General features: G+C 43.0%; 60 protein-coding genes, 3 pseudogenes and 2 riboswitches (2 of these 65 only partly in view). Of the genes and pseudogenes, 44 read left to right on the top strand and 19 right to left on the bottom strand.

Features of this window, described 5'->3' with window-relative positions; genetic code table 11:
* The 4 genes from M1K46_RS19000 to M1K46_RS18985 form a co-directional block, all read left to right on the top strand.
* Positions 1–726, top strand: partial view of an MGDG synthase family glycosyltransferase gene (locus M1K46_RS19000; protein ID WP_256227263.1) — the 3' portion only. 411 nt of this gene lie to the left of the window's left edge; the window shows 726 of its 1,137 coding nt (coding positions 412–1,137); its start codon lies off the left edge, out of view; the stop codon is at positions 724–726.
* Between the two features lie 46 nt (positions 727–772).
* Positions 773–2,455: a DUF6044 family protein gene (locus M1K46_RS18995; RefSeq protein WP_256227262.1), complete on the top strand. Its 1,683-nt coding sequence runs from the start codon at positions 773–775 to the stop codon at positions 2,453–2,455.
* A gap of 20 nt (positions 2,456–2,475) precedes the next feature.
* The gene (locus tag M1K46_RS18990; protein WP_091007085.1) at positions 2,476–3,474 is read left to right on the top strand and encodes a glycosyltransferase family 2 protein; all 999 of its coding nucleotides are present in this window, start codon (positions 2,476–2,478) and stop codon (positions 3,472–3,474) included.
* Between the two features lie 204 nt (positions 3,475–3,678).
* The gene (locus tag M1K46_RS18985; RefSeq protein ID WP_256227261.1) at positions 3,679–4,662 is read left to right on the top strand and encodes a cation diffusion facilitator family transporter; all 984 of its coding nucleotides are present in this window, start codon (positions 3,679–3,681) and stop codon (positions 4,660–4,662) included.
* A gap of 209 nt (positions 4,663–4,871) precedes the next feature.
* Here the strand turns inward: M1K46_RS18985 and M1K46_RS18980 are convergent, their stop codons facing one another.
* Complete coding sequence (locus M1K46_RS18980; protein WP_256227260.1) at positions 4,872–5,456, bottom strand: hypothetical protein; 585 nt, start codon at positions 5,454–5,456, stop codon at positions 4,872–4,874.
* A gap of 196 nt (positions 5,457–5,652) precedes the next feature.
* On the opposite strand from M1K46_RS18980, the gene M1K46_RS18975 reads away from it, so the two are divergent.
* The 4 genes from M1K46_RS18975 (at position 5,653) to M1K46_RS18960 (ending at position 7,929) form a co-directional block, all read left to right on the top strand.
* On the top strand, positions 5,653–6,138 hold the full coding sequence (locus tag M1K46_RS18975) for a peptidoglycan-binding domain-containing protein (protein ID WP_091007081.1): 486 nt from the start codon (positions 5,653–5,655) through the stop codon (positions 6,136–6,138).
* A gap of 155 nt (positions 6,139–6,293) precedes the next feature.
* Entirely contained in the window at positions 6,294–7,022 is a 729-nt protein-coding gene (yunB, locus tag M1K46_RS18970) for a sporulation protein YunB (RefSeq protein ID WP_053355271.1), read from the top strand.
* Between the two features lie 101 nt (positions 7,023–7,123).
* On the top strand, positions 7,124–7,306 hold the full coding sequence (locus M1K46_RS18965; RefSeq protein WP_256227259.1) for a hypothetical protein: 183 nt from the start codon (positions 7,124–7,126) through the stop codon (positions 7,304–7,306).
* Positions 7,303–7,929, top strand: coding sequence for a GNAT family N-acetyltransferase (locus M1K46_RS18960; RefSeq protein WP_256227258.1), 627 nt, complete (start codon positions 7,303–7,305; stop codon positions 7,927–7,929). The genes M1K46_RS18965 and M1K46_RS18960 overlap by 4 nt, the downstream gene beginning before the upstream one ends.
* A 121-nt stretch (positions 7,930–8,050) precedes the next feature.
* On the opposite strand, the gene M1K46_RS18955 is transcribed toward M1K46_RS18960, so the two are convergent.
* Positions 8,051–8,713 (bottom strand): winged helix-turn-helix domain-containing protein, encoded by a 663-nt coding sequence (locus M1K46_RS18955; RefSeq protein ID WP_256227257.1) that lies wholly within the window; start codon positions 8,711–8,713, stop codon positions 8,051–8,053.
* Between the two features lie 79 nt (positions 8,714–8,792).
* Positions 8,793–10,052, bottom strand: a complete 1,260-nt coding sequence (locus M1K46_RS18950; RefSeq protein ID WP_256227256.1) for an MFS transporter — start codon at positions 10,050–10,052, stop codon at positions 8,793–8,795.
* Between the two features lie 204 nt (positions 10,053–10,256).
* Here M1K46_RS18950 and M1K46_RS18945 point away from each other — a divergent pair, with 204 nt between their 5' ends.
* From M1K46_RS18945 to M1K46_RS18935, 3 genes and pseudogenes are all read left to right on the top strand, one after another.
* Positions 10,257–11,117 (top strand): alpha/beta fold hydrolase, encoded by an 861-nt coding sequence (locus tag M1K46_RS18945; RefSeq protein ID WP_256227255.1) that lies wholly within the window; start codon positions 10,257–10,259, stop codon positions 11,115–11,117.
* Complete coding sequence (locus tag M1K46_RS18940; protein WP_256227254.1) at positions 11,114–11,707, top strand: NUDIX domain-containing protein; 594 nt, start codon at positions 11,114–11,116, stop codon at positions 11,705–11,707. The genes M1K46_RS18945 and M1K46_RS18940 overlap by 4 nt, the downstream gene beginning before the upstream one ends.
* Before the next feature lie 87 nt (positions 11,708–11,794).
* A pseudogene (locus tag M1K46_RS18935) lies at positions 11,795–11,905 on the top strand (DNA-binding response regulator); the annotation flags it as partial.
* A 94-nt stretch (positions 11,906–11,999) separates the two neighbouring features.
* Here the strand turns inward: M1K46_RS18935 and M1K46_RS18930 are convergent.
* Together M1K46_RS18930 and M1K46_RS18925 are read right to left on the bottom strand one after the other, a co-directional pair.
* Entirely contained in the window at positions 12,000–12,293 is a 294-nt protein-coding gene (locus M1K46_RS18930; RefSeq protein WP_139223444.1) for a hypothetical protein, read from the bottom strand.
* Positions 12,294–12,395: 102 nt separating this feature from the next.
* Positions 12,396–13,262 (bottom strand): VanW family protein, encoded by an 867-nt coding sequence (locus M1K46_RS18925; RefSeq protein WP_256227253.1) that lies wholly within the window; start codon positions 13,260–13,262, stop codon positions 12,396–12,398.
* Between the two features lie 175 nt (positions 13,263–13,437).
* Positions 13,438–13,545, top strand: a riboswitch (SAM riboswitch).
* A 297-nt stretch (positions 13,546–13,842) separates the two neighbouring features.
* Here M1K46_RS18925 and M1K46_RS18920 point away from each other — a divergent pair.
* The 12 genes from M1K46_RS18920 (at position 13,843) to M1K46_RS18865 (ending at position 25,190) form a co-directional block, all read left to right on the top strand.
* Positions 13,843–14,610 (top strand): ABC transporter ATP-binding protein, encoded by a 768-nt coding sequence (locus tag M1K46_RS18920; protein WP_256227252.1) that lies wholly within the window; start codon positions 13,843–13,845, stop codon positions 14,608–14,610.
* 21 nt (positions 14,611–14,631) lie between these two features.
* Entirely contained in the window at positions 14,632–15,483 is an 852-nt protein-coding gene (locus tag M1K46_RS18915; protein ID WP_091010273.1) for an ABC transporter permease, read from the top strand.
* A 34-nt stretch (positions 15,484–15,517) separates the two neighbouring features.
* Positions 15,518–16,519 (top strand): aliphatic sulfonate ABC transporter substrate-binding protein, encoded by a 1,002-nt coding sequence (locus M1K46_RS18910; RefSeq protein WP_375162219.1) that lies wholly within the window; start codon positions 15,518–15,520, stop codon positions 16,517–16,519.
* A 31-nt stretch (positions 16,520–16,550) separates the two neighbouring features.
* Positions 16,551–16,883 (top strand): hypothetical protein, encoded by a 333-nt coding sequence (locus tag M1K46_RS18905; protein WP_091010276.1) that lies wholly within the window; start codon positions 16,551–16,553, stop codon positions 16,881–16,883.
* 14 nt (positions 16,884–16,897) lie between these two features.
* Entirely contained in the window at positions 16,898–17,503 is a 606-nt protein-coding gene (gene ssuE, locus M1K46_RS18900; RefSeq protein WP_256227251.1) for an NADPH-dependent FMN reductase, read from the top strand.
* Entirely contained in the window at positions 17,500–18,639 is a 1,140-nt protein-coding gene (ssuD, locus tag M1K46_RS18895; protein WP_256227250.1) for an FMNH2-dependent alkanesulfonate monooxygenase, read from the top strand. Before ssuE ends, ssuD begins: the two co-directional genes overlap by 4 nt.
* Before the next feature lie 218 nt (positions 18,640–18,857).
* Positions 18,858–20,570, top strand: a complete 1,713-nt coding sequence (locus tag M1K46_RS18890) for an ABC transporter substrate-binding protein (RefSeq protein ID WP_256227249.1) — start codon at positions 18,858–18,860, stop codon at positions 20,568–20,570.
* 58 nt (positions 20,571–20,628) lie between these two features.
* On the top strand, positions 20,629–21,585 hold the full coding sequence (locus M1K46_RS18885) for an ABC transporter permease (RefSeq protein WP_256227248.1): 957 nt from the start codon (positions 20,629–20,631) through the stop codon (positions 21,583–21,585).
* Positions 21,586–21,595: 10 nt separating this feature from the next.
* Positions 21,596–22,519 carry an oligopeptide ABC transporter permease gene (gene opp4C, locus M1K46_RS18880; protein ID WP_256227247.1) on the top strand — a complete coding sequence of 308 codons (924 nt, stop codon included), beginning with the start codon at positions 21,596–21,598 and terminating at the stop codon, positions 22,517–22,519.
* 9 nt (positions 22,520–22,528) lie between these two features.
* Complete coding sequence (locus M1K46_RS18875; RefSeq protein WP_256227246.1) at positions 22,529–23,509, top strand: ABC transporter ATP-binding protein; 981 nt, start codon at positions 22,529–22,531, stop codon at positions 23,507–23,509.
* Positions 23,506–24,471 carry an ABC transporter ATP-binding protein gene (locus M1K46_RS18870; RefSeq protein ID WP_256227245.1) on the top strand — a complete coding sequence of 322 codons (966 nt, stop codon included), beginning with the start codon at positions 23,506–23,508 and terminating at the stop codon, positions 24,469–24,471. Before M1K46_RS18875 ends, M1K46_RS18870 begins: the two co-directional genes overlap by 4 nt.
* A gap of 59 nt (positions 24,472–24,530) precedes the next feature.
* Positions 24,531–24,635, top strand: a riboswitch (SAM riboswitch).
* A gap of 228 nt (positions 24,636–24,863) precedes the next feature.
* On the top strand, positions 24,864–25,190 hold the full coding sequence (locus M1K46_RS18865) for a DUF2325 domain-containing protein (RefSeq protein WP_256227244.1): 327 nt from the start codon (positions 24,864–24,866) through the stop codon (positions 25,188–25,190).
* Positions 25,191–25,219: 29 nt separating this feature from the next.
* Here M1K46_RS18865 and M1K46_RS18860 read toward each other — a convergent pair whose 3' ends face one another.
* The gene (locus tag M1K46_RS18860) at positions 25,220–25,390 is read right to left on the bottom strand and encodes a hypothetical protein (RefSeq protein WP_256227243.1); all 171 of its coding nucleotides are present in this window, start codon (positions 25,388–25,390) and stop codon (positions 25,220–25,222) included.
* 203 nt (positions 25,391–25,593) lie between these two features.
* Between M1K46_RS18860 and M1K46_RS18855 the strand changes: the two genes are divergently transcribed.
* Positions 25,594–26,520 (top strand): S66 peptidase family protein, encoded by a 927-nt coding sequence (locus M1K46_RS18855; protein WP_256227242.1) that lies wholly within the window; start codon positions 25,594–25,596, stop codon positions 26,518–26,520.
* A gap of 11 nt (positions 26,521–26,531) precedes the next feature.
* Here M1K46_RS18855 and M1K46_RS18850 read toward each other — a convergent pair whose 3' ends face one another.
* Together M1K46_RS18850 and M1K46_RS18845 are read right to left on the bottom strand one after the other, a co-directional pair.
* Positions 26,532–27,440: a DNA-3-methyladenine glycosylase family protein gene (locus M1K46_RS18850; protein WP_256227241.1), complete on the bottom strand. Its 909-nt coding sequence runs from the start codon at positions 27,438–27,440 to the stop codon at positions 26,532–26,534.
* Positions 27,441–27,476: 36 nt separating this feature from the next.
* Positions 27,477–27,668 carry a hypothetical protein gene (locus M1K46_RS18845; RefSeq protein ID WP_256227240.1) on the bottom strand — a complete coding sequence of 64 codons (192 nt, stop codon included), beginning with the start codon at positions 27,666–27,668 and terminating at the stop codon, positions 27,477–27,479.
* A 437-nt stretch (positions 27,669–28,105) separates the two neighbouring features.
* Here M1K46_RS18845 and M1K46_RS18840 point away from each other — a divergent pair, with 437 nt between their 5' ends.
* Positions 28,106–29,182 (top strand): hypothetical protein, encoded by a 1,077-nt coding sequence (locus tag M1K46_RS18840; protein WP_256227239.1) that lies wholly within the window; start codon positions 28,106–28,108, stop codon positions 29,180–29,182.
* A 120-nt stretch (positions 29,183–29,302) separates the two neighbouring features.
* Here the strand turns inward: M1K46_RS18840 and M1K46_RS25760 are convergent, their stop codons facing one another.
* Positions 29,303–30,154 (bottom strand): STAS domain-containing protein, encoded by an 852-nt coding sequence (locus M1K46_RS25760; RefSeq protein ID WP_256227238.1) that lies wholly within the window; start codon positions 30,152–30,154, stop codon positions 29,303–29,305.
* A gap of 301 nt (positions 30,155–30,455) precedes the next feature.
* On the opposite strand from M1K46_RS25760, the gene M1K46_RS18830 reads away from it, so the two are divergent.
* Positions 30,456–31,298, top strand: a complete 843-nt coding sequence (locus tag M1K46_RS18830) for a YitT family protein (protein ID WP_256227237.1) — start codon at positions 30,456–30,458, stop codon at positions 31,296–31,298.
* A gap of 32 nt (positions 31,299–31,330) precedes the next feature.
* On the opposite strand, the gene M1K46_RS18825 is transcribed toward M1K46_RS18830, so the two are convergent.
* Positions 31,331–31,660 carry an ArsR/SmtB family transcription factor gene (locus M1K46_RS18825; protein WP_256227236.1) on the bottom strand — a complete coding sequence of 110 codons (330 nt, stop codon included), beginning with the start codon at positions 31,658–31,660 and terminating at the stop codon, positions 31,331–31,333.
* Complete coding sequence (locus M1K46_RS18820) at positions 31,657–32,091, bottom strand: SRPBCC family protein (RefSeq protein ID WP_256227235.1); 435 nt, start codon at positions 32,089–32,091, stop codon at positions 31,657–31,659. Before M1K46_RS18820 ends, M1K46_RS18825 begins: the two co-directional genes overlap by 4 nt.
* A 176-nt stretch (positions 32,092–32,267) precedes the next feature.
* On the opposite strand from M1K46_RS18820, the gene M1K46_RS18815 reads away from it, so the two are divergent.
* The 6 genes and pseudogenes from M1K46_RS18815 (at position 32,268) to M1K46_RS18790 (ending at position 36,282) form a co-directional block, all read left to right on the top strand.
* Positions 32,268–32,480, top strand: coding sequence for an alpha/beta-type small acid-soluble spore protein (locus M1K46_RS18815; protein ID WP_053355250.1), 213 nt, complete (start codon positions 32,268–32,270; stop codon positions 32,478–32,480).
* Positions 32,481–32,633: 153 nt separating this feature from the next.
* Positions 32,634–33,356, top strand: a complete 723-nt coding sequence (locus tag M1K46_RS18810; protein WP_256227234.1) for a TraR/DksA C4-type zinc finger protein — start codon at positions 32,634–32,636, stop codon at positions 33,354–33,356.
* A 645-nt stretch (positions 33,357–34,001) separates the two neighbouring features.
* On the top strand, positions 34,002–34,205 hold the full coding sequence (locus M1K46_RS18805; RefSeq protein ID WP_256227233.1) for an alpha/beta-type small acid-soluble spore protein: 204 nt from the start codon (positions 34,002–34,004) through the stop codon (positions 34,203–34,205).
* Positions 34,206–34,562: 357 nt separating this feature from the next.
* Entirely contained in the window at positions 34,563–35,000 is a 438-nt protein-coding gene (locus M1K46_RS18800; protein ID WP_256227232.1) for a YndM family protein, read from the top strand.
* A 274-nt stretch (positions 35,001–35,274) separates the two neighbouring features.
* A pseudogene (locus M1K46_RS18795) lies at positions 35,275–35,799 on the top strand (ATP-binding cassette domain-containing protein); the annotation flags it as partial.
* 24 nt (positions 35,800–35,823) lie between these two features.
* Positions 35,824–36,282, top strand: a complete 459-nt coding sequence (locus M1K46_RS18790; RefSeq protein ID WP_256227303.1) for a hypothetical protein — start codon at positions 35,824–35,826, stop codon at positions 36,280–36,282.
* Between the two features lie 307 nt (positions 36,283–36,589).
* Here the strand turns inward: M1K46_RS18790 and ppc are convergent, their stop codons facing one another.
* Complete coding sequence (gene ppc, locus M1K46_RS18785) at positions 36,590–39,349, bottom strand: phosphoenolpyruvate carboxylase (protein WP_256227231.1); 2,760 nt, start codon at positions 39,347–39,349, stop codon at positions 36,590–36,592.
* A gap of 463 nt (positions 39,350–39,812) precedes the next feature.
* Here ppc and M1K46_RS18780 point away from each other — a divergent pair.
* The 3 genes and pseudogenes from M1K46_RS18780 (at position 39,813) to M1K46_RS18770 (ending at position 43,246) form a co-directional block, all read left to right on the top strand.
* A pseudogene (locus M1K46_RS18780) lies at positions 39,813–41,533 on the top strand (ABC transporter ATP-binding protein).
* Complete coding sequence (locus tag M1K46_RS18775) at positions 41,508–42,182, top strand: response regulator transcription factor (protein ID WP_256227230.1); 675 nt, start codon at positions 41,508–41,510, stop codon at positions 42,180–42,182. The pseudogene M1K46_RS18780 and the gene M1K46_RS18775 overlap by 26 nt, the downstream one beginning before the upstream one ends.
* Complete coding sequence (locus M1K46_RS18770) at positions 42,179–43,246, top strand: sensor histidine kinase (RefSeq protein ID WP_256227229.1); 1,068 nt, start codon at positions 42,179–42,181, stop codon at positions 43,244–43,246. Before M1K46_RS18775 ends, M1K46_RS18770 begins: the two co-directional genes overlap by 4 nt.
* A gap of 247 nt (positions 43,247–43,493) precedes the next feature.
* On the opposite strand, the gene M1K46_RS18765 is transcribed toward M1K46_RS18770, so the two are convergent.
* Positions 43,494–44,030 (bottom strand): GNAT family N-acetyltransferase, encoded by a 537-nt coding sequence (locus tag M1K46_RS18765; protein WP_375162218.1) that lies wholly within the window; start codon positions 44,028–44,030, stop codon positions 43,494–43,496.
* A 227-nt stretch (positions 44,031–44,257) separates the two neighbouring features.
* Here M1K46_RS18765 and M1K46_RS18760 point away from each other — a divergent pair, with 227 nt between their 5' ends.
* Positions 44,258–45,079, top strand: coding sequence for an STAS domain-containing protein (locus M1K46_RS18760; protein ID WP_256227227.1), 822 nt, complete (start codon positions 44,258–44,260; stop codon positions 45,077–45,079).
* A 196-nt stretch (positions 45,080–45,275) separates the two neighbouring features.
* Here the strand turns inward: M1K46_RS18760 and M1K46_RS18755 are convergent, their stop codons facing one another.
* On the bottom strand, positions 45,276–45,704 hold the full coding sequence (locus M1K46_RS18755) for a cell wall hydrolase (RefSeq protein ID WP_256227226.1): 429 nt from the start codon (positions 45,702–45,704) through the stop codon (positions 45,276–45,278).
* Positions 45,705–45,875: 171 nt separating this feature from the next.
* Between M1K46_RS18755 and M1K46_RS18750 the strand changes: the two genes are divergently transcribed.
* Positions 45,876–46,307: a GNAT family N-acetyltransferase gene (locus M1K46_RS18750; protein ID WP_256227225.1), complete on the top strand. Its 432-nt coding sequence runs from the start codon at positions 45,876–45,878 to the stop codon at positions 46,305–46,307.
* Positions 46,308–46,378: 71 nt separating this feature from the next.
* On the opposite strand, the gene M1K46_RS18745 is transcribed toward M1K46_RS18750, so the two are convergent.
* On the bottom strand, positions 46,379–46,645 hold the full coding sequence (locus tag M1K46_RS18745; protein WP_256227224.1) for a hypothetical protein: 267 nt from the start codon (positions 46,643–46,645) through the stop codon (positions 46,379–46,381).
* Between the two features lie 64 nt (positions 46,646–46,709).
* Positions 46,710–47,789: an NADH:flavin oxidoreductase/NADH oxidase gene (locus M1K46_RS18740; RefSeq protein ID WP_062235837.1), complete on the bottom strand. Its 1,080-nt coding sequence runs from the start codon at positions 47,787–47,789 to the stop codon at positions 46,710–46,712.
* A gap of 239 nt (positions 47,790–48,028) precedes the next feature.
* Here M1K46_RS18740 and M1K46_RS18735 point away from each other — a divergent pair, with 239 nt between their 5' ends.
* Positions 48,029–48,436, top strand: coding sequence for a hypothetical protein (locus M1K46_RS18735; protein WP_053355235.1), 408 nt, complete (start codon positions 48,029–48,031; stop codon positions 48,434–48,436).
* 310 nt (positions 48,437–48,746) lie between these two features.
* Here the strand turns inward: M1K46_RS18735 and M1K46_RS18730 are convergent, their stop codons facing one another.
* Positions 48,747–49,382 carry an FMN-dependent NADH-azoreductase gene (locus M1K46_RS18730; protein WP_053355234.1) on the bottom strand — a complete coding sequence of 212 codons (636 nt, stop codon included), beginning with the start codon at positions 49,380–49,382 and terminating at the stop codon, positions 48,747–48,749.
* A gap of 150 nt (positions 49,383–49,532) precedes the next feature.
* Here M1K46_RS18730 and M1K46_RS18725 point away from each other — a divergent pair, with 150 nt between their 5' ends.
* Positions 49,533–49,901 (top strand): winged helix-turn-helix transcriptional regulator, encoded by a 369-nt coding sequence (locus tag M1K46_RS18725; RefSeq protein WP_053355233.1) that lies wholly within the window; start codon positions 49,533–49,535, stop codon positions 49,899–49,901.
* Between the two features lie 147 nt (positions 49,902–50,048).
* Here the strand turns inward: M1K46_RS18725 and M1K46_RS18720 are convergent, their stop codons facing one another.
* On the bottom strand, positions 50,049–50,957 hold the full coding sequence (locus M1K46_RS18720) for a phosphotransferase (protein WP_256227223.1): 909 nt from the start codon (positions 50,955–50,957) through the stop codon (positions 50,049–50,051).
* A 14-nt stretch (positions 50,958–50,971) separates the two neighbouring features.
* On the bottom strand, positions 50,972–51,616 hold the full coding sequence (locus tag M1K46_RS18715; protein ID WP_256227222.1) for a LysE family translocator: 645 nt from the start codon (positions 51,614–51,616) through the stop codon (positions 50,972–50,974).
* A 188-nt stretch (positions 51,617–51,804) separates the two neighbouring features.
* Between M1K46_RS18715 and aldA the strand changes: the two genes are divergently transcribed.
* From aldA to M1K46_RS18690, 5 genes are all read left to right on the top strand, one after another.
* The gene (aldA, locus tag M1K46_RS18710) at positions 51,805–53,247 is read left to right on the top strand and encodes an aldehyde dehydrogenase (RefSeq protein WP_256227221.1); all 1,443 of its coding nucleotides are present in this window, start codon (positions 51,805–51,807) and stop codon (positions 53,245–53,247) included.
* A 128-nt stretch (positions 53,248–53,375) separates the two neighbouring features.
* The gene (locus tag M1K46_RS18705; protein ID WP_256227220.1) at positions 53,376–54,602 is read left to right on the top strand and encodes an MFS transporter; all 1,227 of its coding nucleotides are present in this window, start codon (positions 53,376–53,378) and stop codon (positions 54,600–54,602) included.
* A 30-nt stretch (positions 54,603–54,632) separates the two neighbouring features.
* Positions 54,633–55,109 (top strand): Cys-tRNA(Pro) deacylase, encoded by a 477-nt coding sequence (ybaK, locus tag M1K46_RS18700; RefSeq protein WP_062235823.1) that lies wholly within the window; start codon positions 54,633–54,635, stop codon positions 55,107–55,109.
* A gap of 161 nt (positions 55,110–55,270) precedes the next feature.
* Positions 55,271–55,843, top strand: coding sequence for an undecaprenyl-diphosphatase (locus tag M1K46_RS18695; protein ID WP_256227219.1), 573 nt, complete (start codon positions 55,271–55,273; stop codon positions 55,841–55,843).
* A gap of 364 nt (positions 55,844–56,207) precedes the next feature.
* Positions 56,208–56,323, top strand: partial view of a GNAT family N-acetyltransferase gene (locus M1K46_RS18690; protein WP_375162217.1) — the 5' portion only. Its footprint extends 328 nt past the window's final position; only the first 116 of its 444 coding nucleotides appear in the window; its start codon is at positions 56,208–56,210; the stop codon falls past the right edge of the window.

Below are 56,323 nucleotides of genomic sequence, written 5' to 3'. Positions count from 1 at the left end.
ACGGACTTTTTTATCAACGACGTATGGGGCAGGGAAGAAATTGACTATCACTTTGTCCCAAACCAGGATATGAAATCAAAATTAGTGACAGACCATCACATTTCTCATAAAAACATCATCGTATCAGGAATTCCTGTGCATGAGCAATTTACGAAAACAGAAAAACGGAGCAGTGAAAGCAGCCGGAGAAAAATCTTGATCTCAGGAGGGAGCAGCGGTTTAGGGGATATTTATGAGTTAATAACAGCTGCTGAAACGTCTGGTGCTTTCGACTATTTTGTGCTTTGCGGAAATAACCGTAAGCTGTATGAAAAAATCAGGCAGCTGGATGCGGATCATATTCATCCTCTTCCATACATTGCTTCAAGGCAAGAGATGAACGAATGGTACGACCGGGTCGATGCTGTAGTGACGAAGCCGGGGGGAATCACAGTGAGTGAAGCGCTGCAGAAAAACCTGCCCATCTTCGTTCATTCCGTGCTACCGGGACAGGAAGAGATCAATCTTGAATATTTGGAAGAAAAGAATCTGGTTTTCCGGCTTGAAAGATCTCAATCCATTGAAGGGCAGCTGCATAGGGTCTTAGGCAATAAACCTGAATTGAAAAAATGGCATGCTGCCAAAAAAGCGTATGAAAAAGGCATAGAGATGCTGTCGCCAGATCAGATGGCAAAGTTTATCCAGTCCATTTTAGAACCGGCGATGTCTTTTACTCAGCACGCTTAACCACTAAAAATGTTTTGCCAATACATCAAGACAGGAGCTTAACGAAATGGTAAGGAGGCCTATATCAAGAGAATCAAAATACTTGTATGGTGCATGGATCATTCTTCTGATCTATCTCTCTCCGCTTTTTATTTTAGGAGAGAATGTTCACATCCGAGTCCATGATAATATGGATTCCAATATTGCGTGGTACCGGGTTCTCGTTCACAGCGGACAGCTGTTTGGAAATATTCACGCTGTCATACCGCAAGTGATCAACGGCTTGCCGAGGGATGCCTTTGAAACGGAATTCAGCGGCATCGTCTGGCTGCATGCGTTGTTTCCAGCAATGCAAGCCTATGCCATATCACAGGCGATAACACGGGTGTTTGCTTTTATTGGGATGTACCTGCTGCTGAAAGATCATTTTGTGAAAGAGCAGGAATTATCGTTTATCCGTGTTGGTGTAGCCTTAGCCTTTGCTTTAACGCCTTTTTGGCCTTCAGGCATGCTGAGCACCCTCGGAATGCCGCTCGCATTATGGGCGTTTTTAAATATTCGCAATCAGGCATCAGGTCGTAAGGAATGGCTGGTCCTTCTCCTGCTGCCCTTTTACTCCAGCTTTGTATTAGGTTTTTTCTTTTTTCTCTTTGCTATGGCTTTATTGTGGATAACAGATGTGTGGAGAAAGAGAAAGTGGAATTTTAAATTCCTCATTAGTATCAGCTTTATGATTTTGATCTACATGGTGACTGAATACCGCCTGGTGTATTCACTTCTGCTTCCACAGGCACCGACGAGCAGGAATGAATTCAAGGAATCTGTCCTTGATTTTCCATCTTCCATAAGGCTGATGCTGAAAAATTTTCTATTGGGCCATACTCATGTGATGACGATTCACACGTACTTCATTTTGCCGCTTTTATTCGTGGCCCTGTGGAAGGTCATTAGACAAAAGACATGGAGAAATGAAACTCTTTTTCTTTTTCTCATGGCATTGAATGCTGTCTTATCAGTATGGTATGGCTTTTGGTTTTTTAAAGGATGGCAGCCGCTGAAAGATCAAGTCTCTCTTTTAAATACGTTTAACTTTTCGAGGTTTCACTTTCTGCATCCGTTAATTTTGTATCTTTTGTTCGCAGTAGGCTTGAAGATTGTTGGGCAGGGGAAGGGTAAATGGAAAAAAACAGCCGTGGTTTTGCTTATCCTTCAGTTGCTATTGCTGTTCACACTGAATGAGGAAATCCGTTATCGAATCGCTGGATACCCTTCGTTCAAGGAATTTTACTCCACTCAGCTCTTTGAGAAAATTGACCGCTATATTGGAAAACCGAAATATACGTATCGGGTAGCAAGCATAGGACTGCATCCCTCGATCTCTCAATACAACGGATTTTACACGCTCGATACCTATAACAATTTTTATCCGCTCTCCTATAAACACCAATTCCGGTCCATTATTTCTAAGGAACTGGACAAGAACCGAAAACTGAAGAACTATTTTGACCACTGGGGCGGCCGATGTTATCTATTCTCAGCAGAACTCGGCAAGCATTATAGTTTTGAGAAAGATTCGGATAAAGAAATCGACCACCTGCAATTAAACACAAAGGCGTTTAAAAAGCTTGGAGGACGGTACATCTTTTCATCTGTTCCTATCGTCAATGCCAGGGAAGATCATTTAACGTATGAAAAAACATTTACGGACCCGCATTCGGTATGGAAAATCTATCTTTACCAGGTGAGATGAGCTAAAAGGGAGTGAATTTGATGAATGAACCTATCTTAACGATTGTTGTTCCCTGCTACAACGAAGAAGAAGTGCTGCAGGAAACAACAAAGCAATTAACCTATCTTCTGGAAGACCTGGAGACAGAAAAGTTGATTCATACACAAAGTAAAATCATGTTTGTGGATGACGGCAGCAAAGACAGGACATGGAACATGATTGAAGAAGAAAGCTTTGTGAATGGTTATGTAACTGGATTGAAATTATCCAGGAATGCCGGCCATCAGAACGCTTTGCTAGCTGGTTTGATGAAAGCAAAGGAATTCTCGGATTGTGTCATTTCCATTGATGCCGATCTGCAGGATGACATCACCGTCATCAGGGAATTTATCCTGAAATACAATGAAGGCTGCGAGATCGTGTATGGTGTCCGAAGAAAAAGAGATACCGATACATTTTTAAAACGAACGACAGCGAATGGTTTCTATCGTTTTATGCAAAAGATTGGAATAGACCTCATTCCTAATCACGCAGATTTTCGTTTAATGAGCAAGAGGGCCTTGGATGAGCTGTGCCGATATGAAGAAAACAACTTATTTTTGAGGGGGATCATTCCTCTCATTGGGTTTAAGTCTGCAAATGTTTATTACGACCGTAAAGAACGGATGGCGGGCACTACAAAATATCCATTAAAGAAAATGCTCGCTTTTGCAGTGGATGGGATTACTTCGTTCAGTATTGCTCCGATCCGCTTTGTGACCCTCATCGGATTGATGTCCATCATCCTCAGCGTACTATTAGGAGGATATACCATTGTTCAGGAGGTCTTGGGCCGTACAGAATCAGGATGGTCATCCTTAATGATTTCCATATGGTTTATCGGCGGACTGCAGCTTTTAGGTATAGGGGTAATCGGGGAATACATCGGAAAAATCTTTAAAGAAGTAAAGCGGCGTCCAAAATACTCGATAGAAGCAAATCTTAATCTGGAAGATACGGCAAGAAAACGAGAGATTTTCCATGAAAGCACGGTCCGCTAATACAATAATAAATCCTCTTTCCTTACCAATTGTTAATCTATAAAATGGTAAGGGAGGGGGATTTTTTTATGTATATTTGAATAGCCTTTAACTGAAAATCTCATTTGAAGTACAAAGGTTAAATAAGGTGTGAGCAGCTTCCTTAACGGGAAGAATGATGTTGAACTCTATACATAAAATAAAAAATTAGAGAGTGAGGAACTAATGGGGCAGCTATTTAAACACTTAAAAAACGGAAATAAGTCCGCATTTTTAGCAGCAATCGTCAACACCATCATTGCCATCATTAAAGGCGGCGCCTATCTCAGTACAGGGAATGTGGCCATGTTTGCAGAAACGATGCACAGTCTAGGTGATGCTGCCAATCAATTCTTTGTATTCATCGGTTCTGCATTAAGCAAAAGAGGGGCAACAGACCGTTTTCCTAATGGGTTTGGAAGACTTGTGAACCTCGTGCTGCTGGGCGCCGTTCTGATTGTTGGGATCATGTCGTTTGAAACAGTTAAAGAAGGATTTACACACATCTTTCACCCGACGGAATCGACTGGCTTTGCCATCAATCTGGCTGTGCTGGGAGCGGCGGTCCTGCTCGAGGCATTCGTCCTTTTTAAAGCAATGAAAGAAATCATGCATGATGCAGGGGACACCACGAGCGGTTTTGCCGTATTCGCTAAAAGTTTCGGTTATCTTCCAAAAGCCAAACCAGCTACAAAACTTGTTTTTATGGAAGATATGGTAGCCACTGCAGGCGGACTGCTCGCTATCATAGCCATTGTCATCGCCCACTACACACCGTTTCACCAAGCAGAAGGCATCGCGTCAATACTGATCGGCCTTATGATGTTCTTTGTTGTCGGAAAAGTATTTCTTGATAATGCTGCAGGTGTCCTCGGGGAAGCAGATGAGGAAATGGAAGACAAAATTGGTGATTTGGTCTTGCGTGATCCTGATGTGAAAGATGTGGTCGGAGTAACTGTTATAAAAGAAGGCGAAGATCTTCATGTCGAACTTGAAGTCGAAGTAGATCCATCGCTGACCGTCGCCCAGGCAGACGACATAAAAGACCGTCTTGAAGAGCAGATCTTATTGGAAAAAGGCGTAGCAGATGTCACCATTGAGTTTGATGAAGACGATGGTGTTCAGCAATGGCAGGAACACCGCAAAAACATGAATAAAACTGAAAAATGAGTAAAAAAACAAAGGATTTCTCCATGCTTTATGGAGGAATCCTTTGTTTTTGATGTTGATGAAGAGAAGAAATTGGAAGGTAAATGGAAATGCAAGCCGAAACAATAGATTTACATGCCGAAATCATCAGTTTACCGTCCAAAATTTAAATTTACCCGCCAAAATGGAGCAAATACCCGCCAAATGCCCATTATGGTCAACTAACTAGACTAAAACATTCCGGGATAGCCGTAATATGGGTAAAATACCTGCTGGCTTTGCTGTCCCTGCCCGCCTTGCTGCTGCCCGCCCGGCATCCCGGGGAACAAGCCAGGAAACTGCGGCATCTGTTGCTGTCCGCCCTGTCCTTGCTGAGGCTGTTGCCCTTGCTGTTCGCCTTGCTGGGTCTGGCCGCCCTGCTGCTGCCCGCCCGGCATCCCGGGGAACAAGCCAGGAAATTGCGGCATCTGCTGTTGTCCGCCCTGTCCTTGCTGAGGCTGCTGCCCTTGCTGTCCGCCTTGCTGCTGTCCCCCAGGCATACCCGGAAACAGTCCCGGAAATTGCGGCATCTGTTGCTGTCCGCCCTGTCCTTGCTGAGACTGCTGACCTTGCTGTGCGCCTTGCTGGGTCTGGCCGCCTGGCATCCCGGGGAACATCCCAGGAAATTGTGGCATCTGAGGCTGCCCGCCTAATCCTTGCTGACTGGGTTGACCCTGGCCATAAAATCCATGGAATCCAGGTGTCTGCTGTCCTGATCCCTGGCCAGCCCCTTGTCCGGGAAATTGGGGATACATTCTTTTGCAATAATGATTCATCCAGAAACCTCCTTATTTACATACAAACTATCCTATTCTGCCTTACAGTGGTTGGACACTGATTCTAAAGACCAGGTGAAAAACAGGGCATTGGTCTCAAGAAAGAAAGGGTTAATTTTACGAAGAGGGGGAATCTTCAGGCTGAGGGGAAATTTGTAAGGAATATCAAATCCATACAAAAAAGGGAGATGGCAAAATGAAAAAAATACTTGCTAGTTTGGCAGTTGTCATCATGGCCTGGGGGATTTCATTTTCAACTGCATCAGCTTCAGCGCCAGGATTTCATCACCCGGTGGACTGGGATAAAAATTCAATTTTACGCAAGGATTCGCGTGGTGTGGAAGTTAAAAACATGCAGTATATTATCAATGTTCTCAGATTTTATACCGATTCGTCAGTCATTGACTCCGATGGGATCTTTGGTCCAAAAACCGAAGCCGCTGTTAAACAATATCAAAAAACGCACAACCTGGTCGTTGATGGTGTAGTGGGGCCGAGGACATGGGACAGCTTCTCTCAATTCATTGAAAAGAGAGGAAAGAACACTTATGGAGCCGGTGGATACATGGCCCTAAGAATCCATTGGAAATACGATAGCTCTAATTTCTACGCGCCCTCCAAAGCATATATCTATGGAAATGGCGAAACATTAACCGATACGTATCGGTTATATGCCAATTAAATGTACTTAGGAATAACAATATCCTTATAAGCTTTCCTTCAAAGAGAACGTGCCTTATTCAGGCACGTTTTTCTTTGTTTTGCAATACTGAAGCTCTTAACGTGCAAGGAATAAATCCATTCTGACGGACGTACCTATAAAGTAGGAGGTGTATGATGTTTGGTCATCGAATGAAATTGCGGAAAGGACCTCTGCCGTTTAAACGTGTGCTGTTATACTCGTTGATCATGCTCCTCGGTATGACCATTTTTGCATTTTGGTTAGTGGACCATAAAATTGAACCCATCTTAAAAAACATCGCCCGTTCGGAAGTCCATAACATCGCGGATGAAGCCATCAATGATGCCATTCTTAAAACTACAAATCAATATGATATGAATAAATTGATTGTTATCCATGAACAAAAAGGCCAGCATCCGGCCTACAGTCTAAATTATCAAATGTTTAATAAGGTTTTGGGGAAAATGACGGAAAGTATTCATGATGAAATAAAGAGTCAGCAGCATACCAAAAAAGATAGATTCGGAAACAGACTTAACTCGATTGTCTATCAAATCCCGTTAGGTGCAGCATTTAACAACTCCTTGCTATCTGATGTAGGGCCTCCCGTACCAGTAGAAATGAGTGTGGTTGGAAACGTGGATTCAGAGCTGAAAACCAAGCCAATGAACGTAGGAATTAATAATCCATATCTTGAGGTTTATGTACATTTAAAAGTAAACGTACAGGTTGTTGTACCATTTTCTTCAGAGAAAGTAACCGTAGCGAACAATGTAAAACTTGGTGATCTTTTCTTGCCGCAAGACGTTCCAGAGTATTACGGAGACGGCGGAGGCTTATTCAAACCAGCAGTTATTGGCAATAAAGCGAAAAAGAACGATTAAACTCTATCCCTGGATCAGGATAGAGTTTTTTTACTTCTAATATATGGAATTTTACTGGTGGAGATATAATGAAAGTACAGATAAAAAGGAGAATATGAATCATGAAACTCATTTCTAATTATAAAGATCATGATAGACTTAGATGCAGCTTTAATAACCTTGCTCAAAAAACGTTCGGCATTAGCTTCGAACAATGGTATCAAGCCGGATACTGGACAGATAAGTATATTATTTACTTATTAACGGTCAAATCACCAAAGCAATCCAAATCGGCACTGTCATGACCCATCCGAATTACAGATATCAGGGGCTTTCCCGCAGGCTGATGGAAAGGGTGATGAATGATTATCATAATACAGATGCGTTCTACTTATTTGCCAATCGCGAGGTTCTTGAGTTTTATCCAAAATTTGGTTTTACAAGAATGGAAGAATTTCAGTTTGCGATGCCTGTTGAAAAGAAAAAAGAAACGAAAAATACATCGAGTGTGATAAAGCTTAATGCTGTCCATCAAGCAGACCGCAGCTTTATTTATGGTTTGGCAGCAGAACGAGTGCCGGCTTCCAAAAGATTCAGCACGGTTCATACGGCAGAACTTTTTATGTATTATTGTATGTATGTTTTCAAGGACAATATCTACTATTTGGAACAAGAAAATTGTATCTTGCTTTGTAAAACTATCGGTGAAGAACTGCACATGTTTGACGTGTTAAGCCAGAAAGGGAGAATTGACTGGTTTTACGTTGCTGAGCTATTGGGAACGTCAGAAACTACAAAACTGGTATTCACTTTATCTTTGATGATCAGGGATATCCAGTTCAGTCCGTTCCTTACAAGGATGACCATGTTCTATTTGTACAGACGAAACAAGGAGTGGAATGGCCCGGCAACGCAAAACATCCGTTGACCTCCCAGGCTTGATGGCAACTATAAACGGCTTGCTGTGGGATTTATAACGTAAAATAAACGACGTGGTCCGTGCCCTCACAAAAAAAGCTTCCTCCTGCGATATGCGGGAGGCAGCTTTTTTACTTTTCTTCCTCAGTTTCTGTCACAATTCCAAGTTCTTCTGCATCTTCAATTCTATAGCTGATCAATACATATTGATAAGTACCGACTTTGTTGGCTTCTTCTTCGGACAGTATCTTTTTTCCCGGGCGTTCCGGCCAGTCGAACTCTTTTTTATCCTTTTTTCCAAGAGCTTTCATAATGGGAGGAAAGGACTCCTGCCATTCTTTAGCCGTCATGCGGTCGCTCGAGGAATTGATCGTTACATGATAGGGGAGTTCATTCAGTTCAACACCCTGCTTTTTTTCTTCTCTTACCTTCGCAAGAGATCTTTCATACAGCTTTAACGCAGGTTCGATTAATTGATAGGTTAGTGAAAGTGCTACTTCGGGCTGTTCGGCCTGTGCCTGGAGATCACCTCTGTAAAGCACACCTTCCATATTAACGGTTTTATAATACTTCTCCACAAGATTACCGAGCTGCTTTGTTTCTGCCACTTCCAGAAGTTCCGCTTCCTCAAGCTTTTTCACGTGATAATACAGCCTGGAAGGGTGTTCGTTCAGTTCCGACGCGAGCTGTTTTACCGTGATCGGCTGTTCGGATGCAAGGTGAAGAATTCTCAGTCTCCTTGGATCAGAGAAGATTTTCATTAAATCGATCGATTGTGTTTTCCATTGAGCCATGTGACATCCCACCTAAACATTATCTTTATTAAAAAGAATACCACAAATTCAAGGGATAACGAGATGCCCAATTGTATGATTAGTCCATCGTTCGGATCACTTTGCTTCTCCAAAGCACGAGAACCACAAACATGGTAAGGACCACGCTTGAAACCAAAATAATTTTGTCAATCGGAATTCCTCCTGACAGTAAATAGGATACAAGCGCAAATGAGAGTGGGACGAATCCCATAGAAGCTGTAGCCATTAAGCTTTGCACTCTGCCCATCATGTGTTTATCCGTCATCTCCTGAACTAAGGACGGAGAGATAATATTGGAGATGGATAAGCATACACCTGCCATCGATAGAAGCAAAATACCATGCCAGAGAGCGGACATTTGGCTTAAGAAAATATTAAAGACCGAGAGAAGAGCGATTAGAGAAAGGCTGATGACCGGCCGTTTTCTTTTTATGTTCAATGCCCCAGTAAGCAGTGCTCCCACTACCATGCCGCCAGCAAGAGAGCTTTCCAGATAGCTTAACGCCAAGACATCTCCTTTTAAATACTGATCCACCATTAGAGGCAATCCGATATTGAGAGGGCCAACCAAGAACAGATTGACAAAAATTGAAGTGGCCATCGTTATGAGCAGGTAGGGGACGCTTTTGACGTAGACAATGCCTTCCTTTAACTGCTGAAATGTGGATTCTCTTTTTTTTGTTTCTTTTGATTGCTGATCTGGATAGCGGATTTGCGAGATAAGAATGCTGCTGCAGATGAGCAGGATAGAAGTGCAACAGAAAACGCCGCTGAAGGAGCCAAATTTAATGATAAAGCCGGCTATGACCGGGCCAGTTAATAAAGATAGCTGATTGGTGGTCTGCATGAGAGAGTTGGAGCGTACGATATGCTCCTTTTCAACGATGGTGGGAAGCATGGATTGGTTCGCCGGCCAGTAAAAGGCATCAAGTACACCAAAACAAAGAGCAAATATACCGAGGAAAATCAGGTTCATACTGTCGTTCATGATCAAAAGCACTAAGCCAAGTACAAGTAATCCTCTCGTCAGATTGGAAATGAAGATCACATGCGACCGCTTCATCCGGTCAGCGAGAACGCCGCCGATTGACATGAGCAGTACCCGTGGAATGGTGGTGAGCATCATAATAATTCCAAGCTTTGATGGGGCTTCTAGAGCACGTATAACAAACCAGGTCTCTGAAATTAAATAGATAGAGAACGACAGCCCTGTAAAAATACTGGCAATCCATAAAAATAAAAACTGCCGGTTGGCAAAAACCTCTCCAAATGATGCCTTTTTTATAACCTTTGCTTCCTGTGCCAAACTGCTTTCCATATAAAAACTCCTCTCGCAATTGAAATTAATTTATCGTTAAAATTTATTTTAATGGTAAAAATCATTTTAGTGAATTAGAATCGTTCGACAAAAAGTTTACGAGGGGAAAATCCGGTTGCATTGGAAAAGGATATAAAACTCAAATGGAGTATATAGGTAGAGTGTAAGGTCAGGAAATTATAGGATCTGGATGGTGGTCAGCAGATGATACGCTGGGAAACGAAGATGATTTCAACGGAACGCGGAAACTTTGAAGTGTTTAGTAAAGGGCAGGGACCTGCGTTATGTGTGGCCCATCTCTATTCAGAGTTTAATGAGACAGGTGACAGATTTGCTGATACATTTACGGAAACAAACCAAGTATTTCTAGTAAATCTGAGAGAAGCGGGAAGGTCAGAACAAGCGCACGAACCGTATCAGCTCAGTATGATTGAGACGGTGCTCGATCTGGGAGCAGTTAGATTGGAGCTGGGCATTCAGTCTTGGAACGTTGCCGGACATTCTACCGGGGGAATGCTTGGGCTTGTCTATGGCATGCGGCATCCTCAATCCATTGATTCTTTAATCATTGCCGGTTCCGCAGCCAGGGAATATGCCTCCTCATCGCCCTATTGTATCTATCATCAGGAGCACCCACAGTTTGAAAAGATGCAAATGCTGATCGAACGCCTGAAAACGAACCTATCAGAAGAAGAACGCAGCCGCTGCTCCCGGGAGCGGACGAAACTCTCCTTGCATGAGCCAGATCGGTATGATGAATATTTTACAGGGGATGTCCACAAATCGATGTCTGCTGCCCGCATGAACTTTTTTGCACGGGAAATTCTGCTATTTGATATTACGAAACAATTGCACAAGGTTACTGCCAGAACTTTGATGATTTGCGGAGCACATGACGTCCAGTGCCCTCTTCCTTTCTCTAGGGAAATTGCAGAACTAATCCCTAACGCCGAGCTGGAAGTTTTTAATGACAGCAATCATTATCCTTTTTTAGAAGAAGCTGAAAAATTCAGCAGGGTGATCAAAGAATTTCTATTCCATCCTGTCATGAGGCATAAAACATGAGAGCAATAGAGTTTGAAAAGCAGTTTGTGACAGCTGGAATCTTTGTCTTCTATAAAGGGCTTTTCCCGTTTCAGATCGGTCCGACAAGGAAAGGGGATCAGCTAGGAGTCGTCAGGCTGGGTGGGCATCGGGAAGGATATGAAACACCGATCGAGACAGCGGTGCGGGAATTGCATGAAGAATCGGGCATGAATGTAAAAACCATCCATTCCCCAGTGACCTATCATACGCCCAGCTGGAATTATCCTGAAACAAAAGTGAGGGCACAGGATTCACAAGGAATGGCTCCCGTTCTGATTAAAGGTGTAAACGGTGAATATTCTGTCATGTACTTTGGGGAGTCCATGGATAAGCCTGTACCATCTTCTGAAGCGAAAGCGATTGTATTATTGAAACCGGCAGATATTGTGATAATTTGCAGCAGGACGCTGACTTTTGGTGAGTATATAGCCCGCAATGGAATTGTTGTAGAAAGAGAGAAGATGGACCGTAATCTTAATCTGGTGCCCTTTCCGCAGCTTCGTTTTTTATCCAGGCTGTTAAATGATGAATCAGAGTGGCTCAAGGGTCTTTTTAATATGAAAATCTAGCAATAGAATTAGCCCAAAGTGGATTCGAACATTGATTCAAAGAGGTTTTCTATAAGTACCGTTAAACAGTTAGTTGAGGTGCGGTCCATGAGCGATACAATACTGCTGGTCGAAGATGATCTCTCGATACAAGAAACGGTAGAACGTTTTTTAGTAAAAGAAGGATATCAAGTAACAGCTGCAAGTAATGGGGAAGAGGCTTTTCAACTCTAATCCATCACTTGGGCAGCCGTTTGCTTGCTTTTAAGGGAAAATAAAAAAGCCCAGCATTACGCTGAGCTGTAAATTTAAATTATTGAAATAGTCCGGAATGCAGAACTTCATTCGCTGCAGAAACAACATTGAACAAGAAAGCTCCCCACCATACAAGACGGCCTCGGGAAGAAACTTTGCTCCATCTTGCTCCCTTGCCGTGTTCTTTGAAATAAATAAGAGCAGCAAGGGCCGTTATATTAAAGAAGATCATGCTCCAGCGGGCAACAACAAGGTAAGTCGGACTTACTAATCCACCGGCAAGCAGCAATCCATTGATTAAGAACAGCATATAGAAAAACGGAAGACTTTTCATGTCATCACTTCTCTCCAAGATGATCAAATCCTCGTTTATTCTAACACCGCAATTATGAAATTGGAATGGGTTTGCTCAATGGTTAACAATGTTGACACATTTCTTATCCGAGCGGAAGAATCAATGTTTTTTCGAAGGAACATGTATGACATCAGAAGATGAAATCATCACCATCATGCTCCCTCCATAGGTTTTGGCCCGGATCAGGATCGGCTGGTTATAACGGTTCTGAAAACGGAAATCAGGCCCGTACCAGCTTACGGTTGCATCCCTGCCTTTTGGAACATAAGGTACACTTCGGCTGTGTGAAAAACGCTGCACAATATGAAGTCCAGCCCGGTCCACGGCATTAAAAAGAGTAGAGGAGACCTGGCAGATTCCTCCGCCAACTCCCTCTGAAAGCTCTCCACGAACAATAACAGGTGCACGCATGTACCCTTTGTCCGTAGTCCGTCTGCCTACGACCCCGTTAAAGGAAAAGGTCTCTCCAGGAAACACGACTTGATTATCAATCGCTTTTGCGGCAAGTGAAATATTATGGGTCCTGGATGAATGAGAACGGTTAAAATAAGTGACATACTGAGCAAGGTGATTGGTCCTGATATTTCCAAGCAGCTCACTGTCAACCCTGGGGTGGACGGTTAATAGAGGGACTTCAAGTTTATGAGGCCCCTTGCTGAAAAAGCTGGCATAGAATTGCTCTTTAAACGCTTTTTTGTAGAGCATGGAACCATTTTCTCCAGGAGTAATTCCTCCTAAATCATTAATTCTTGCATTAAGGGGCGGACGGTAAACCTGACCTTCCAATTTTGCAGCAAACGACTCGAATTTTTCACCGTCTATGATAGGCGTACCTGGCAGCGGGACCATAAAGTCTTTTCGATCAATAATTGCGATGGTTTGGCCTTGCTGAATCAATGATATACTCTCAGGCGTATAGACAGGCTGTACGGCCAGCAGCATACCGGTTAACAATGAAAGTAACATAACAAAACAACCTCCCAAAAGATAGTATGAGGAAGGACGGCTGGATTTATGTAGTAAGCATTCACGTAAATAAAATTTAGATTTTTCAAAAAAGTTATTGACTTTCCATTGCATACCTGTTTTAATAACTATTAATCCGATGAGGATTATATGAATTAAAAACTCCATAAATTTTTTCTTATTCTGAGAGGTGGAGGGAATTGGCCCTGCGAAACCTCGGCAGCGGACTCTTTAACGAGAGAACTGTGCCAAATCCAACAAGCATCAGCTTGGACGATAAGAGAAGTAGAACGCTATTTAACTTCTTCTTACACGTCCATGAGATGTAAGAGGAAGTTTTTTATTGAGTAAAAAAATATCGTGCAGCTGATTGGTAAACCAAAGGCCGTGTCTCAACATTAGCAGACATGGCCTTTTGGTTTTCTTTTTTTCATAAACTGTTTCCGTTTGAAAGGGGGAATTTTATTCGCTGCAAATGTTCAAAACGTTTCGTCGACCGGACAACCGGAGGCTTTCCTTAAAAAGGAGGGTTCCGGTTGTTTTCTTTTTGCAAAAACGCAGGGAAGAAGGGAGATATGATATGACTTTACTGCAAATTAGTAAACTCAATCGGAGTTTTGAAACAGGAAAAGGCGTGACAAAAGCACTTGAGCAAATAGATCTCGATGTGAATCAAGGAGAATTTATTACAGTGATCGGCCCGAGCGGCTGCGGAAAAAGCACATTATTAAAAATAATTGCTGGATTGGATACAAGGCATGAGGGCTCTGTATTGCTGGATAACCAAAAAGTATCCGGGCCGAGCATTGATAAAGGGTTTATTTTTCAAGAACCCAGGCTGTTTCCCTGGCTGACCGTGGAAAAAAATATCGCGGCCAACTTGCCTGTGAAAGAAAGTGCTACACAAGAAAAAGTTCGCGAGCTGATTAAGCTGGTACGGTTGGAGGACTTTGAAAATGCCTATCCAAAAGAGCTGTCGGGAGGAATGGCACAGCGGGTATCCATCGCAAGAGCCCTGCTTAGAAATCCTAAGATTCTTCTCTTAGATGAACCATTTGGAGCGTTGGATGCCTTTACCCGGTCACATATGCAAAAGGTACTGCTCAATATCTGGCAGAAGAATCGGACGACGATGATATTTGTGACTCACGACATCGATGAGGCCATTTATCTCGCCAGCACTGTAGTGATCATGAATCCCCGGCCAGGCACAGTCAGGGAGGTCATACCGATTGAACTGCCTCATCCACGGAGAAAAACAGATCTTGCTTTCCAGGAAATACGACAGCGGGTATTGAGTGAATTTGAAAAAGTGGAGGAAAGCGAGCGAGCAGCAACCGTCCGATAACGATATAAAGGAGATGAAAAAATGAGCAATCAGACTGGGGTATTAACGAGAACGACTGTAGAACGAAAACAAAGCATCAAGGAAACAGCATCAAAAAAACAGAGGAAAAACCCATTTCTATCCCATTGGGCACGAGGATTGGCATTTCCCGTTTTTATCATCATTATTTGGGAACTGTCAGGTGCTTACGGACTTATTTCTGCCACCTTGCTGCCAAGGCCGAGTGAAATCCTTATCGCATTTAAGGACTTAATCCGTACCGGGGAATTATTCACCCATTTTAAAATCAGCTTGTTCCGGGCACTTACAGGATTTTTAATTGGCGGGGGACTTGGACTTCTGGCCGGGCTGGCAGTTGGTTTCTCGAGCAAAACAGAGCAATCGCTTGATCCTACGTTTCAGATGCTGCGGACTATTCCATCGTTAGCTGTAATTCCTTTATTCATTCTCTGGTTTGGCTTTGGCGAGCTGTCAAAAATATTGCTGATCTCAAAATCTGCGTTCTTTCCGCTTTATGTGAATGCGTTCCTAGGGATACGCGGTGTGGACTCTAAACTGTTTGATGTAGCGAAGGTGCTTGAATTCAGCAAATGGAAACAGATCACAAAACTCATTCTCCCTGCTGCACTACCAAATATTCTGCTCGGTTTACGGCTGTCATTAGGTGCGGCGTGGCTGGCTTTGGTCGCAGCTGAACTGATGGGATCGAGTGAAGGCATCGGATATCTTATCATGGATGCGAGGCAATTTTCTCAAACGTCCATCGTTTTTGTAGGCATTATCATTTTTGCGGTTTTCGGCAAAGCATCAGATTCACTGGTCCGATATTTTGAAAAGCGGCTTCTGAAATGGCGTGACAGCTATATCGGCTGATCAAAATCTTACATAACAGGAGAGGAGAAAACGGATGAAATTAACGAAGAGAAAAATAGCTGCGGGTGTATTAACACTGATTTTATTGCTTAATATGCTTTCCGGCTGCAGTGAGAAAACCACCACCGCGGAGCAGAAAGGGAATGTTACGGTCAACATCGGAGTTCAGGGAAGTACCGGTGTTCTGCCGTATGCACGTGAGAAGAAATATTTTGAAAAAGCGTTTGAGAAAGAAGGCGTAAAAGTAAAATGGAGTGAATTTGAAAGCGGCCCTCCTCACTTTGAGGCATTGGCATCTGGAAGGCTGGATTTCGGTGCAACCGGAGGAACTCCTCTTATTGCCGGACAGTCGGGCAACGTTGATTTTAAAGCGATCGCGGTAACGACGAATGGAAAAAAGGGAAATTCAATCATCATACCAAAAGGAAGCAAGATTAAAGAGTTAAAAGATTTAAAAGGAAAGAAAATTGCGGTGGCTAAAGGAAGCAGTGCCTATAACTTTCTTTATATGGCGCTTGATCAAGCAGGGTTGACTGACAAGGATATTAAAATTGTACAGTTGCAGCCAGATGAAGCTAGACCTGCACTTGATAACGGTTCCGTGGATGCCTGGTCAACATGGGAACCGTATGCCACCACAGCCATCTATCAAACGGGAGCGAAGTCATTGGCTGATGGAGAAGACCTTAATATTAATGCGCCCAGCTTTTTGGTGGCAAGGACTCAGTTCACAAAGGAACATCCTGATTTAACGGTACTGTTCCTAAAGACATATGAGAAAGTCAGACAAGAGTTTATCAACCATCCGGATGAAGTGACGGTAGATATCGCTAAAAAAGAGAAACTTGAACCGGAAATCGTCAGCACGGTCTTAAAGCGGGCCGATTTGATTCTATCTCCGACAACCAAAGAATTTGCAAAAGCTCATCAGCAACAAGCTGATTTTCTATACAAAGTAGGTGGCATCAAGAAAAAGCTGGATACTTCAAAAGTCATAGAGAACAAGTTTGTTGAGAAGGTTTTAAAGAAGCAATGACCAGACGCCAACATTTGATGGAGGGATAAACATGGGAGAAACGTCTTTGAGAGAATGGCAGCGACCCAAAGACTTTATTGCATCGATCACGAAGGAACAGCTGAACTTTGTGAATTTGACAGATCTTCAGTTCACAGGGCTTTGCAAGGAAAAATACGGAGTGAATAAAGGGTTGTACAACACGATTGAAAACTACTTTGCAAAGAAAGGAATACGCAACATTCTCTATCGGAGAGTGTACATTCTTGAATTCCTGAACGATGTCCAGAGGAGAAAAGGCAAAGAATGCCGTGAAACACACGTTACGTTCGGTTCAGGAGGGCTGGCAAAAGCGCTCCACAACTTTTTTATTAAGAACATTTAAGGGAGGATTTTATTGTGGCAGATATTGTAACCATATCAGGCAGCCCTTCTGTAACCTCAAGAACGGGAATCGTCCTTCGATATTTAAGTGAATTGTCCCAGAAAGGGGGGCTTGAAACAGAATCTTTTTCAGTACTTGATGTCCCGCCGGAAGATCTTTTTCTTGGCCATTTTCAGAGTCCTCATCTGAAAGCCATTGAGAAGAGCATAAAACAAGCAAAAGCTGTCATTATTGGAACACCTGTGTACAAGGCAGCCTATTCAGGAGTCCTTAAGTCGCTGTTGGATCTGCTGCCACAAGATATCCTCTCTGGAAAAAGTGTATTGCCCATTGCAACGGGCGGTACGATCGCCCATCTTCTGAGCATCGATTACGCGTTAAAGCCTGTTCTTTATGCCATTGGAGCAAGGAACATATTAAATGGAATTTATTTAATCGATCTGCAGCTGCAGCATAACAATGGCCGTGAAGTTGCGTTTGATCAGGAAATCGAGAAGCGGCTGATTGTATCATTAAACGAACTGATCGATGAGGTAAAGAAAGATACGTACATCAAGGACTTAGAAAAAGCGGAGCTGCAAATTGCGGGAAACATTGATGGAAAGGGGAATAAAGCATGAACGTATATTGGTTTTTGCCGACACATGGAGACAGCCGGTATTTGGGAACATCAGAAGGAGGACGGCCTATCACGCTTTCCTATCTTCGCCAGATTGCGCAGGCGGCAGATAGCCTTGGCTTTAAAGGAGCACTCCTGCCGACAGGGCACTCCTGCGAAGATGCTTGGGTTACCGCTTCTTCCTTAATTCAGGCCACCGAAAAGATGAAATTCCTCATCGCTGTACGTCCGGGTTTGATCTCTCCCTCTCTAGCGGCACGAATGGCTTCAACCTTTGACCGGCTTTCTGATGGAAGGTTATTGATTAATGTTGTGACAGGAGGAGATCCGGTAGAGCTTGCCGGTGACGGATTGCACTTATCGCATAGTGAACGCTATAAACTGACGGATGAATTTTTAACCATCTGGAGGGAGCTGCTGGCCGGAGAAGAGGTTGACTATGAGGGCAATCACCTTAAGGTAAAAAAAGGAAAAATTCTTCTTCCTTCAGAGCAAGAGCCTTATCCGCCACTGTATTTCGGAGGGTCGTCGGATGCGGCGCTTGAAGTGGCTGCCAAGCATATTGACGTTTATCTGACTTGGGGAGAGCAGCCTGAACAGGTCAGAGAAAAGATTGATAGAGTCAGAAAGCTGGCAGCTCAGCAGGGGAGAACTGTGAGCTTCGGAATCCGGCTCCATGTGATTGTCAGGGAAACAGAAGAAGAGGCTTGGGCTGCGGCTGATTCGTTAATTCAATATGTAGATGAAGAAACCATCATTGCTTCACAAAAAGTCTTTTCACGTTATGATTCAGTCGGACAGAAACGGATGGCTGCTCTTCACAACGGAAAAAGAGATTCTCTTGAGATCAGCCCAAACCTTTGGACCGGCATAGGCTTGGTGAGAGGCGGGGCTGGAACCGCACTTGTCGGTGATGCAGACACGGTTGCGGAGCGAATGAAAGAATACCAGGAAATCGGGATTGATCATTTTATCTTCTCAGGCTATCCGCATCTTGAAGAAGCATACCGAGTGGCTGAACTCCTTTTTCCTAGGCTTCCGATCTCACATAAAAATCCGGCGGCAAAGCGTTCGCTTCATTCGTTTGGCGAAGTGGTCGCCAATACGTACCTACCGCTGAAAAGCAAAGTAAAATAAAAACATTCTAGTAAACTTGCTCACTTTTTCTGACAGAAAAAAGTAGTTATTGACAAATTTAACTAGCTTAAGTAATCTATAAATGGAATTCATACAAAACCAGTCAGAATTATAAGGTTTGAGCTTAATTTACAGCAAAAACTCATAAGCATGTTTATTGAGTTTTTGCAGTACATAATGATTGGTCCAGTTAAAAATTAAATAACGGGGGTTAGGGAATGAAAAGAGGATTACTCAGTATTACTTTCCTGGTTGTTTTCTCCATGCTTCTTTCCGCATGTGCACTCAACAGCTCAGGAGATAACGAATCAAAGGACAGCAAAGCCAATACTTCTGCTGTTAAAGATGCAAAAGGCAAAAGCTATAAAGCAACCGATGTATCAGCGCTGCCTGATAAAGCAAAGGCTAGAAAAGATACATTCATTGCGGGCATTTCTGCTCCAGGCGGAGTCTTCCTGCCATACTTTTATGAGAACGGGTGGGACGGCAATGCCACTACACCAATCTTTGCACCGCTTGTTGACTTAGATAAAGACGGGAAACCAGTTCCGATCTTGGCTGAAAGCTGGGACACTTCCAAAGATCAGTTAACCTATACGTTCCATATTAGAAAGAACGCGAAATTCAGCGACGGTTCTCCGGTAACGGCTAATGACGTTGCTTTTACGCTTAAGCTTCTTCATGATCCTGCTTATAACGGCTATCAGGATATTTCTCTTGCCGCGATGAAAGGCGGAAAAGAGTATAAAGAAGGAAAAGCGAAGACCATTGAAGGCATTAAAGTCAAAGATCCACAGACGATTGAAATTACAACAGATAAAGTCAATGCTAAGGCATTGTTGATCTTAGGCGGACAGGTGCTGTCTGAGAAATACTACGGAAAAGATTACAAATACGGCAAGCTGGACTACTTGAAGGATCTGTATTCCAAACCGCTTGGAGCAGGGCCTTATGTATTCTCCAAATATGTGCCTGGCCAAGAGATTCGCTATAAAGCAAATGATATGTACTATGCAGGCAAGCCAAAAACGAAAAACCTGATCTACAAGATTATCGACAAAGCTACTTCTCTTCAGCAATTTGAAACAGGTGAACTGGATTACGCAGGATTCCCGGCTGATGATGATACCGTAGAGCAGCTGAAAAGCTTGAAGTTCGCCAACATCAAAGTAGAGCCGGTCAATGATTACGGTTTGATCTATGTGAACAATACGCGTCCGCAGTTCAAAGATAAAGAAGTCCGCCAAGCGCTCCTTTACGGGCTGGACCGACAAAAAATAGTAGACGTACGTTTTAAAGGTTTTGGCCAAGTGGCAGATATCCCAGTTTCACCGGTTTCATGGGCATACAATAACCAAGGTGTAACAGAGTATAAATTTGATCCGAAAAAGGCGAAAAAACTGTTGGATAAAGCAGGATGGAAAACCGGCAAGAGTGGAATCCGCGAAAAGAATGGCGTTCAGCTGGAAATCAATTACTTAACATCTGACGCAGAGGATGCTGTCATCCCGATCGCTAAAGAAAATTATCAAGACATAGGCGTTAAATTTGAGCCGGACATTACTGATTTTAACGCACTCGTTTCCAAGCTTACGAAAAAGAACTATGACTTTGCGGCTGTATCCACATCACAGATTCTAGATCCAAGCGATACAGTAGAGGAGTTGGCTACCAAAAATCCGAACAACTACATGGGCTACTCTAATGCTAAAATCGACAAATTGATCCAGGAAGGGTTAGGAACTCTTGATATCACTAAGCGAAAAGAAGTGTACCATGAGCTGTATAAAGAATTTACACAGGATCCTCCTTACATTCTGATTCATTACCGCCAGAGCGCGAGAGCGATCAGCGGCCAGATCGAGGGATTGGTTCCTGATAACTATACTGGCATCGGTTCAAGCCTGCCAAACATCTCAATCAAAAAGTAAAACGTAAAATGCCTGGCGCACAGCTGGGCATTTTATCTGCAGAGGGGGGGATTACCATATGAAACAGTATGTACTGCAGCGGTTTATTCAAATGATCATTATCTTGTTCGGTACATCATTTATCATCTTTTTCTTATTTGCGCTGCTTCCGGGGGATTATATTGATTCCAACTTAAGCCTCACCCCGCAGAGAGCACATGAGCTTAAAGCGCTCTACGGGCTTGATCAGCCGATTCTTCAGCGTTATTTTACGTGGCTCGGGAATGTTTTTCATGGAAATCTCGGCTTTTCGTTAAAACATCAGGAAAGTGTTGTTTCCCTGCTTAATAAGTATGTGTGGAATTCATTTATCGTAGCGCTCCTTGCCCTGTTCTTTACATGGACCATCGCTCTTCTTACGGGCGTATTTTCCGCGATCAAGCAATATTCTCTGTTCGATGGACTGGTGACATTCTTCGTCTTTGCAGCCATGTCCTTCCCGTCGTTCTTTATCTCTTTGCTGTTTATAAAATGGTTTGGGGTTGACCTTAAGATTCTCCCAATCGGAGGAATGATCGATACAGGCAGTGAAACTACCGGATTCGCTTATATTCTTGAAGTGGGCAAGCATATGATCTTGCCTGTGGCCATTTTAACCCTGCTCAGCGTCGGTTCCTTAACCCGTTATTTCAGGACGGGGATGCTGGAGGTCATCCGACAGGATTACATCCGGACTGCTAGGGCGAAAGGATTAAAGGAAAGGACGGTTATTTTTAAGCATGCTCTTAAGAACGCCATCCTTCCGGCCATCACGCTGCTGGCTTTTGAACTGCCGGGGCTTTTTTCCGGAGCAATCATCATGGAACAGATCTTTAACTGGCCGGGTGTCGGCAGAATTCAAATTGAATCCGTCAGCTTCAGAGATTATCCAGTATTGATGGCTTTTACACTGTTCCTTTCTTCCCTCACCATCATCGGAAACTTCCTGGCTGATGTCACATACGCCGCGGTAGATCCGAGAATCAGGCTGAAATAGGGGGATGAACATGGAAACTGCTAAACCGTTAATCTATAAAAAGAAGAAAGTAGCGAAGGCGAAATCTCCATCGTTATGGAAACAAACCTACCGGCGCCTGAAAAAGAACAAATTGGCGATGGCAAGTTTAATTTTCCTTGTTCTTATGCTTTTGCTCAGTTTTATAGGGCCTCACTTTTCACCATATATTTTAGACCGGACAGATATTGCCTATGCCAACCAGCCGCCGAGTTCATCGCACTGGCTTGGGACCGATAATTATGGCCGTGATGTGCTGACACGATTAATGATGGCGGGGCAGATCTCGCTGACGATCGGACTGGCCTCGATGGTCCTTTCTATTGTGATCGGTTCGTTCCTTGGAGCCGTTTCAGGCTTCTACCGCGGGATTGTGGATATGGTCATCATGAGGCTGGCCGATATCCTGATGTCGATTCCAGGCTTGCCGCTTCTCTTGATCATGGGAGCGATTCTGTCTGAGTGGAAAGTACCTTCTGAATACAGACTGTACATCATCATGATCATGCTGAGCTTTGTCGGCTGGCCGGCCCTTGCCAGGCTTGTCCGCGGACAAATTTTGTCACTAAGGGAGCAGCCCTTCATGCAGGCAACGGAAGTGCTCGGACTCAGCGATCGGCGAAAGATTTTCTATCACTTGATCCCGAATACGCTGCCGCTATTGCTCGTTGTGGCAACGCTGAATGTGGCAGGGGCAATACTTAGTGAATCCGCACTGAGTTTCCTTGGGCTAGGAGTCGTTCCGCCGACACCTTCATGGGGTAACATGATGGATGCGGCAAATAATTTTATAGACTTCAGAAAACGCCCATGGCTATGGATTCCACCCGGCTCGGCTATCTTCCTCACTGTCGTGTCCATTAACTTGCTCGGCGATGGATTAAGGGATGCGCTTGACCCGAAAATGAAACGGTAGGTGTTAATGTTGAGTGAAGCACTGTTAGAAGTAAAAAACTTAGTCACTAATTTTTATACGGAAGAGGGCGTTGTAAGGGCAGTGAATGACGTCAGCTTTTCCATTGGTGAGCAGGAAACGGTCTGTATCGTCGGAGAGTCAGGCTGCGGAAAAAGCATCACATCACTTTCCATCATGCAGCTCATAAATGAGAACGGAAAGATTGAAAACGGAGAAGTGAACTTTGCCGGCCGAAATCTTCTTAAACTGAATAAAAAAGAGATCAGCCGCCTTCGCGGAAATGATATCGGAATGATCTTTCAGGAGCCGATGACCTCGCTGAATCCAGTGTATACGATCGGCCAGCAGATGATTGAGCCGCTCCAGGAGCATCTGCTGCTTAGCCGGAATGAAGCCTATAAGAAAGCACAGGAGCTCATCACAAGGCTGGGAATTCCAAATGCTGAGAAAATCATTAACATGTATCCGCACGAACTGAGCGGGGGTATGCTGCAGCGGATCATGATCGGCATCGCGATCAGCTGCAATCCGAAGCTCATCATCGCCGATGAGCCTACGACTGCCCTGGATGTAACGATTCAAGCTCAGATCCTGGATATTTTACGGGATATTAAAGAGCAGTTTAAAACATCCATTCTGCTGATTACCCATGACCTTGGAGTTGTTGCCGAGATGGCAGATTATATTGTCGTTATGTACGCAGGCAAGATTGTGGAGCAGGGTCCTGTCCTGGAAATGTTTACGAATCCACAGCATCCTTACACGAAGGGTCTTCTGAAAGCCAAACCGGTGATTGGAGAGCGAAAAGAGGAGCTTTACACGATAGCCGGCCAAGTTCCAAACCTTGCTGAACTGACTGAATCGTGTTATTTTGCTGACCGGTGCGAGCATTGCATGGACATTTGCCGGACAAAGCATCCAGAGCTGGAAAAAACCTCTGAGAACCATAGTGTCAGCTGCTACCTTTATGAAAGAGAGGCCGTACGATGAGTGAAGCATTATTAGAAGTGGAAAATTTAAAAAAATACTACTCAAGCTCTAACGGCCTATTTGGGAAAAAGGGTGAATCGGTCAAGGCGGTCGATGGTGTCTCGTTTACGATTGAAAAAGGAGACGTATTTGGCCTCGTCGGAGAGTCCGGCAGCGGGAAATCCACGATTGGAAAGACCATTCTAAGGCTGCATGAGAAGACCGAAGGGGAAGTTCGTTTTAAAGGGAAAGATGTTTTCTCACTAACGAAAAAGGAACTACGGGGTTTGCGTGTGCAGACCCAACTCGTCTTTCAGGACCCGTTCAGCTCATTAAACCCCAGGATCCGGGTGGGAGATGCCATTGGGGAAGCCATGGTTCAGCACGGTCTTGCTACCAGTAAGGATGTTAGAGCAAAGGTGCTTCAAGTAATGGAAACATGCGGTCTTTCACCCTTTCATGTGGATCGTTATCCTCATGAGTTCTCTGGCGGCCAGCGGCAAAGAATCGTCATTGCCAGGGCGATGGCACTCAATCCCGAGTTTCTTGTCATGGATGAACCGGTCGCTGCTCTGGACGTTTCCATTCAGGCACAGATTATTAATCTTTTCAGTGATCTGAGGAAGAAGAAAGGCCTTTCGTATTTGTTTATTTCACATGATTTGAGTGTCGTTGAGCATCTTTGTACAAAGATTGCGATCATGTACCTTGGCAATATTGTGGAGATGGCAACGAAAGAAGAGCTGTTTGATAATCCGCTGCATCCCTATACGAAAGCGCTCTTGTCTGCTGTCCCAATACCCGATCCACGGATCAAGAGGGAGAGAATTATTTTAAAAGGAGATATTCCAAGTCCTGTTAACCCGCCGTCAGGCTGCAAGTTTCGTACACGGTGTCCGCTGGCAACAGAGCTTTGTGCGGAAAAAACCCCCGAATTCAGGGATATGGGGAACGGACATTTTACGGCCTGTCATTATGCTTAAAAACTGTTGACTTACCAGGCTTATTCCATTATATTATTTTTAATAATTTAAAATTTTCTAACTTATTAAGAGAGGTGGAGGGATTTGGCCCTTTGAAGTCTCGGCAGCGGTCCCGGAGAGGGAACTGTGCCAATTCCAACAAGCTTTGGCTTGGACAATAAGAAGGGTAATTTGGTTATGTCTAACCTCTTCTTATTACGTGATCGTAGTAGGAAGAGGTTTTTATTACGGTATAAAACAGAGTAAATCCATAGGGATATTTATATATTCTTTTTTGCTGCTGATTGGAAAACCAAAGGCAACTCTCTTTTTGGGATGTATGCCTTTGTTTTTTTTATTCAGCTCGAGCAAAAAGAAATAGTTGAAATAAGAGAGAGAAGGGAGATGCTGGTATGTCGTCGTTATTAATTGTTGGTGGAGATCATCTTGGGAAAATTACGAAGAAACTGGAGCATCAAGGGATAAGGGAGATCATTCATGTGAGCGGAAGAAAAGCTAGAATGTCTCAAAAGGAGATTCCAAGTCATGTGAACTTGGTTCTGGTCCTGACCGATTTTATAAACCATGAGTTTTCAGCAGCGATTAAGAAAAAGGCGAACAAACAGAGTGTTCCCATCTATTTTTCCAAGAGGTCCTGGTGCTCGATCTATGCTGTACTTGAAAAATCGGGGCTTTTAAGCAATCGCACAAAACGGAAGAAGATAGCCGTTAATGGGTAATAAGAAAACCTGCCTCATAGGGCAGGTTTTCATTCCGTTGAATCAATTTTTACAACTTCAAGCTGAAAGGGAACGCACTCTTCCAGCCTTTCTTTAATCTGTTCGGCTTCCTCTCTGGACAATGGAGTATTTGAGTCTCTTAACGTTTCCATGCTGAAAGTAAACCGCCCGCTGGATTCAATAACCTTGTATTCTTTCATGGAAATTCCCCTTTCTCCCTTTCATTTGAGATTGCAAAAATGGCACGATGGTATATCTATATACTTCTACATACCCGGTTCGTTCCCTTTTTAGTATTTTGATTGGAGGAATTGAAAAAATATAGTTATAGGAAAATCATCACTCTAATATACATAATCGATGGAATCTCGATGGGAAACCGTGCTGATGGAGGGATGAAGGTATGGCTGTTAAACCACCGATACTACAGAGAGGGGACACCATCGGGATCGTGACACTAGGAAGCCCTCTGGAGGCCCAAATAATTAATGAAGGATTAACCACGCTGCGAAATTTTGGATTCAATATTGTCCTCGGGAAAAATGTTTACACGAATACTGGTTTTTTGGCCGGAACGGATGAACAGCGGGCAGCTGATTTAATGGCGATGTTTACGAATAAAAAGGTGAAAATGATTTTGCCGACAAGAGGGGGAGTAGGAGTAGAGGGAATTCTGCCGTATCTGGATTTTGATGTCATCCGGCAGAATCCAAAAATCGTATCAGGATACAGCGATATTACGATCCTGCTGAATGTACTGTATCAATATACCGATTTAATCACCTTTCAGAGCCTTCTCCTGCTGGACTTTAATCCAAATACACCGGCTTATAACTACCAACAGTTTTTCCAGGCAACTTCAACTGTTCAGTCACCCCGGCAAATTGTTAATCCGCCGGGTATTCCTCAAATTAGCAGAGTACAAGGAAATATAACGGGAGAAGTTGTTGGCGGCAATTTGACCTCGCTTGTGGATTCACTTGGAACTCCGTTTGAGATTGATACAGCAGGAAAAATTTTAGTGATAGAGGAGACCCATGAACCGATTAACCAGGTTTACCGGTATCTCAATCATTTAAAAATTGCGGGTAAATTTGATGATTGTGCAGGCATTGTGATGGGTGAATGCACAGCGTGTGAACCGGCGTACGGTGTAACGTATGATCAGCTCATAACTACGTTTGTCGTACCACTTGGGAAGCCGCTCATGACAAATGTTACAACAGCACATGGGTATTATAAGGCAGCCATCCCAATCGGTGCACAGGCGAACCTCGATACCGTTAAAAACCGTTTTTCGATTTTAGAGCCGAGTGTGAGCAATATGTAATATAAAAGAGATTATCCAGCTGCCAGCTCCATCCATAAATAAAAGGTGACATAGGCTCTCCAGCCTGTCCAATTTTGAGACCACTCGATGATTTCTGGAAGGCTTGGCTTGGAGTGGGAACCAAGCACCTTTTTTAACGCGTTATGCAAACCAACGTCTGCAGCAGGAAATGCATCAGGATGGCGCAGGCACCTCATGATGACATAGTTTGCTGACCAGCTCCCGATTCCGCGGATCGAAGTCAATTTCTTTTCCATCTCGTGAAGGGGCAGTTCTTGGAGTCCTGTTTTGGTTAATCTGCTGTTAGAGATTAATTCAGCAGCATCTAACAAGTACTCTGCCTTTCGGTTTGTGAACTTTAGGGAGAGCAAATTTTCTTTAGTAAGATTGGCGACTTTATCAGGCTCAGGAAACATCCAATAATCTTTTCCGTTGAATGCCATGTTTTCTCCGAAGTGTTCAACCAACCGCCTCTTCAATAAATAAGCCACGTGAAGGCTGACTTGCTGCCCCATTATAGACCAGGCCAAGGCTTCAAACAGGTCAGGCACTCCAATGATTCTCAGCCCTTCCCGCCCTGGGACAACCTTACGCAAAATACGGTCTTCTTCTGCCATTTGATAGAAAGGGGTTAAATCCCGTTCCAAATCCATCCAATCGATGACGTGATGAACAATCTCTGCTTTTGTATTGTGATCGGGAACTTCGATTGGAAATGATAGAACGAGGTGCTGATCTGTGGCCTCCAACTGAATCAAAACACACTCTTTTTCACATCTAACCGCCTTTCTTACGGATTTGTTGTCCATATCCACGGAATGCAGCAGTTCATTTTGATTTCGGTTTAAATAACGAAGACACTCTTCAAAAAGAACATCATGCCGTTTGATCTCAATATATTTTCCTTTGTCACTCCACATAAACAATCTCCTAAGCTTTTTAATATAGGAAGTCGATTAGCTTCCGGCTTCCTCCCGCAGACGGTTGAAGTCTCCTTCATGCCTTGTAGCCACAGCAATATCAAAAAGGGCATGGTTGAACTTCTCGTGGTCCAGACTGAACAAAAAGCTATTTACAAAGCCTTTGGCGGTGTATACGGCAAAATTCCATACGGCATCAAAGTCTTTGGGATTGATTGAGCTCGCCATTAAATGAGTACTTTTAGGATTTCAATCCCTACAATGCATCCTTGCTTTTGCCATATGGATACCCTCCCAGAAGTAAAAACGTCCTAGCGATTATTAGATGGTTCGGTTTAGCTATCTTACATATGTCTTTTGTTATAGGATCTTAATGATTGCGACAAACCCTTTAGTCCACTATATCGTAAAGCAGGGTTACTCAATGGGATCACCTAGCATTATTCAAGCAAATGTGGAGGTCAGGGATGGCGTAATACAAAGAACAAGCATTACAGGTAAAGCGATTATAGTAGAATAGACCCGCTTAAACCCCTAGAAACCAACCAACTTACTCGATAACTTATGTAAGGGGTGCCTGGCACCAGTAAAATGCTATTTCTTGCTCACACCCAGATATTGGGGTAAATTGTAAAAAAGACACAAGTTGAAGAAAGGAACACACTATGAATAAAAAGTTATTATCTTTTTTTGGAGGAAACAGTGGAGCTTCAGGAAAAAGTGAACAGATTCAGAATCGTGAAAGCTGGCTTAAGGTGATTGTAATTGGTGCATTTGCTCTTTTACTTTTTTATAAGATTGCCACCTCGCCATTTGTTTTCCGTTTCTCTGATTTTATTTCTCTCTTTGCTTCTCTTTTTGCGTTGACGATTTCAGTGATGTACTATAAAAAATTTAATGACCTCGTTCGCAGATTAGAGGAGGGGTCCATTAAGGGGCAAAGGGATGATGCCCCGGTAATACAATCACTTCCGGAAACGGTAGCTTCAAGGAATGATCAACAAGATTTAGAAGCAGAAGAAACATTTCTTGAAGGAGAAATGGAGACTCCAAAGGAAAAAATGCTGAAAGAGGAAGAACTGCCGGTTGATGATAAGCTGGCAGAGGAAGTACAAGAAGAGCAGGATGAAGAAGCCTCAGAAAAGGATGAGCCAAAAGAACAGGCTGCTGAACGGCTTGAAGAGGCTCAGGCTTCCTCCGTCACTCCTCAGGTAACAGAAGAAGAACCGCCGGAAACAGAGGATAGGATTGAATATAAAAAGTCAGATGACGATTATGAGCCGAATGAAGAAGACATGAAAACCCAGCGAATTAAAGAAGAAGAGCTTAAACAGATTGAGATGGACAAAACCCAGATTTACCAGCAGCTGTATACGAGAGCCGATCTGAATGAAGAAGAGAGGAAATATTTCCAACAGCAGCTTCAGGAAAAAGAAACTCAAGCCTCTAATCTAAAACAGGAACTCATTCAGTTTACGAACAAGATCTCACAGGCGATCAATAAAACACCGCAGCTATTTCAAAAGCGTGATTCCAGGATTGAAGGAATCGTTCGGCTGCTCAAGCCTGATTTTGTAAATACTGCATCATTAAGTGAAATCAATGAACGTCTTGACGAACTGACCATTAACATACCGGAGGAGACACTGGAATCTCTTCAGCGTGAAGGGTTACTCGATGAATCGTTCCATTTTACCCGTTCCGGTTACAGGGAAGCAATCAACACAAGCAAACTGATCTAATCTATTTATATTTCAAAGAAAAGAAGCATCTTCTTAATGGGTGCTTCTTTTTTGATTCCAAATAAAAAAGCGGTCCCAGGCACCGAAATCCCGGTGCCTGACACCCTAAAAGAAATGCACTTACATTTCCCGCTTAAACCCCAAATATTGAAGGGCAAGATGCAGGCTAGAAAATGTGGTGACCCCATTAAATTCCACACCAAGTGCGGTCATTGTCAGAGCAAGCTCTGGGCGAAGGCCGCTGATTTTTGTCTTCACACCAATCAGTTCGAGTGCTTGAATGACCTGATGGATTTTTTGCGCGACCATCGTATCAATGATTGGTACTCCAGATAAATCCAGAATAAGGTGATCGAGCTTTAGGTCTACAGAACTCCGCAAGGCGTTTTCCATGAGTACCTGAGCACGATTTGTATCGATATCGCCAATCATAGGCAGAATACCCACTCCGTCCCCGAGAGGCACGACGGGAACAGAAAGTTCATCGATTTCATGCCCGGCGGTCTCCAGGGTGGAAGCGTGTTTTTCCATATAAGAAGTACTTACCATAAGAACAGCAGTATCAACTACGGAATCAAATTCAGAAATCAGTTCGTAAAACGTATCGAGATCCAATTTTTGCATTTTGGCTTCTTCTTTTATGATGATGCCGATTTTAGTACGGTAAAAATGTACTTCTTCGATGGCACGATCCAATGGGATATTAAGCGAAACAAAGATATCAGCATATTCAGCTCCCCATTCCTTCAGCCTTTCAACAGAGACAGCTGGTGGAAGCGATACGGTCTCTCCATACAAATGAATCAGCTTCATACGAAGATGTTCTAACCGACTCCGATTGTTTCCTAAATGGCTGTAATCGAATCGCTCTTCATCTAATATGGTTTTCGCTAAGGATTCCTTTTGATTTAAAATAAGTCCGCTCATTGTTTTGAAATAGGGGCTTGTTTCTTTGCTCAATACTTTCGACACTTTCAGACCCCTCCTTTAATAAATAATAAAAAAACAGTTGTTATAGTTTTCGTCGTTTTTCCGTTTTTTGTAACGTTTTGAGAGGGATTGAATGCTCTAGTAGCTGGAAATGGTGCCAGGCACCGCTTTTACATACTTGTGTAATCGCGGTGCCTGGCACCTTTCATTTTTCACCGGAAGGTTTACTCCAGGGCAATAAGGATAATATTAAACGAGATGTTATTTCTTTTGTTACATAAAAAAGTTCATTATAGTAGGATACATATGTTGGAACATAATTGCTTGAAAAGAAGGGTTGCACATGCTGGAAAAAAGAGTGTTCAGAATTGCTTTTGAAGTGCTTTGCATTATTTTTGGGAGTTTGCTCATTGGGGTAGGATCGAATACGCTGCTTCTGCCGGCACATTTACTTTCTGGCGGCCTGATGGGTATTTGCATGATCATCTACAATACGTTAGGCTGGTCGGTCGGAACGCAATATTTTCTCTATAATATTCCGCTCCTAGTCCTGGCCTATATTCATCTGGGCAAGAAATTTATTATTTATACACTGCTGGCTGTTGGTTTCGATTCACTGTTTCTGCATCTTATACCGATTAAGATGATGTGGACGCACAATATTATTCTTGCCTCGATCTTCGGGGGTGTGGTTTCTTTTGCTGGCGGAGCCATTATGCTTCGTGCCGGAGGTTCAAATGGGGGACTCGATGTTCTTGGGCGAGTGATCGCCAAGTATAAAAATCTTTCGATCGCCCGCTTCGGCCTGATCATGAATTTTATCATTATTTCCGTTTCCGCTGTTATCTTCAATGTACAGTCGGCCATGTTCACGATTCTTTCGATGTATGTCGGCGCGAAAACATACGATACTATCCTGACTGTTGCAGAAAGAAGTTCCGTCATGATTGTGACCGATAAAGGAAACGAGGTGTCAGGTGCATTAAACGAAGCCTTTAACCGGGGGGTAACATTCTGGGAAGGTGAAGGAGCGTATTCTCATGAAAGCAAACAGGTAGTTTTTTGTGTCATTGTGAATATTCAATGGGCTGATTTGGTTGATATTGTGAAAGGTATTGATGAAACAGCCTTTATTTCAGCAATTCCTGCTCATAAGATTGTCGGAAACTTTAAAAATGTGTGGTAAAACAAAAACCTGCTCAAGAAGGCAGGTTTTTGTTATGTCTGAGTGTCTTTTTCCACTAAAGTTTTTAGCATCGACATCTTGTTCTGCCAGAACTGTTCGAAGTAGGAGAGCCATTGTTCCAATTCAGACAAAGGCTCAGCTTGAAGCGTGTAAAGTTTCTCCCTGCCGGACTTTCGTTTTTTAACTAAGCCTGCTTCAGAAAGGATCAGCAGATGCTTGGACACCGCGGTCCTGCTCATAGGAAATCGATCCGAAAGTTCAGTGATGGCAAATTCCTTTCCTGCCAGCAATTTTAAAATTTCACGGCGTGTAGGGTCTGCGATGGCCTGGAAAACATCGTGCTTTTTAGCTGAAGCGTTCATTCTTTTTCTGCAAGTTCCTTTAGACTTTGCATGATTTTCGCCCAGCCGCCGTTCATATTGTCCCGTACAGCGGATACTTTTTGCTGTGCTTTAGGCAGGATAGCATCCGGATGGCCCCAGCCTGAATGAGTAAGGGTAAAACGGGTCTTACCTTCTTCTTCCTTAAGTTCAAACGTTACGATCCAGCCGAATTGATCCCACGCAAAAGAAAGCTTATGCGGCTCCTCAACAAATAACACTTTGCATGGTGACGGGCCAAACGGAGATTGAATATGGAAATCATGGCCAACATGCGGCTCAAAGTCATTGGGCATAAACCAAGCGGAGATCCCATCTGCAGTTGCAACGGTCTTCCACACTTTTTCAATAGGGGCATTGAAAACATCAGTATATTGAATATCTTTTACTCGTTCTTCCGTAAAATCGGACATCATGGTTTCCCTCACTTTTTAAAATTATGTGAAACTATATGGTTTCGCTTTCTGAATTATATACAACCATTTGGTTTCATGTCAACAATGTTTCGGTTTTTTACAAATATTACATAGTATGGTTTGCAATCATTAGAGAGAAAATTTAAGTATACCAATTGAGGAGGTGAAAACACATGGCTCAACAAGGTGGAAACAACAACGAACTATTGGTTCAAGGTGCTCAACAAGCTATCGACCAAATGAAGTACGAAATCGCTTCTGAATTTGGTGTACAACTTGGTGCTGACCAAACAGCTCGTGCTAACGGATCTGTTGGTGGAGAAATCACTAAACGTCTAGTAGCTCAAGCTCAATCTCAACTTTCTGGATTTGGTGGAAAACGCTAATTCTAGCGAAGACATAACAGAATACTCAATGGACAAGGCTGCCTATTTTAAATAGGCAGTCCTTATTTTTTTCCAATCATTAAAAAGTATGAGCGTCAACATTATGTCAAATAATACAGTTGTGTACGAGATTCTACTTTCGGAGGTCATGAAATGGTATGGTCACAGCAGAGCATCAATCAGTTTAAAGACCGTCTCCAGCAGATGCAAAATGAATTGAACGAGCGGTTGGCGTATAACCGTCATTATGGAAATGAGTTAGAGCTTATTAAAGAATCGGTCAGCGAGCTTTCGAGTTATGATAACCATCCGGGGGATCTGGGTACAGAATTGTTCGAAAGGCAAAAAGATATCGCATTGAATGAATTAAATGAATCGGAATTAAAATCCATTCATCAGGCACTTGAAAGAATTGATGCAGGGGAATATGGATATTGCAAAACGTGCAAACAGCCAATCAGTATGGCAAGACTAGAGGCCTTGCCAACAACGGCTTACTGCAAAGAGCACAGCCTTGAACAAAGCAGTTCCAATAACCGGCCAATTGAAGAAGAAGTATTGAAGCCTCCATATGGCCAATATAATAATGATCAAAAAGATGCAACCTTTTACGATTCAGAAGATTCCTGGCAGGACGTAGCTGTTTACGGGACGAGTGAGTCCCCGTCTGATTTCTCGGAAAATGGAATGATGAATTATAATGAAATGTTTATTGAATCCGAAGAAAATGTTGGGTACGTTGAGGATATTGAAGGTTTTATCGCAACAGACATGGATGGAAGCAATACTCGCATCATTCCGAATAAAATGCACAAAGATTATGAACGGTTTCTGGTGGATCAGGAACAAACGGACGAAGATTCAGATTATGTTTAACAAGATAAAAACTCCTTTTGTATATAACAGGGAGTTTTTTTTATTTTCCACACTCGTTTTGTAGTTCTTTTATTTCGAATTATTAAGATGAATGGCATTTAAATGTTTAAAGTATCCCAGTTTCTCACCATGCTCAACGATTTCTTCCCACTTGTCCCCGTTCCATAGCTGCTTGCAAAAGCATGACATGTATCAAGACAAAAATCATGTGCTCTGGAAAGTCTGTAAGATTCCTTACTTGTACAAGTTCCTCCATCGTCACTCCAAGTGAACCGGCTCTTCCTGCTCTATTTTCAAGAAGAATTTTACATTTGCCATCCCATTGCTGAAGAACCGTGTTGAGGATGGTAATCATTAGACGGTAAAAGATAAGGGATCATTATTAATGGTCCTGGTACCGAAATGAACGACTACAACTGCTGCCCCACAGGCATCCGCGATTTTCAGATCGTTTACCAAGGAAGCAACTGTCAGCTCTTTTTTATCTTCATGAGGAGTAAGGCTGGTGGCAGCCGAACGTCATGGTTTACTTCCCCCATACAAATAAATTAGATGATTTATTAACGGAGGAAATATTATCATGCAATTTTTGTATAAAAAACCTTTTTAGAGAGATGTTAACAAAAAAAGGAGGTGAACATACATATGGCAAATCGCGGAAACAACAATGAGGTTTTAGTTCAAGGGGCTCAACAGGCACTTGATCAAATGAAGTGGGAAATCGCTTCTGAATTTGGAGTTCAACTCGGGGCTGACACTACTTCTCGTGCAAATGGATCAGTAGGAGGAGAAATCACCAAACGTCTAGTGGCTACTGCTCAACAGCAGCTTTCTGGTTTCGCTCGTTAATTTCAATGAAAAAGCTGGCCGCAGTGCTGCGGACCAGCTTTTTCTTATTTCTGATCTAAATCTTCTTCACCCATGCATTGGTGTCATATCCTCTCACTTGCCAGTAGCCCATATGCCGTCTATCCAGTTCTTGTCTGTAAATTTCTGTAACGGTGTAAACCCGAATATTGTGAAATTGAACCAAACTAAGAATAATTGAATGGAACTGTCTGAGAATTGAACCAAACACCTAAAGAATTGAACCAAACTAAATTTTCAGACTACTGACTCAATCCCATGATTGAATCATATTCTCATGACAAGAATGAACCTCCTATTTTTGTTGCAAACTAAAAGCAGGAAAGGGAGGTTTTAACTTTGGAACAGGCAAAGGTAATCTTACTAAAGTTTATTGTAAGCTTGATTGCTTTTTCAATCGGATTGGATTTGTTTTTCGATGCGACACTGGCTGATATCATTTCTTTTAGTGTTACGGCAACTGCTGTATCTTATATCCTGGCTGACCGCATTCTCCTGCCGCGGATTGGAAACATCAATACATTGATGGCAGAATTCATTTTAATGTACACGATCGTTTGGATCTTTGGGGCGATATTGCTTCACGGTTACCTGCAGATCGCCTGGGGGAGCGCTATCTCTGCCATTATCTTTACGGCAGCGGAGATCTATGTTCACCGCTATCTGCTCAAACACATGCCGGAAAGAAAAAGAGAGATCAGGCATCAGGGAGCCACTCCTAAATTACGATTTGTCACAGAATTTGCAGAAGATGACGATCCATCTGGCAAAAAGTAATTTTGGATAATATTGACAAAATAGAGAGTCTTTGCGTAACTAATAGCGTAACGAAAAACCATGATTGAGGTGGAAAGGATGTTTTTTTATCAACTGTTCTTATTAGAGATTTAGCTTGATACGGGAGAAATCTGCCCTTTTTTGAAATTAAGCTAATCGAAGAACAGTAGGTAAAATCACCAATCCCTTCTTATGTTATTAAATATTCAGTGGGTAAGGTGTATTCACCTTGCCCATTTTTTATTGCCTTTTATCTGTAAACCATGTGACCCATATGTATGGAGATCAAATAAATTTTAAAGGTATCAGCTTCCGGCTGCTACCAGGTGAACACGTTGGATTGGCCGGGCGAAACGGAGCCGGCAAATCAACCTTGCTGCGTATATTGTCGCAGGAATTGCTGCCTGACTCAGGAGCGGTTCATTGGCTTCCCAGTGTTCAAATTGGTTTTCTGCAGCAGCATATCAAAATGAGGCAGGGAATCACCATCAAACAATACTTGCAAAGTGCTTATAAAAATCTATACGAAACATAACAGGAAATGCATACAATCGGCGAAAAAATGGCCACCACGGATAACAGCCCGGAGTCATTGTTGGCAAAATACGGAAAACTGCAGGTGAAGCTCGACCTGGCGGGCTTCTATCAAGTGGAAGCCCAAATTGAAGCGATGGCTGCGGGTTTAGGCATTACAGCTTTGGGGCTTGAACGTGACATCGGAAGCTTAAGCGGCGGGCAGCGAACAAAGGTATTATTATGGAAACTGCTGCTGGAAGAGCCAGATGTCCTGCTGTTGGATGAACCGACCAATTATTTGGGTGACGTGCATGTCGATTGGCTGTCAAACTACCTGAAAAACTACAAAAATTCATTTATTATCGTGTCTCACAATGAACAATTTCTTATTGAAGTAACGGCAGTAATCTATCATCTGGAAAATCAAACCATTAAACGTTACAGTGGCAATTACGCAGCTTTTCTTAAAAATTATGAACAAAGCCGGCAACAGCTGCATCAAGCCTATGAAAAACAGCAGCAGAAAATTCAGCGGCTAGAACATTTCATTGATAAAAACAGAATGAGAAAAGCGAAACAGGCCAAGAGCCGTGAAAAAATGCTGGAAAAGATGGACCAGATACGAAAACCAGGATCAACAGTGAAACCGCAATTCTCCTTTCATGTCCACTGCAATACAGCTAATCAGGTGGTGAAGGCGCAAAATCTTCAAATCGGATACAATGCACCTCTGTTTCCAGGAGGAAGCTGTCTTTTCGTTCCATAGTCCGCTAAAGCGTATGGAGGAGCTAAAACCTGAATGGACACAAAAAGAAATCCGCCAAATACTGGCTATGTCTGGATTGAGTAATGAACTGAGGTGTTCATGCTCCCTTCGTGAATTAGCATTTTCTAAAACGATTTACACATGCTATTTTAAAAGGGAATTATAAACGTGCCTTTACAGGAATAAAAAGAAGAAATGAATATCTGCTTGAACTTACGTGTTTTTTTCACAGTATCCATAAAATTTCACATAACGATTACATAAGAACGTAAAAAGACACCGCCAACTAGTGGCGGTGTCCTGAGGATCATCCTGTGTTTCGGAGCCCGGCTGCAATTCCATTAATGGTGAGCAGCGCTTCTCTTAACAGATCTTCATCCAGTTGCTCGTCTTCACGCAGCTTAGAAATCAATTCTACCTGCAGGAAGCTGAGTGGATCTACATATGGGTTTCTTAGTCTGATGGATTCTTTGATGTTTGGCAGCTGATCCATCAAATGATCCTGCTGTGTGATAAGCAGGATGGCTTCAGTTGTGCGGTGGTACTCATTTTCAATTTCGGAAAATATACGTTTAGCCATCTCCTGGTCTTTCACCATCCCCGTATATTCTCGTGCAGCGGTTAAGTCAGCTTTCATCAAGGCCATTTGCAAATTATCAATGGTCGAACGGAAGAACGGCCAATCATTGTACATTTGCTGGAGAAGGTTGAGTTGGTCATTGTTTTCCATATAATGCTGCAGTCCTGTTCCTGCCGCATACCAGGCTGGAAGGAGCTGACGGCTTTGGGTCCATGCGAACACCCAAGGAATGGCACGCAGGTCTTCAAAACGTTCGCTTCCTTTACGGCTCATAGGACGGGATCCGATATTGAGAGATCCCAATTCAGGAAGAGGAGTCGCTTGTTTAAAGTACGTAAGGAAATCAGGATCATTGAAGACAAGCTCTTGGTATTTCATAAGTGATGCGGAAGAGATGCCTTCCATGACATCTTCCCATGCTTTTGTCCTGCTGTCGTTTTGCTGTGCATCTGTTGAAGCATTAGCGGCTGCAGAAAGCAATGTTGAAGTTGCTTGTTCAAGGCTCCTGTAGGCAATGTCATATAAGGAATACCTTGAGGACAGCACTTCACCTTGTTCAGTAATCTTAAATCCGTCTCCCAATGTTTCGGCTGGCTGAGAGAGGATGCTTCGATACAGCGGGCCGCCCCCGCGTCCTAATGAACCCCCGCGGCCATGGAAGAATTTTAAACGGACATTGTATTGATCAGCCACCTCATGGATTTCCTGCTGAGCCTTGTATAGCTTCCAGTTGGCCGTCAGGGTACCGCCATCCTTGCTTCCATCGGAGTAACCAAGCATGATTTCCTGAACGTTTCCATGCTGTTTCAGCTGATTCTGGTAAAAGTCCATTGAAAACAGCTTTTTCATAATGGCAGGTCCGGAAACAAGATCATCAATCGTTTCCAGCAGGGGAGCGACATTCAGATTGCTTTCAACTCGCCCGTCAGCATGAAGGCGATAAACTCCCGCTTCTTTTGCGAGTACAAGAACTTCCAGCAGATCACTTACCGATTCCGTCATACTGACCAAATACACTTCGATGGAGCGATCTCCAAATTCCTCATGGGCTTTATTAATCATCCGGAAGACATCAATCATCTGACTTGTTTCTTTAGAATAATCTTCAGCGAAAGGAAGAAGCAAAGGCCTGGGATCCTGTAATACTTTCCCTAACAGCTCTACTTTTTCTTCTTCATCCAGACGAGAATAGTCAGCAGCCAGATTTACAGAATGGAAGATCTCAGTAATTGCCGCTTCATGCTCTCCGCTGTGATTGCGGATATCGAGCGTGGCCAGATGAAAACCGAATAATTCTACCTGCCGAATGAGCTGGTCAAGGCTTTTAAGCCTGAATCCATCCGGAGAATGTCCAAGAAGACTGCGTTTAATAAGCTGCAAGTCTTCCAAGAACTCCTCAGAACTTTGATACCCTTCTTTCGGTTTTCCGACCCGTTCTAACTTTTTCAGCATGATGGCCATTTTGCACCGATAGGCCTCATGTTCGATCTTCCACTGTTCTCCATCTTTTAGAATGGATAACTCCTCATGAATGGAGTCTGTTAATTCTTTGGATATGGCGACCTGTTTAGAAGATTGGCTCATCTGTTTCATTAAATTCGTCAGCGATGTATGATATTTTCGCAGTGCCAGTTTACGATGTTTCTTTAATGTTTCCCATGTTAACTCTGGAGTAACGTTGGGATTGCCGTCACGGTCACCGCCAATCCAAGAACCGAATCGCAGAATGTTCGGCACATGCCAGTCTTCAGCTGAATAATGCTCCTGCAGCGTTTCTTCAAGCTCCTGATGAATCTGAGGAAGGACTTCAAACAATGTTTCATCGAAATAGTAAAGCCCGTTCGCAACTTCGTCCATCACGGTCGGTTTTCTGTCACGCAATTCATCGGTCTGCCACAGGATGGTGATCTCGTTAAACAGTTTTTCATTGAGCTCTTCCCGCTCACGGGGTGTAAGAACGGTCTGGTCGAGCTGGTGAAGCAAAAGAGCGATCCGTTTATGGATCTCCAGCACACTCCGTCGTGTCGCTTCTGTCGGATGGGCAGTAATAATCAGCTCCATCGACAGTTTTTCAATGACGTTTTTAATGATCTCAGCGTCGATGCCGTTTTCTTTAAACTGGGTGACTGTGTACTCCAGTGACCCAGGCTGGTGCCCATCCTTGAGCTGGTACTCCCGTCTGCGCCGTATGCGGTGGTTTTGTTCAGCGATATTAACAAGATGGAAATAGACGGCAAACGCCCGTATGACTTGCTGGCGCTCAGGGTGCTTTAAGCTGGCAATCTCATTTTTCAGCTCCTGATAGGATAATTCATCATTGTTTCTAAGAGATTTTGTCATTTCTCTAATTTTTTCAACTTTATCAAGCAGTGCCTGTCCGCCTTGCTGAACAAGGACATTCCCCAGCAGCTGGCCGAGAGATTTAACATCCCGGCGAAGGGGTGAACTGCTGTGTTCTGATTTTGCTGATTCTAAGATTGTTGTCATCATCTCACCTTCCGTTTCTTAGCTGTCATTCCTTTATTTTTGTACTGTTTTATTATTAGAATATTTTGATTTATAGGTATTGTATCATAAAACATCTTGATTTTCACAAATGAAAACAAGCCGGCGGGAAATCTGTACAACTATCAGATCGAGAAAAACTATAACAGTTCTGCGTGTAAGCGGATACATGAAACGAGAACAAAAAAAGACCCGGCCAGGGCTTTTGACAAAAAAATTTGTCAAAAAACTCTGTTTGCCGGGTTATTACGTCTAAATATGAAAAGGGGTTGTTGGGATGTCTTAACTATATCAGCTTGTCCAGTGATGGGAGTAAATATGGGACATTTTAGACATTCAACAAAAATATTAAACAGCTCCGTCTGCCGTTCATACTTTGTTCATTTCTTTCAGGTATAGTAAAGGTATGAAAGGAAACAAATTTTACCAATGAAGGTGATGAACTTTGAAAAAAGAGAATAACGTAAGCTCGAAGCAGTTTATTGATTTAATAAAAAAGACCAACCCGCCAAAACTGAAACTGAGTATGGCCATCCTCATGAGTGTCATTACGACACTTGTCGGTCTATGTGTTCCGCTTTTCACGAAAAACTTTGTAGATAAATTTTCATTATCCACATTAAACGCTGCGCAGATCGCACTGCTGGCTGCTGTACTGCTCGCACGGGCAGCGGCAGGGGGGATATCCGTCTATTTATCTCCCTGCCGATTCCTTTTTATGATAATCACCAGACCGGGGAAACGATCAGCCGAATGACGAACGATACGGCTGTGATTAAAAATCTGGCGTCCGAGCATTTTACGAATTTTATTAACGGCATCATCTCGGTAGTCGGTTCCGTGATTTTTCTTTTAATTTTAGATTGGAAGCTGACACTTATCACACTGGTTATCGTACCTGTAGCCATGCTGGTCATTATTCCGATCGGAAAGCAAATGCATAGAATCTCAAAGGCCACACAAGATGAGAATGCCAGATTTACTGCCATTCTGAGTAAAGTCCTTATGGAAGTCCGTCTTGTAAAATCTTCAAATGCAGAGGTAACGGAGTATAACAACGGCAAGGAAGGTATTCAGAACCTCCTTCGTTTTGGGATTAAAGAAGGTAAGTACCAGGCGATGCTCGGACCGGTCATTTCGCTTATTCTTATGCTTCTGCTTGTCGTCATCATAGGATATGGGGGTATGAGGGTCTCAAGTGGAGCGTTAAGTGCCGGATCACTGGTTGCTTATCTTCTGTACTTGTTTCAGATCATTCTGCCGATGACTCAATTCGCGATGTTTTTTACAGAGCTTCAAAAAGCAAAAGGAGCGACAGAACGAATCATCACGCTGCTCGACCATGAAGAAGAGGACTATGCATCTGGCCGAGAATTGCTGCAAGTCGATCAAACCCTGCATGTGGAGAACCTGCGTTTTGCATATAAAGATGAGGAGATTCTGAAAGGAGTCAGTTTTTCTGTAGAACCGGGAAAAGTGACGGCGATCGTGGGACCGAGCGGCAGCGGTAAAACCACTTTATTTTCATTGTTTGAGCGTTATTATAAACCTAATGGCGGTGAAATTAAATTAGGAGAAACACCGATTGATCAATTCACGCTAGCATCATGGAGAAGTAAAATCGGCTATGTTTCCCAGGAGAGCCCGATCATTGTGGGAACAATAAGAGATAACATCTGCTACGGGCTGGATCGGAAGGTGAGTGAAGACGAACTTCAAAAAGTGGCAATGATGGCATATGCTGATCAATTTATTAACGATCTGCCCGACGGCTTTGATACCGAGGTAGGAGAGCGTGGCATTAAGCTCTCAGGAGGACAGCGGCAGCGAATCGGTATTGCACGTGCTTTGCTGCGTGATCCGCAGATTCTGATGCTCGATGAAGCCACCTCCAGCCTTGACAGCAAGTCAGAGATTGTCGTTCAGCAAGCATTAAACAATCTGATGGCTGGAAGAACTACGATCGTTATCGCCCACCGGTTATCAACGGTAGTGGATTCGGAACAGATTATCTTTTTGGAAAAAGGAGAAATTACAGGAACAGGAACACATCAGGCGCTGTTTCAGTCTCATGATCTCTATAGGGAGTTCGCTCTTCAGCAGCTTCATAAACAAGATAAAGAAGCAAAGGATGAGGTGTATGGCCAGGATCTTAGTTGTGGATGATGACAGCCATATTCGGCAATTGGTCGGAGCCATTTTAAAGAATGAAGGATTTGAAATGCGCTACGCTGAGGATGGGGAGGAAGCATTGAGCATACTGGAGACCGCCTCCGTTGACCTGATGATCTTAGACATCATGATGCCAAAATTGGATGGATGGGAATTAGCAGAGAAAGTCAGGGCTTATTATGATTTTCCTTTGCTCATGCTTACAGCAAAAGGAGAGACGAAGGAAAAAGTAAAAGGATTTCAGCTTGGAACGGACGATTATGTTGTGAAGCCGTTTGAACCTGCAGAGCTTGTTGTCCGGGTAAAGGCTTTGTTAAAACGCTATAACATTTCAGCATCCAACACAGTGAAAGCAGGGAAGCTGTCCATCGATAAAAACACGCACAACGTGACAGCCGGAAAGCTGGTGTATTCTCTTCCTTTAAAAGAATTCGAGCTGTTGTTCTTGCTTGCGAGCTATCCCGGGAAAACCTTTTCGAGGGAACAGCTGATTCAGCAAGTATGGGGACCGGATTATGAAGGGGATGACAGGACGGTGGACGTCCATATTAAACGGCTGCGCGCACGTTTTACAGAGGAGGAAGCGGGGATTAAAATCAGTACGGTATGGGGACTGGGATACCGATTGGAGAGCGGAACATGAATAGGCATGAGAATAAGGCATTAAACATGCTCCTCCATACCCTGGGCTTTTTCGGGATTCTCGGTCTTTTGTTTCTGTGCTGGTCAGGTTTCTTTTATCTAACACCCTTCCTCTATAAAGGGATGGGTTATTACCCCTCATCTCTGCTTGTCTATTTAACAGGTTCTGTTCTTGGACTTCTTTTCTTTGGAGTAATCGCCCATCTGATTGGCAGAAAGCAGCGGCGCAGCGGGATGAACATTTTTAATTTGATGAACGATGCGGTTAAACAAATTGCTCAAGGAGATTTCAGTGTCAGTATTCGAACTGAAATGAGGAAAGGCCATGTTATCGCTGATCTTGCCGATAATATTAACGTAATGGCAAAGGAACTGCAGAGCCTGGAGACGATGCGTCAGGAATTTATTTCGAACGTTTCTCATGAGATCCAGTCGCCATTAACATCAATCCGGGGCTTTGCCAAGGTTCTGCAAAACGACAAATTGGAGCCGGAAGATCGGAAGCATTATCTGTACATTATTGAAAAGGAAAGCAAACGGCTCTCTAAGCTAAGTGATAATCTATTAAAATTAACTTCGCTCGAATCTGACCGCCACCCTGTAGAGAAGGTGGACTATGAACTGGATGTTCAGCTAAAGCATGCCATTCTATCGTGTGAACCTTCTTTGGTTGAAAAAGGTATAGAATTACAGCATTCTTTAGAGAAGGTAAACGTGACAGGGGATCAGGATCTCCTGAATCAAGTATGGCTTAACCTCCTATACAACAGTATTAAATTTACACCAAGAAGCGGGATGATTCGGCTCATACTGAAAAGAAGAGAAGGTGAAATTTCGGTTTCCGTTCAGGATAACGGGATCGGAATTTCAGAAAAAGATCAAATTCATATCTTTGAACGATTCTTCAAATCGGATAAATCCAGAAACAGAGCATCTGAAGGAAGCGGATTAGGATTGTCCATCGTAAAAAAGATTGTAGAGATGCATGAAGGCCGGATAGAGATCGAGAGCGAACCGCAAAAAGGGACGATTTTCACTGTCTATCTTCCTGCTCCTGTAGAATAATAAATATAAGATTCAAAGCTGGCTCACATAACCAAACAGGTGTGGTGTCTTTAGAAGGAAGACCTTTTATAAGAAAAGCGAAAGTGATTTTCAATTCGTCCTCCGAGGACTTAAGCTGAAAACTGAAATTCGTTTTCAGCCCTGGGCGCTAGAGCTAGAAATTACTTCTATGCAAGCAGAATTATATGCTTTCTTATATATAAAAAGCGGAAGACCGCTCATTCATAGAGCGGTCTTTTTATGTGCTTTATTCAGCATTGTTAATGATGGCAAGCATCTGATGATCTTCCCAGCTGCCGTTTATTTTTACAGATTTTACAGCAATACCTTCTTTATGAAATCCTGCTTTTTCTAATACCCGGATGGAACCTTTGTTGTGCGGCATGACACCCGCTTCGATGCGGTGAAGCTTCTGGACTTCGAATGCATACGAAATCATCAGTTTGACGATCTGCGTCATATACCCTTTTCCATTGTAATGTTGATCAAGACAGTAGCCAAGCATTCCGGTTTGAGCAGGTTCGCGTTCAATCTTGAACAATGAAATATCACCAATGAGTTTTCCGGATTCTTTTAATTGGATGCCGAAACTGTACTGATGATCCAGTTCTTGCATGCTCTTGATCACATTCAGCCGTTCTCGCTGTCCTTCCAAAGTATAGAACTCAGGATCTCTAAACGGGGTATATTTTTGAAAAAATTCACGATTATCAAGCTCTAACTGAAGCATTGCTTCTGAATGTGAAGTGTCAAGAGGCTTCAAAAAGAAGTGTTCACCTTCCATCCTCATAATCTCACCTTTTTAATTCATATGGTATCACATTGAAGACAAAAACGGGCAGAGAGCGAACGTTTTCATTCCAATTCTAAGAAAATCTTACAATTGCGACAAAATACGCTATAATAGGTTTTAGTAGTTTACAGGGTTAAAAATTTACTTTGCTTATCTATCAAACTCTGATTTCAATTTTAGCATGCTGAATGATATAAAAAATATAGGAGTGTATGTTCATGAACTCAATCATCCCTATGGCTAACTATCTATTGGAGAACTCTGGCACACTCTCTTCAAACATTGTTGATGAGATCATCGGCAGTTTTCATTTTGATGTTCCAGAAGAGGAGATCAAGCAAGCTAAATTAATGTATGATGAGTTTTTTGTTTTTTTAGCACAATCCCTAGATTGTCAGGAAGGCTCTGTTCCTGATGCTCTATTGTCATGGAGTAAGGCTAACGGAGAAGCAGCTGCAAGAAGCCAGCTCAATATCTCTAAAATTATTATACGTTATCCTGATACTCGTATGGTTTTTTCGGATTTTGTAACGCGAGTTGGCATAGAATTCGGATTAAACACTCGAGAAGTAGTCATGGTCATTAAACGGGTGAATCAGATGCTGGATCTAAGCATGAATGAAACGGTGTTTGCTTTTGAACGCTATAAAGACAGTGTTATACAAGAAGCACAAAAAGAAATCAAGGAATTATCCACACCTATTGTACCCATCCAAGACGGAATTGCGATTCTTCCTTTAATCGGGACGATTGACTCGAATCGATCCGACCACTTGCTAAATCGCGTGGTTCCAAAGATTTCTCCATTGGGTGTCAATTATCTGATACTTGATTTTTCAGGAATTGTTACCATTGATACTGAAGTGGCAAGGCACATCTTTACTGTACACAGTGTTTTGGCTCTCCTTGGAATTGATATTGCAGTAACAGGGATACGTCCTGAATTGGCCAGCAGAATTGTAAATGCCGGCATTGATTTTACTTCTATCAAAGTCTATGGAAATGTGAAACAGGCCATTGAAAACATGACGTTTCATTAAAAGTGTCAGGCAACAGTGCCTGGCACCAACGAAAGATTATGCAGTTCACCATCATCATCTATGATTCCTTCAGAAAATAGTCCTTTAGTTGGCTTACATACCTACAATATACGAACAAACGTTCTTGTTAAACAAGAAATATTTGTTAAACTAGAAGAAGCAGGCTGTTTGAGTGATCCACAGCCTGCAAAAAGATTTAAAATGTATTGTAAACATTGTCGCACTCTTCAGGAGTGGGCTGATAGAAGCAATGGAGTTTATATCTGGCAACAAACGGCTGGCCATACCAGGTAGACGGACAATTTCCCTGCGGTCTGAAATACCATAAGCTATATTTTGCCGGCCAGTATCTTTCTCCATTAATGGCGCGTTTTGCCAGACGTTTTTCACTCGATCTTGCTGCTTGATAAAAATATCCGTGTGTTACGGCCTCAAACGCATGGGGCTGGTAAATCATCTGGGGAATCGTCCTCAGCCCTCTAAAATCGGAACAATTGGCACGGATCCTGTTAATACCAACATTTCCAACCAGCTGCATTCCCCGGACGCCTTCTCCTTCTCCTTCCGCTCGAAGCAATCGGGCTAACAACGTAATATCTGAACTGCTGGCTTGCACAACGGCCACGGTATCACCTCCAAGAATCCTTCCTTAAACTATATAAAAAATAAGTTTGGGCCATAACCGAAAACCATAATTTAATCCTATGTATTGGTAAATGGGAATAAAATCTATTAATGAGAAGGATATACTTCCTGTTTGAAGAATCAATAAAAAAAGATGCAGGAGGTTTAAAACATGATTGAACAAGCGAACCGTGAGGAAACAGCGTACATACTATCCAATGCTGCTCTTTCTGCAAATGAAGGATTGCAAGGGACTGGGGTTCTAACGCAGGAAAAGGCAGAGCATATGCTTACCGCTATCGTGGAAAAGGGGGCGTATCACCTCGTATACAAAGATCGGGATAAAGTAGGCGGCTGGATCATGATTGGCCATAATACGGATTATTTTACTGAAAAAGAGATCGGTTTTATTTACGACGTCTACATACTGCCGGATTATAGGGGAAGAGGACTCTCTAAAAAACTAGTCGAGGCAGGAATCAGTGAGTTAAAGGAAAAAGGGTATGAAGAAGTTAGGCTCAATGTATTTGACGCCAATTTTGCGAAAGGCATTTACGAAAAAATGGGTTTTGAGCCGCTGCAAACGATCATGGTTTATAAGTGATGAAGGATGAATCTAATGAGATTGAACAGAAGATATAACGGTTCATGTAAACGAACCGTTTAACGATGCCATCAAACATCAGGATATCGCAGCAGGTTACCAGCAGAAGCGCGCTCGATTGATGGCTTTCCTAAAAAGTCACAGCCGTGGGTCAAATGGTTCGTCATCCTGTTATTAATTGTTTTCGGAGGAAGCTTGCTGATCGCTTTTCTGGGCTTTTTATAGAACCAAATAAAAAAAACCGGCAAGGACATAACGTCCTTTCCGGTTTTTTTGGATGGGCCATAGAAGCAATGTCTAGCTCCAGCATAAAGGATGAAATATGAATCTAATTTCACTCCTGGTTCTCGAAGGACGAAAACAAATGCTCTTTTCGTCTCTGGTCGCTTGCGCTTTTCTTTTTTACCAGCCCCGCTCGTATTGTACAGGGATATCAAGTGCTTCTTTTTGATGAACCGTTTCGGCGGCACGCAATGGCCAATATGGATCACGAAGGAGCTCCCGTGCAAGCAGTACAAGATCTGCTTTTTCGTTGCGGATGATTTCATCAGCCTGCATGCCTTGTGTGATCAAACCTACAGCTGCAGTCGGAATACCGGCTTGTTCGCGGATTTTTTCAGCAAAAAGATTCTGATAGCCGGCGCCGACAGGAATCGGCGCTTTCGGCAGATTACCGCCGGAACTGCAATCAATCAGGTCTACTCCTTCATCTTTCAGCAGCTTGGCCAGCTCGATGGAATCCTCAAGCGTCCAGCCGTCATCTACCCAGTCTGAAGAGGAAATGCGGACAGTGAAAGGAAGGATTTCCGGCCATTCTTTTCTCATCACACGAACGGTCTCGATGAAAAAGCGAATACGGTTTTCGAAGCTGCCGCCGTATTCATCAGTCCGTTTGTTTGAGACGGGCGAATAGAAGCTGTGAGCCAAATAGCCATGAGCTCCGTGGAATTCCATCCATTCGAAGCCCGCTTCCCGTGCTCTGATGGTTGCAAGCCTGAAGTTTTCCTGAATCTCTTTAATTTCTTCTACACTTAATTCTTTAGGTTTTTTGTATCCATCACTAAAAGGGATCGCGCTTGGGCCGACCACATCCCAGCCGCCTTGTTCGTTCGGAACTCCAGCAGCAGATGCTTCTTTTTGTTTCCAAGGACTGTAGGTAGAGGCTTTTCTTCCGGCATGTGCCAGCTGGATGCCAGGTACAGCTCCATGTTCTTTTATGAAACGGGTGATACGTTTAAATGGTTCAATGTGCTGATCTGTATAGATGCCAAGATCTTCTGGCGAAATTCTGCCTCGGGCTTCTACCGCTGTAGCTTCTACTATAACCAGACCCGCTCCGCCAACAGCGCGTGAACCTAAGTGAACAAAATGCCAGTCATTCGGCATTCCATCCTCAGCACTGTATTGGCACATGGGAGAAACCCCAATTCTGTTTCGAAGTGTTATATCCTTGATGGTAAGTGGAGAAAAAAGATGTGGCATGGACAAGTTCCCTCCTGTAATTTTAAAAGTTAAAAACAAAACCATAGTAACACAATCAAAATAATATGATAAAACAATTTGCTTGTAATAATTCACAGCTTGTATTTTACCCCTTAGAAGAGGAATGTATAACATGGACAAAAAATGACGCGCCAACTGAAAAAGAGACAAAAATGGAGAAGGAAAAACTTCCTTTTTTATCGAATGTAATGCCTTAGAAAGATAAAGGCAGGTGGATTATGTCATACTCTGAAAAACTTATCCAAAAGGTTAAGGAAATGTACATTTTGGACCATAAAGCAAGAGTTCATATTGATAAAACTCAGCATTCCATCAATGTTTTCTTTAGTGATATGAAGTTCAAATTAAGAATTGTGGAAGAAAAAACAGATGAGATCAATATTCGAATAAATGAAGCAGTGCCAGGTGTTTTTGCACAAATTATGATTAAACAGACAGTGCTCAGTTTTGAACGGACTCCGAACGGCACAATCCTGGTACAGCTAAAGGATGAGGGAGAAGTGGGGGAACTTGATACACTCGGATGGGACGGCGGCCGGGTGGCTTCCGAACGGTATGACAAGGAGTTTACGATTCCTTTGCTGAACAGTTACCTAAAAGAAGCGTTTGACCAGATTTTATTTTAATAAAAAGCTCTGCTAGTCAATGTTGTTGATTAACTAGTGAGGTGTGATTGAATCGCCTTTTGAAAAGCAGAAGGGTGTAAGCAAGCTTTTAACCTTCTGCTTTTCGGGCGCTTCATTTGTTTCACAAATTAGCCGGCTCTTATCATCGCCAGCTAACACCCCTTATTATTTTGGGAAAAAGGCTTGAGGGCCTCTTTTAAGCATCAGTATGCGCTGCCCATTATAAAAGGAAATCAACAGTATGCCTTTAACAAAACCTAAAAAAAAAACAAGGGGGTTTCTAAAAGAACCGCCTTGTTTTTCTATCAACTTAAAATGTATGTGCGGCATCCTTCGCACGTGCAATACCGTTTTCTTTAATTTCTTGAGCCTTATCAGGCATAGCAGCATGCCCTTCAATAAATACTCCTTCCAATGAAGGAACCCCGAAGAAGTTCATCATTACACTCAAATAACGATGCCCCATTTCAAGATCAGCAGCTGGGCCTTCTGAGTAAACACCGCCGCGAGCTTGAATATGAAGAGCTTTCTTGTCCGTTAAAAGACCAACTGGTCCTTGTTCTGTATATTTGAATGATTTACCTGCAACAGCTACTGAATCAAGATAAGCTTTCATAACTGGCGGGAAAGAGAAGTTCCACAATGGTGTAACGAAAACGTATTTATCGGCTTCAACGAACTTTTCGCTCAGTTCACCAAGACGCTGTACTTTTGTTTTCTCTTCAGCAGATAGTTCTTCAAACCCTTTTCCGCTTTGAAGTTTTCCCCAGCCGCTGAATACGTCAGCGTCAATTTGCGGAATGTTTTCTTTATAAAGGTCGATATGCACCACTTCGTCGTCTGCATTCACTTCTTTATAAGTGTCGATAAAAGCCTTACCTGCAGCCATACTGAAAGATTGAGTTTCATTATGCGGGTGGGCTGTAATATATAATACTTTTGCCATAGTGTATTCCACCTTTTCTGGTTGTGATATAGAGCAGTTATTGTAATTTCCCTGCATTAGCAATTATTAATCATAGGCGCAGATTTGTGAAGTAGGCACATTCATGTGGTATAGTATAAAAAAAGGTACTGTAAAACGGAGGGCCGCTTTATGAAGAAAAATCCAGAACAATGTCAGGTGGTTGTGGCACTCGATATGATCGTGGGAAAGTGGAAACCGATCATCATTCAGCATCTGCTTTCCGGTGATATTTTAAGGTTTAACGAATTACGAAGGTTAATGCCGGATATTACCCAGCGCATGCTGACGCTTCACCTGCGTGAATTAGAAGAGCAGGATATTGTACAAAGGGTGGTCTATCCCCAAATCCCACCGAAAGTAGAATACTCCATTACCGAATACGGCAAAAGCTTAGGGCCGATTATGGATGCTATGCACTATTGGGGCGCAGCCCATGTGGAGCATATGAAGCATAAAAAGGAACAAGAGGACTCTTCTTTTAATGGAGAGGCGAATTAAAAAGGAAAGCTGGCTGGATTTCCTTTTTTGATTCCGGCATTGTTGAAAAGTGATGAAGGCAAAGGAACAACCATCCTGCTGGGTTTTCCAATTCACGAACCACTTGAGGAAATCGTTCCAGACGTTAAATAACAAAAAAGCCGCCGGTCACAAGCGAAGGAGGTCCAAGCTTTGACCAGCGGCTTTTATTAATTCTGCATCCTGATGGCCATGTCCGTAAAGCATAAGAAGAACGGTCGTATAGAGAGCCTTAAACCTTGCGAGTTCTTGGGTCTGAAGGTCTATTTCGCCATATACATGAAAGAACATCTCCCGGCCTTCTGGAGGAAGAAAACTGTAGACGATGGACAGGTCCACTGCAGGATGACCAATATGTACGTCTCCCCAGTCAATGATTCCCGAAACTTTCCCATTAGCATCCACTGTTATGTTGCGGATATGCAGATCTCCATGTACGAGAACTTCATGTCCAGCCGTTTCGTGCGGTTCTGTATCTTGAACGATTTGCTCAAGATCATCCACTCGTTCATAAAGCTGAAGGTCCCTAATTTCGTTTAAAAAGCCAAGCAGCTTTGGACGGCGATTCTCGACACCTAATCGGTCCAGCTCATCATAAGGCACTTGCAGGGACTTTGCCTGTTCTGCCGGAAACGCATGAAGTGCCCGAAGAAAACGGCCTAGCGGCACCGCTGAGGTTATTCGTTCTGCATGAGATAAACAGCCTGGCGGTTTTCCGGGAATAAGATAGTAGCCGGTAAAAGGCCAGGGATACAAATCTGGAACGGGTGAGCCAAAATAACAGGGTGTGGCAATCCGTAACGGCATTTTTTCTGCTAAAGGCGGCAGCAACTTGTTTTCAGTCTTTAAAAGGGGAACCGCGATCGCTCGGCGTGGAAACCGGAAAATATATTTTCCATTTACAGAATAAACAGTATTATCAAACCCTTTGCCTATTTCATTGACTTCTCCGGGTGCAAGTTCCGGGAACTGACCTTCAATGAGCTGTTTTGCCATAAAAGGTGATACAACCATTTCAGCATCCCACACATTTCCCATTCAGAATCCCCCTCTTAAACCAATGATATTATTAATTTATACAATTGGACGGTGAAGTGGCAAGCAAAACCAAGCAGACAAAAGCCTGCCAGGAACATAGAGCTCCGCATGACACTGGGGCTCATCAGCCGTTTGGAGAAATGAACGGTAAATACAAGATTGAGGTTCCATAAGAACAAACCCAGAATAATGGCAAAACTGCAGGCAAGAGAGAATACAACAGAGTGGGAAGAGGTTAAGATATTCAGGGAAGTTCCGAAAACACCAAACCAAAAAATGAGGGAAATGGGGTTGGCAAGCGCGATCATTAACCCTGTTAGGTAGGCACTTCGCCGGTTCATATCGTTCTCTGTAGTTAGCTTTAAGGAAAAGATTAAGGCTGAACCTATACTCTGAAATCCTAGATAGATTAATAGAATAATGCCAACTATGTACATGATTATTTGTATCCAGTTTACCTGCATGATTTCACCCAGGCCAAAATAAATGCCGAGAAGGAGAAGAACATCCCCGGTAAGTCCTCCAAGCCCTACACACCAGGAAGCAAGGAATCCTTGTGTCAGCCCGCGTTTCATTACCTCTATATTCATCGGCCCAATTGGAGCCGCCAGACTCAGTCCCAAAAAAATAAAATGTGCGAATGAAATGAAGAACTCCATGTCTGACCCCTTTCCTTGTCCTCTTTTCTACTGTATGCCTTTAGGGGGAGGAGACATGCGTTTTTATAGAAAAGGGGGAATTGGATACTAGTTTGTATGAAGGTTTTCGATATATGGAAATGTTTTAACCAGGAAGAAACGTGGAAGAGTACGATGTGCACTTAAAATAAGTAAGGGAGGATTTTTTAGTGAAACCACATCAGCTCTATATTAATGGAGAATATGGATCTTCCACTTCCAATGAAACGATTGATGTAGTAAATCCCTCGACTGAAGAGGTGATTTCGACCATATATAATGGAACAGAAGAAGACATCAACCGAGCGATCGAAGCAGCTTTTGAAGGACAGAAAAAATGGGAAAAAGTCCCGAGTATCCAGCGCGGCAAGGCTGTCCGAAAACTGGGAGACAAAATTCAGGAGAACCGCGAGACTTTCGTTAAACTGCTGTCAGAAGAACAGGGAAAAAGCATAGAGGCAGCTGGAGGAGAGGTCGATACCGCGATTGAATACTTTTACTATATGTCCGAATGGGCCCGCCGTATCGAAGGCGAGATTGTACCGAGCGATCGGCCAAATGAAAACATCTTTATATACCGTAAACCGATCGGAGTCGTTGCAGGAATCGTTCCTTGGAATTTTCCGGTGTTTATTTTGGCAAGAAAGGTTGCAACAGCTCTTATCACAGGCTGTTCCATCGTCCTGAAGCCGAGTCAGCAGACGCCTAACACAGCAGCAGAATTCACGAAGCTGATTGACAGCATGAAGAATGAAATTCCTCCGGGTGTCTATAATTTTGTAACGGGCAAAGGTTCAGTGATCGGCAATGCGATGGCTACTCATCCTAAAGTAGGGATTGTCACCATGACTGGAAGCGTTGGTGCCGGATCTAAAGTGATGGAAGCGGCAGCGAAGAACATTACCAAAGTGAATCTTGAGCTGGGTGGAAAAGCACCAGCTATTGTCACCGAACACGCCGATCTGGATCTGGCGGTTGAGAAAATCAAAACGTCGAGAATTACGAATGCTGGCCAGGCTTGTACGAACGCTGAGCGTGTCTATGTGCATGAAAAAGTGGCCGATGCGTTTATTGATAAAATGGTGAATGCGATGAGAGAGACAAATGTAGGAAAGGCATCAGATAAAGATACTGAAATGGGGCCTCTGGTCAGCCAAAACCGTCTGGAAACTGTTCATGAGATGGTAGAGGGTGCTGTGAAAAGCGGTGCTAGAGTGCTGACAGGAGGCAAACGGGCAAATATCGAAAAAGGATACTTTTACGAACCGACGGTCATTACGAATGTCACCCAGGATATGAAGATCATCCAAGAAGAAATATTTGGACCTGTTCTCCCGGTGGTCACATACAAAACGCTTGACGAGGCGATCGAATGGGCCAATGATTCCGATTACGGTCTTTCTTCTTCCATCTATACGGAAAACGTGCACGAAGCGATGAGGGCTGCCAATGAATTGAAATTTGGTGAAACCTTTGTAAACCGGGAAAACTTTGAAGCCATCCAGGGTTATCACGCTGGCCGCAGAAAATCTGGCCTTGGCGGCGCGGACGGAAAACATGGCGTGGAAGATTTCCTTGTGACACATGCTGTCTATATGGAATACAAAAACTAAAAAACAGCATTAAAATCAGTCTGGCATATTATGTGCCAGGCTTTTTTATGTGGAAATACTCATTGTTCAATGAAAATATTTATAATATTATAATAAATATAAATTACAAAAAAAGGAATGAACGGCTGATGCAAAGGACTCCGTTTATCAGTTTCTGGATTGCAGAAACGAGCATATCTTTAGCCGACGTGGTCTATATCATGGCGGTTACGACATTTATCTATCAAAAAACGGGATCCGCATTAATCTCTTCATTATTCCCGCTTTTTCAGGCAGTTGCCCGTCTTTTTGCAGGATTTACGTCACCATTGCTGCTGAATAAATTTAAATTCAGCAAACTTCTCATTAGTCTGCAGGGGATTAAAGCACTGCTGCTCACTTTGCTTCTTATCGGATTCGGTTCGATTGCCTCTCATATTATATGGCTGCTTGCATTTATCCTCATCATTTCTTTCATTGAAGGATGGGGGAGCCCTTTCCTCAGTTCGGTCGTACCAAAAATAGTTCTGAGGGAAGAACTTGTAAAAGTAAACAGTTCTTTAGCGATTACGAACCAATCTGTACAGATTGCAGGATACACATTTACAGGTTACGCAGTCATTAAGTGGGGGCACAGTCCTGTATTGATCGTGACGGCTGCTCTCATGTGGCTGGCGGTAATCTGCTTAATCATTTGCGGCCGGTATTTTTATGAGAAAGAGGAGGTAAAACCTTTCCCTTCAACGAAATGGGCCCTAATGAAAGAGGGCTGGATCTACTTGTGGAAAATTCCATCCCTGCGTATGGTGATGTTGATGGATGCTATTGAAGGAGTGGCAGGCTCGATTTGGATCGGTGCGCTGACATTGATTTATGTAAAAGAAGTTTTACATAGGGGCGAGCAATGGTGGGGGTTCATTAACGCTAGCTATTATGCCGGAACGATTCTAGGCGGAATTTGCACCCTATGGCTGGCCAAAAGAATTCAGAAACATCTGATCTTAAGCATGGCAGCAGGATCATTCCTGTTCAGCCTTTTTACCTTTTTATATGGTTTAAACAGTGTTCCGTTCTTTGCACTTCTTTTGTGTGTGGCCATGGGACCTGCCTATCAGCTCAGGGATGTTGCACAGCAAACAGCTTTCCAAACCAACATTGAGAGTGAACATCTGCCCAAAGTGTACGCCAGCAGGGGAATTCTATTGTCCATCATTACGAGCCTATCTATATTTTTAATGGGCTTTGTAGCAGATGCAATCAACATCCATGCCGTTTACATTCTTGGAGCTGCTCTAATTATGGTTTCTGCTGTCTTGTCTTTTTCCTTGCTGCAGGCGAAGAGAAAAGAAGTAGCAGATCTAAGCAGTCCTTTATAATGAGAAGAAACAGGAAATAAGGAGAAGGATATGAAAAAAACCAAAACGAACGCGATGAGAATACTGGACAAGGAAAAAATAGACTATGAAAATATGAGTTACAGTACAGAGGACGGCAAGATTGATGGGGTATCTGTGGCTCACAAAATAGGGCGTGAACCGGGGGTTGTATACAAGACACTGGTTGCCCAAGGCTCTGGCAAGGAATATTATGTTTTTGTAATTCCGGTCGAAGCGGAGCTTGACCTAAAGAAAGCGGCCAAAGCGGTCGATGAAAAGAAAGTGGAAATGCTTCCTGTAAAAGAATTGCTGGCCGTTACAGGATATGTTCGAGGGGGCTGCTCGCCTGTAGGCATGAAAAAACTGCTTCCTACAATCATAGAAGAAGCGGCGAAAGCACAGGAGACCATCATCGTAAGCGGAGGGAAGATTGGACTGCAGATCGACCTGTCACCGAGAGATTTAGAAAACGTGACAAAAGCTAAATATGCAGCAATCACGAAGTAAACAACGAGGGGGGTGGAACCTTTTTTCAGGGTTCCGCTTTTTTAATGGCAACCTTACATCATTGTAAGAAAGTGTAAGGTTTGCACATGGTAAGTGAGCCTCGTTCCCTCATAAAATAGAAATAGAGGAAAAAGGATAAATCATTAAAAAAGGGGCAAAAAATGACACTTACACAATTTAATAATGAAACCTTTAGGAGTATCAATGATCTGGCCGGCAGTTTTTCCGCTGCAAACCCAGTCATGGTGTTTTTAGCGGAGTATATGCTCTATGCACTTGGGATCCTTGTTATCGGCTACTGTTTCACTCGCTCCAACCGCAACCGGCTGATGATTGTTTTTGCGATGGTGAGTTGTGGGATAGCAGAGATTCTTGGCAAACTGGCAGGTCTGCTCTATTCTCATCATCAGCCTTTTGCGGAACTGTCGAACGTGCATCAGCTGGTCGAGCATGGAATTGATAATTCATTTCCAAGTGACCATGCCATAATCTTCTTTTCAATCTGTACCACCATTTGGCTCTTCAGAAGGAAAGAAAGCTTCATTTGTCTTCTGCTCGCTTTTTGCGTCGCCTTTTCACGCGTTTGGGTTGGTGTACATTATCCCATCGATGTAATAGCAGGGGCATTGCTGGGTGTTGTGTCATCACAAATTGTTTATAAAACTATGATTTCTAGTCGTTTGGTTAAGCGTTATGCAAAAAGTGGCACAAAGGAGAGAGTGGAGAACTTTTGATATCTTTTAAAAAATAAACAGGTAGAAATCCTTCGAATAGTGGCGCGTATAAACCGTTTGAAAATAAATGATTGCTCTTTGAACATAAAACCAATTTTTTGAACATAAAACCTACAGACTTGAAAAAAATCTGACGCGACGACTTTAAAGCTAATCGGGAAAACACTTTTGCTGCCTAATTGCATGGTTTTTTCCAGAAAGAACGGCAAAAAAACTTGTACAATAAACGGATCTATACCGATTGCCCGAGCAGCTTCTTAGCTGCTTTTTTTAGTTTCTAAATTGTACCAGCTCTATTAGAATGAATATAAGATAAAGTTTGGGAAATTGGCAGATAACCCGTGAAAAGAAAGGAAGAATGGTAGTGTCTATACAAAGTGTTTTGATGAAAGAAGAAAACCTGGATGCATGTATTGAACTGTATCAAAACGTTTTTAACAGCAGTCCTTGGAATGAGAACTGGACCGTTGAAACGGCAAA

Origin of the sequence: Fictibacillus sp. WQ 8-8 (assembly GCF_024494405.1) — a bacterium.
In the GTDB taxonomy this organism is placed as follows: Bacteria; Bacillota; Bacilli; order Bacillales; family Fictibacillaceae; genus Fictibacillus_C; species Fictibacillus_C marinisediminis.
This window is presented reverse-complemented; position numbering and strand designations above follow the sequence as displayed.

Bases quoted from the DNA above. Each gene is read 5' to 3' on its own strand.
- M1K46_RS18775 (WP_256227230.1), top strand. From the start codon at position 41,508: ATGGCCAGGATCTTAGTTGTGGATGATGACAGCCATATTCGGCAATTG.
- M1K46_RS18950 (WP_256227256.1), bottom strand. From the start codon at position 10,052: ATGGAAAGCAGTTTGGCACAGGAAGCAAAGGTTATAAAAAAGGCATCA.
- M1K46_RS18810 (WP_256227234.1), top strand. From the start codon at position 32,634: ATGGTATGGTCACAGCAGAGCATCAATCAGTTTAAAGACCGTCTCCAG.
- M1K46_RS18715 (WP_256227222.1), bottom strand. From the start codon at position 51,616: ATGGAGTTCTTCATTTCATTCGCACATTTTATTTTTTTGGGACTGAGT.
- M1K46_RS18985 (WP_256227261.1), top strand. From the start codon at position 3,679: ATGGGGCAGCTATTTAAACACTTAAAAAACGGAAATAAGTCCGCATTT.
- M1K46_RS18860 (WP_256227243.1), bottom strand. From the start codon at position 25,390: ATGAAAGAATACAAGGTTATTGAATCCAGCGGGCGGTTTACTTTCAGC.
- M1K46_RS18850 (WP_256227241.1), bottom strand. From the start codon at position 27,440: ATGTGGAGTGACAAAGGAAAATATATTGAGATCAAACGGCATGATGTT.
- M1K46_RS18945 (WP_256227255.1), top strand. From the start codon at position 10,257: ATGATACGCTGGGAAACGAAGATGATTTCAACGGAACGCGGAAACTTT.
- M1K46_RS18695 (WP_256227219.1), top strand. From the start codon at position 55,271: ATGACACTTACACAATTTAATAATGAAACCTTTAGGAGTATCAATGAT.
- M1K46_RS18730 (WP_053355234.1), bottom strand. From the start codon at position 49,382: ATGGCAAAAGTATTATATATTACAGCCCACCCGCATAATGAAACTCAA.
- M1K46_RS18855 (WP_256227242.1), top strand. From the start codon at position 25,594: ATGGCTGTTAAACCACCGATACTACAGAGAGGGGACACCATCGGGATC.
- M1K46_RS18760 (WP_256227227.1), top strand. From the start codon at position 44,258: ATGAACTCAATCATCCCTATGGCTAACTATCTATTGGAGAACTCTGGC.
- M1K46_RS18905 (WP_091010276.1), top strand. From the start codon at position 16,551: ATGGGAGAAACGTCTTTGAGAGAATGGCAGCGACCCAAAGACTTTATT.
- ssuD (WP_256227250.1), top strand. From the start codon at position 17,500: ATGAACGTATATTGGTTTTTGCCGACACATGGAGACAGCCGGTATTTG.
- M1K46_RS18890 (WP_256227249.1), top strand. From the start codon at position 18,858: ATGAAAAGAGGATTACTCAGTATTACTTTCCTGGTTGTTTTCTCCATG.
- M1K46_RS18750 (WP_256227225.1), top strand. From the start codon at position 45,876: ATGATTGAACAAGCGAACCGTGAGGAAACAGCGTACATACTATCCAAT.
- M1K46_RS18815 (WP_053355250.1), top strand. From the start codon at position 32,268: ATGGCTCAACAAGGTGGAAACAACAACGAACTATTGGTTCAAGGTGCT.
- M1K46_RS18865 (WP_256227244.1), top strand. From the start codon at position 24,864: ATGTCGTCGTTATTAATTGTTGGTGGAGATCATCTTGGGAAAATTACG.
- M1K46_RS18770 (WP_256227229.1), top strand. From the start codon at position 42,179: ATGAATAGGCATGAGAATAAGGCATTAAACATGCTCCTCCATACCCTG.
- M1K46_RS18910 (WP_375162219.1), top strand. From the start codon at position 15,518: ATGAAATTAACGAAGAGAAAAATAGCTGCGGGTGTATTAACACTGATT.
- M1K46_RS18840 (WP_256227239.1), top strand. From the start codon at position 28,106: ATGAATAAAAAGTTATTATCTTTTTTTGGAGGAAACAGTGGAGCTTCA.
- M1K46_RS18725 (WP_053355233.1), top strand. From the start codon at position 49,533: ATGAAGAAAAATCCAGAACAATGTCAGGTGGTTGTGGCACTCGATATG.
- M1K46_RS18920 (WP_256227252.1), top strand. From the start codon at position 13,843: ATGACTTTACTGCAAATTAGTAAACTCAATCGGAGTTTTGAAACAGGA.
- M1K46_RS18830 (WP_256227237.1), top strand. From the start codon at position 30,456: ATGCTGGAAAAAAGAGTGTTCAGAATTGCTTTTGAAGTGCTTTGCATT.
- M1K46_RS18720 (WP_256227223.1), bottom strand. From the start codon at position 50,957: ATGGGAAATGTGTGGGATGCTGAAATGGTTGTATCACCTTTTATGGCA.
- M1K46_RS18940 (WP_256227254.1), top strand. From the start codon at position 11,114: ATGAGAGCAATAGAGTTTGAAAAGCAGTTTGTGACAGCTGGAATCTTT.
- M1K46_RS18705 (WP_256227220.1), top strand. From the start codon at position 53,376: ATGCAAAGGACTCCGTTTATCAGTTTCTGGATTGCAGAAACGAGCATA.
- M1K46_RS18965 (WP_256227259.1), top strand. From the start codon at position 7,124: ATGAAACTCATTTCTAATTATAAAGATCATGATAGACTTAGATGCAGC.
- M1K46_RS18805 (WP_256227233.1), top strand. From the start codon at position 34,002: ATGGCAAATCGCGGAAACAACAATGAGGTTTTAGTTCAAGGGGCTCAA.
- M1K46_RS18820 (WP_256227235.1), bottom strand. From the start codon at position 32,091: ATGTCCGATTTTACGGAAGAACGAGTAAAAGATATTCAATATACTGAT.
- ppc (WP_256227231.1), bottom strand. From the start codon at position 39,349: ATGACAACAATCTTAGAATCAGCAAAATCAGAACACAGCAGTTCACCC.
- M1K46_RS18885 (WP_256227248.1), top strand. From the start codon at position 20,629: ATGAAACAGTATGTACTGCAGCGGTTTATTCAAATGATCATTATCTTG.
- M1K46_RS18870 (WP_256227245.1), top strand. From the start codon at position 23,506: ATGAGTGAAGCATTATTAGAAGTGGAAAATTTAAAAAAATACTACTCA.
- M1K46_RS18925 (WP_256227253.1), bottom strand. From the start codon at position 13,262: ATGTTACTTTCATTGTTAACCGGTATGCTGCTGGCCGTACAGCCTGTC.
- M1K46_RS18975 (WP_091007081.1), top strand. From the start codon at position 5,653: ATGAAAAAAATACTTGCTAGTTTGGCAGTTGTCATCATGGCCTGGGGG.
- M1K46_RS18845 (WP_256227240.1), bottom strand. From the start codon at position 27,668: ATGGCGAGCTCAATCAATCCCAAAGACTTTGATGCCGTATGGAATTTT.
- M1K46_RS18955 (WP_256227257.1), bottom strand. From the start codon at position 8,713: ATGGCTCAATGGAAAACACAATCGATCGATTTAATGAAAATCTTCTCT.
- M1K46_RS18995 (WP_256227262.1), top strand. From the start codon at position 773: ATGGTAAGGAGGCCTATATCAAGAGAATCAAAATACTTGTATGGTGCA.
- ybaK (WP_062235823.1), top strand. From the start codon at position 54,633: ATGAAAAAAACCAAAACGAACGCGATGAGAATACTGGACAAGGAAAAA.
- yunB (WP_053355271.1), top strand. From the start codon at position 6,294: ATGTTTGGTCATCGAATGAAATTGCGGAAAGGACCTCTGCCGTTTAAA.
- M1K46_RS18980 (WP_256227260.1), bottom strand. From the start codon at position 5,456: ATGAATCATTATTGCAAAAGAATGTATCCCCAATTTCCCGGACAAGGG.
- M1K46_RS18735 (WP_053355235.1), top strand. From the start codon at position 48,029: ATGTCATACTCTGAAAAACTTATCCAAAAGGTTAAGGAAATGTACATT.
- M1K46_RS18915 (WP_091010273.1), top strand. From the start codon at position 14,632: ATGAGCAATCAGACTGGGGTATTAACGAGAACGACTGTAGAACGAAAA.
- M1K46_RS18740 (WP_062235837.1), bottom strand. From the start codon at position 47,789: ATGCCACATCTTTTTTCTCCACTTACCATCAAGGATATAACACTTCGA.
- M1K46_RS18960 (WP_256227258.1), top strand. From the start codon at position 7,303: ATGACCCATCCGAATTACAGATATCAGGGGCTTTCCCGCAGGCTGATG.
- M1K46_RS18765 (WP_375162218.1), bottom strand. From the start codon at position 44,030: ATGGAAGGTGAACACTTCTTTTTGAAGCCTCTTGACACTTCACATTCA.
- M1K46_RS18825 (WP_256227236.1), bottom strand. From the start codon at position 31,660: ATGAACGCTTCAGCTAAAAAGCACGATGTTTTCCAGGCCATCGCAGAC.
- M1K46_RS18990 (WP_091007085.1), top strand. From the start codon at position 2,476: ATGAATGAACCTATCTTAACGATTGTTGTTCCCTGCTACAACGAAGAA.
- opp4C (WP_256227247.1), top strand. From the start codon at position 21,596: ATGGAAACTGCTAAACCGTTAATCTATAAAAAGAAGAAAGTAGCGAAG.